Source organism: Psychrobacter sp. ENNN9_III (assembly GCF_001462175.1).
Taxonomy (GTDB): domain Bacteria; phylum Pseudomonadota; class Gammaproteobacteria; order Pseudomonadales; family Moraxellaceae; genus Psychrobacter.
Map to the genome: position 1 here is coordinate 1 of NZ_LNUO01000139.1, position 51,821 is coordinate 51,821.

The 51,821-nt window shown below is 45.2% G+C and carries 47 protein-coding genes and 1 pseudogene; 38 read left to right on the forward strand and 10 right to left on the reverse strand.

What is annotated here, in order from left to right; genetic code table 11:
- Nucleotides 1-58: 58 nt before the first annotated feature.
- Complete coding sequence (locus PENNN9_RS08430) at nt 59-337, reverse strand: CsbD family protein (RefSeq protein ID WP_413771742.1); 279 nt, start codon at nt 335-337, stop codon at nt 59-61.
- A gap of 400 nt (nt 338-737) precedes the next feature.
- On the opposite strand from PENNN9_RS08430, the gene PENNN9_RS08435 reads away from it, so the two are divergent.
- The 17 genes from PENNN9_RS08435 (at nt 738) to PENNN9_RS08515 (ending at nt 18,788) form a co-directional block, all read left to right on the forward strand.
- Nucleotides 738-1,172, forward strand: a complete 435-nt coding sequence (locus PENNN9_RS08435) for an MgtC/SapB family protein (RefSeq protein ID WP_058369256.1) — start codon at nt 738-740, stop codon at nt 1,170-1,172.
- A gap of 347 nt (nt 1,173-1,519) precedes the next feature.
- A complete protein-coding gene (locus tag PENNN9_RS08440) occupies nt 1,520-2,719 on the forward strand; it encodes a globin domain-containing protein (RefSeq protein WP_058369257.1) in 1,200 nt (399 codons plus the stop codon).
- A 343-nt stretch (nt 2,720-3,062) separates the two neighbouring features.
- Complete coding sequence (locus PENNN9_RS08445) at nt 3,063-3,407, forward strand: DMT family transporter (RefSeq protein ID WP_058369258.1); 345 nt, start codon at nt 3,063-3,065, stop codon at nt 3,405-3,407.
- Between the two features lie 31 nt (nt 3,408-3,438).
- Nucleotides 3,439-4,020 (forward strand): TetR/AcrR family transcriptional regulator, encoded by a 582-nt coding sequence (locus PENNN9_RS08450; RefSeq protein ID WP_058369259.1) that lies wholly within the window; start codon nt 3,439-3,441, stop codon nt 4,018-4,020.
- 135 nt (nt 4,021-4,155) lie between these two features.
- Nucleotides 4,156-5,670, forward strand: coding sequence for a betaine-aldehyde dehydrogenase (betB, locus tag PENNN9_RS08455; protein WP_058369260.1), 1,515 nt, complete (start codon nt 4,156-4,158; stop codon nt 5,668-5,670).
- 117 nt (nt 5,671-5,787) lie between these two features.
- Nucleotides 5,788-7,488, forward strand: a complete 1,701-nt coding sequence (betA, locus tag PENNN9_RS08460; protein WP_058369298.1) for a choline dehydrogenase — start codon at nt 5,788-5,790, stop codon at nt 7,486-7,488.
- Nucleotides 7,489-7,855: 367 nt separating this feature from the next.
- Nucleotides 7,856-9,901, forward strand: coding sequence for a choline BCCT transporter BetT (betT, locus tag PENNN9_RS08465; RefSeq protein WP_058369261.1), 2,046 nt, complete (start codon nt 7,856-7,858; stop codon nt 9,899-9,901).
- 342 nt (nt 9,902-10,243) lie between these two features.
- Nucleotides 10,244-10,732, forward strand: a complete 489-nt coding sequence (locus PENNN9_RS08470; protein WP_058369262.1) for a M48 family metallopeptidase — start codon at nt 10,244-10,246, stop codon at nt 10,730-10,732.
- A gap of 418 nt (nt 10,733-11,150) precedes the next feature.
- Nucleotides 11,151-12,059, forward strand: coding sequence for an urease accessory protein UreD (locus tag PENNN9_RS08475; protein WP_227511771.1), 909 nt, complete (start codon nt 11,151-11,153; stop codon nt 12,057-12,059).
- Between the two features lie 142 nt (nt 12,060-12,201).
- Nucleotides 12,202-12,504: an urease subunit gamma gene (gene ureA, locus PENNN9_RS08480; protein WP_058369263.1), complete on the forward strand. Its 303-nt coding sequence runs from the start codon at nt 12,202-12,204 to the stop codon at nt 12,502-12,504.
- 11 nt (nt 12,505-12,515) lie between these two features.
- Entirely contained in the window at nt 12,516-12,869 is a 354-nt protein-coding gene (locus tag PENNN9_RS08485; RefSeq protein WP_058369264.1) for an urease subunit beta, read from the forward strand.
- On the forward strand, nt 12,866-14,569 hold the full coding sequence (gene ureC / locus PENNN9_RS08490; protein WP_058369265.1) for an urease subunit alpha: 1,704 nt from the start codon (nt 12,866-12,868) through the stop codon (nt 14,567-14,569). Before PENNN9_RS08485 ends, ureC begins: the two co-directional genes overlap by 4 nt.
- 21 nt (nt 14,570-14,590) lie before the next feature.
- The gene (locus PENNN9_RS08495) at nt 14,591-15,169 is read left to right on the forward strand and encodes an urease accessory protein UreE (protein ID WP_058369266.1); all 579 of its coding nucleotides are present in this window, start codon (nt 14,591-14,593) and stop codon (nt 15,167-15,169) included.
- Entirely contained in the window at nt 15,144-15,866 is a 723-nt protein-coding gene (locus PENNN9_RS08500) for an urease accessory protein UreF (RefSeq protein WP_256713812.1), read from the forward strand. The genes PENNN9_RS08495 and PENNN9_RS08500 overlap by 26 nt, the downstream gene beginning before the upstream one ends.
- A 104-nt stretch (nt 15,867-15,970) precedes the next feature.
- Nucleotides 15,971-16,609 carry an urease accessory protein UreG gene (ureG, locus tag PENNN9_RS08505; RefSeq protein WP_058369267.1) on the forward strand — a complete coding sequence of 213 codons (639 nt, stop codon included), beginning with the start codon at nt 15,971-15,973 and terminating at the stop codon, nt 16,607-16,609.
- A gap of 95 nt (nt 16,610-16,704) precedes the next feature.
- Nucleotides 16,705-17,304 carry a HupE/UreJ family protein gene (locus PENNN9_RS08510; protein ID WP_058369268.1) on the forward strand — a complete coding sequence of 200 codons (600 nt, stop codon included), beginning with the start codon at nt 16,705-16,707 and terminating at the stop codon, nt 17,302-17,304.
- Nucleotides 17,305-17,510: 206 nt separating this feature from the next.
- Nucleotides 17,511-18,788 carry a RidA family protein gene (locus tag PENNN9_RS08515; RefSeq protein WP_058369269.1) on the forward strand — a complete coding sequence of 426 codons (1,278 nt, stop codon included), beginning with the start codon at nt 17,511-17,513 and terminating at the stop codon, nt 18,786-18,788.
- Nucleotides 18,789-18,980: 192 nt separating this feature from the next.
- Here the strand turns inward: PENNN9_RS08515 and PENNN9_RS08520 are convergent, their stop codons facing one another.
- The 6 genes and pseudogenes from PENNN9_RS08520 to pstS all read right to left on the reverse strand — a co-directional run bounded on the left by PENNN9_RS08520 (nt 18,981) and on the right by pstS (nt 24,773).
- On the reverse strand, nt 18,981-19,358 hold the full coding sequence (locus PENNN9_RS08520; protein ID WP_058369270.1) for an MliC family protein: 378 nt from the start codon (nt 19,356-19,358) through the stop codon (nt 18,981-18,983).
- 77 nt (nt 19,359-19,435) lie between these two features.
- A complete protein-coding gene (gene phoU / locus PENNN9_RS08525) occupies nt 19,436-20,218 on the reverse strand; it encodes a phosphate signaling complex protein PhoU (RefSeq protein ID WP_058369271.1) in 783 nt (260 codons plus the stop codon).
- A gap of 98 nt (nt 20,219-20,316) precedes the next feature.
- Nucleotides 20,317-21,076: pseudogene (gene pstB / locus PENNN9_RS13650) on the reverse strand (phosphate ABC transporter ATP-binding protein PstB).
- Between the two features lie 250 nt (nt 21,077-21,326).
- Nucleotides 21,327-22,112, reverse strand: a complete 786-nt coding sequence (gene pstA / locus PENNN9_RS08535; RefSeq protein WP_413771743.1) for a phosphate ABC transporter permease PstA — start codon at nt 22,110-22,112, stop codon at nt 21,327-21,329.
- A gap of 187 nt (nt 22,113-22,299) precedes the next feature.
- Nucleotides 22,300-23,253 (reverse strand): phosphate ABC transporter permease subunit PstC, encoded by a 954-nt coding sequence (pstC, locus tag PENNN9_RS08540; protein ID WP_058369301.1) that lies wholly within the window; start codon nt 23,251-23,253, stop codon nt 22,300-22,302.
- A gap of 353 nt (nt 23,254-23,606) precedes the next feature.
- Nucleotides 23,607-24,773 (reverse strand): phosphate ABC transporter substrate-binding protein PstS, encoded by a 1,167-nt coding sequence (gene pstS / locus PENNN9_RS08545; protein WP_058369273.1) that lies wholly within the window; start codon nt 24,771-24,773, stop codon nt 23,607-23,609.
- A gap of 442 nt (nt 24,774-25,215) precedes the next feature.
- On the opposite strand from pstS, the gene PENNN9_RS08550 reads away from it, so the two are divergent.
- From PENNN9_RS08550 to PENNN9_RS08610, 13 genes are all read left to right on the forward strand, one after another.
- On the forward strand, nt 25,216-25,887 hold the full coding sequence (locus tag PENNN9_RS08550; RefSeq protein ID WP_058369274.1) for a 2Fe-2S iron-sulfur cluster-binding protein: 672 nt from the start codon (nt 25,216-25,218) through the stop codon (nt 25,885-25,887).
- Nucleotides 25,884-26,876, forward strand: a complete 993-nt coding sequence (locus tag PENNN9_RS08555; RefSeq protein ID WP_058369275.1) for an FAD binding domain-containing protein — start codon at nt 25,884-25,886, stop codon at nt 26,874-26,876. The genes PENNN9_RS08550 and PENNN9_RS08555 overlap by 4 nt, the downstream gene beginning before the upstream one ends.
- 2 nt (nt 26,877-26,878) lie before the next feature.
- Nucleotides 26,879-29,374, forward strand: coding sequence for a xanthine dehydrogenase family protein molybdopterin-binding subunit (locus PENNN9_RS08560; protein ID WP_058369276.1), 2,496 nt, complete (start codon nt 26,879-26,881; stop codon nt 29,372-29,374).
- A 127-nt stretch (nt 29,375-29,501) separates the two neighbouring features.
- Entirely contained in the window at nt 29,502-30,830 is a 1,329-nt protein-coding gene (locus tag PENNN9_RS08565) for an XdhC family protein (RefSeq protein ID WP_058369277.1), read from the forward strand.
- Nucleotides 30,827-31,525: a nucleotidyltransferase family protein gene (locus PENNN9_RS08570; RefSeq protein ID WP_058369278.1), complete on the forward strand. Its 699-nt coding sequence runs from the start codon at nt 30,827-30,829 to the stop codon at nt 31,523-31,525. The genes PENNN9_RS08565 and PENNN9_RS08570 overlap by 4 nt, the downstream gene beginning before the upstream one ends.
- 66 nt (nt 31,526-31,591) lie before the next feature.
- Nucleotides 31,592-32,887, forward strand: coding sequence for a gephyrin-like molybdotransferase Glp (gene glp, locus PENNN9_RS08575; protein WP_058369279.1), 1,296 nt, complete (start codon nt 31,592-31,594; stop codon nt 32,885-32,887).
- A 123-nt stretch (nt 32,888-33,010) separates the two neighbouring features.
- A complete protein-coding gene (gene moaA, locus PENNN9_RS08580) occupies nt 33,011-34,126 on the forward strand; it encodes a GTP 3',8-cyclase MoaA (protein WP_058369280.1) in 1,116 nt (371 codons plus the stop codon).
- A gap of 64 nt (nt 34,127-34,190) precedes the next feature.
- Nucleotides 34,191-34,721, forward strand: coding sequence for a molybdenum cofactor biosynthesis protein B (gene moaB / locus PENNN9_RS08585; RefSeq protein WP_058369281.1), 531 nt, complete (start codon nt 34,191-34,193; stop codon nt 34,719-34,721).
- A gap of 24 nt (nt 34,722-34,745) precedes the next feature.
- Nucleotides 34,746-35,576, forward strand: coding sequence for a molybdenum cofactor guanylyltransferase (locus PENNN9_RS08590; RefSeq protein ID WP_058369282.1), 831 nt, complete (start codon nt 34,746-34,748; stop codon nt 35,574-35,576).
- A gap of 21 nt (nt 35,577-35,597) precedes the next feature.
- Nucleotides 35,598-36,119, forward strand: a complete 522-nt coding sequence (gene moaC, locus PENNN9_RS08595) for a cyclic pyranopterin monophosphate synthase MoaC (RefSeq protein ID WP_058369283.1) — start codon at nt 35,598-35,600, stop codon at nt 36,117-36,119.
- 88 nt (nt 36,120-36,207) lie between these two features.
- A complete protein-coding gene (locus PENNN9_RS08600; protein WP_058369284.1) occupies nt 36,208-36,516 on the forward strand; it encodes a MoaD/ThiS family protein in 309 nt (102 codons plus the stop codon).
- 178 nt (nt 36,517-36,694) lie between these two features.
- Nucleotides 36,695-37,786, forward strand: a complete 1,092-nt coding sequence (locus PENNN9_RS08605) for an iron chelate uptake ABC transporter family permease subunit (protein WP_058369285.1) — start codon at nt 36,695-36,697, stop codon at nt 37,784-37,786.
- Nucleotides 37,787-37,866: 80 nt separating this feature from the next.
- A complete protein-coding gene (locus PENNN9_RS08610) occupies nt 37,867-38,628 on the forward strand; it encodes an ABC transporter ATP-binding protein (RefSeq protein WP_058369286.1) in 762 nt (253 codons plus the stop codon).
- 32 nt (nt 38,629-38,660) lie between these two features.
- Here PENNN9_RS08610 and PENNN9_RS08615 read toward each other — a convergent pair whose 3' ends face one another.
- Nucleotides 38,661-39,416 (reverse strand): siderophore-interacting protein, encoded by a 756-nt coding sequence (locus tag PENNN9_RS08615; RefSeq protein WP_058369287.1) that lies wholly within the window; start codon nt 39,414-39,416, stop codon nt 38,661-38,663.
- Nucleotides 39,417-39,673: 257 nt separating this feature from the next.
- Nucleotides 39,674-41,743 carry a TonB-dependent receptor domain-containing protein gene (locus tag PENNN9_RS08620; protein WP_058369288.1) on the reverse strand — a complete coding sequence of 690 codons (2,070 nt, stop codon included), beginning with the start codon at nt 41,741-41,743 and terminating at the stop codon, nt 39,674-39,676.
- A gap of 710 nt (nt 41,744-42,453) precedes the next feature.
- Between PENNN9_RS08620 and PENNN9_RS08625 the strand changes: the two genes are divergently transcribed.
- Nucleotides 42,454-43,893, forward strand: a complete 1,440-nt coding sequence (locus PENNN9_RS08625) for a uracil-xanthine permease family protein (protein WP_058369289.1) — start codon at nt 42,454-42,456, stop codon at nt 43,891-43,893.
- A gap of 147 nt (nt 43,894-44,040) precedes the next feature.
- Here the strand turns inward: PENNN9_RS08625 and PENNN9_RS08630 are convergent, their stop codons facing one another.
- Entirely contained in the window at nt 44,041-44,703 is a 663-nt protein-coding gene (locus tag PENNN9_RS08630; RefSeq protein ID WP_058369302.1) for a TetR/AcrR family transcriptional regulator, read from the reverse strand.
- 314 nt (nt 44,704-45,017) lie between these two features.
- Here PENNN9_RS08630 and uraD point away from each other — a divergent pair, with 314 nt between their 5' ends.
- The 7 genes from uraD (at nt 45,018) to PENNN9_RS08665 (ending at nt 51,711) form a co-directional block, all read left to right on the forward strand.
- Nucleotides 45,018-45,539 carry a 2-oxo-4-hydroxy-4-carboxy-5-ureidoimidazoline decarboxylase gene (gene uraD / locus PENNN9_RS08635; RefSeq protein WP_058369290.1) on the forward strand — a complete coding sequence of 174 codons (522 nt, stop codon included), beginning with the start codon at nt 45,018-45,020 and terminating at the stop codon, nt 45,537-45,539.
- Nucleotides 45,540-45,582: 43 nt separating this feature from the next.
- The gene (gene uraH / locus PENNN9_RS08640) at nt 45,583-45,951 is read left to right on the forward strand and encodes a hydroxyisourate hydrolase (RefSeq protein WP_058369291.1); all 369 of its coding nucleotides are present in this window, start codon (nt 45,583-45,585) and stop codon (nt 45,949-45,951) included.
- Between the two features lie 66 nt (nt 45,952-46,017).
- A complete protein-coding gene (locus PENNN9_RS08645; RefSeq protein WP_058369292.1) occupies nt 46,018-47,394 on the forward strand; it encodes a urate hydroxylase PuuD in 1,377 nt (458 codons plus the stop codon).
- A 165-nt stretch (nt 47,395-47,559) separates the two neighbouring features.
- Nucleotides 47,560-49,071, forward strand: coding sequence for an NCS1 family nucleobase:cation symporter-1 (locus PENNN9_RS08650; RefSeq protein WP_058369293.1), 1,512 nt, complete (start codon nt 47,560-47,562; stop codon nt 49,069-49,071).
- A 134-nt stretch (nt 49,072-49,205) separates the two neighbouring features.
- Nucleotides 49,206-50,198, forward strand: a complete 993-nt coding sequence (gene puuE, locus PENNN9_RS08655) for an allantoinase PuuE (protein ID WP_058369294.1) — start codon at nt 49,206-49,208, stop codon at nt 50,196-50,198.
- Between the two features lie 55 nt (nt 50,199-50,253).
- Nucleotides 50,254-51,087 (forward strand): bifunctional allantoicase/(S)-ureidoglycine aminohydrolase, encoded by an 834-nt coding sequence (locus PENNN9_RS08660; protein WP_058369295.1) that lies wholly within the window; start codon nt 50,254-50,256, stop codon nt 51,085-51,087.
- Between the two features lie 69 nt (nt 51,088-51,156).
- A complete protein-coding gene (locus PENNN9_RS08665; RefSeq protein ID WP_058369296.1) occupies nt 51,157-51,711 on the forward strand; it encodes an ureidoglycolate lyase in 555 nt (184 codons plus the stop codon).
- The last annotated feature ends 110 nt before the right edge of the window (nt 51,712-51,821 follow it).

Consider the following 51,821-nt stretch of genomic DNA (forward strand, 5'->3'; position numbering starts at 1 on the left):
TTTTTTACTTTAACGATAGACGATAATACAGAGTTATACGCCTACCGAAAAGTTGTTTTTAGTATTGATTTTCACGGCGCCATTCATCTACGTCACGTTCAGCATCCGCTCGTGAATGACCATAACGCTCTTGGACACGACCAACTAATCTATCACGGTCACCTTCGATATGGGTGAGATCATCATCTGTTAAGTCTGCCCATTTTTGTTTTACTGAATTTTTGAGTTGGTTCCATTCGCCTTTTAGGGTTCGATTATCCATATTGTGCTCATCCATTTTTTGCTGATTCTTGTATTGATTATCCATACTTTGTTCATGGGTGGTTTGATTGTCCATTGTCGTATTCCTTTCTTGTTTATTATCATGTAATTTTCATACATCAGTCTTTGTGTTAATTTTGACTGATATAAATAATATAGAATATTCAATATTATGCCGTCTGTACAAAGTATGTTTATACTTATATCAAGTTATTAATTACATTACTCTAATATTTCAATCATTTAAACATGGTGTTAGACTCTCAGTATTATATATATAACAAGAACTTGCGTAATATAGTAGGGAGTTTCTAATAATCAAAAGCTTGATACAGGCTATGATTTCAGCTTGATACAGGCTATGATTTCAGCTTAGACTAATTAATAGCTAAAAATTTATGGTTAGCTTGTAGGGTGAAATATTTACTGCCATGCTCAATGTCAATTAATTCTAAAACAGCTTTTAAGTCACATCTATGTTTGAATTCGATATTAGTTTGAGAATCTTAACGTATCATGCCTTCCAATTAGGCATCGCTTTTATACTGTCGCTCCCAATCGCACTGAATCGTGAGCTTGAAGACAATGGTGCTGGGCTAAGAACTTTTCCTTTGGTGACCATTGCATCATGTGCTTTTATGCTAGTGGGCATGGATATCTATCAAGGATCTGATGCGGAAGCTAGAATCATGTATGGCATTATTACTGGAATGGGCTTTATTGGTGGTGGGGCTATCTTCAAAAATGAAGATGGTGCAAAAGGCACGGCAACCGCTGCTGGACTATGGAATACGGCAGCTATCGGCATCTCTGTTGCCTATGGCCGTTATGAGATTGCCATTATACTGTCCGTAGTCGGATTTTTGATCCTACAATTCTCAAAACCCTTTAAACCAAAACATGAGCGATAAAACTGTCAATGACAAAGAGACTTGTTAAATAAAAAGATTCCCAGTTTAGTTTCAATGACAAAGAGACTTGTTAAATAAAAAGATTCCCAGTTTAGTTTAACGACTGGGAATTTTTTTGCCTATAAACATGAGCTGTAGCAAAAGTAAAAGCAATCATAACAGCGATACAGATTGATATTGTCATAAAAATACTATAAGATTCATTTAAAATGAACTTTTAAGAAGTGGACTAACGTTACTTTGAGTATTTGTTCTAACAAGGCTCAATTAAGCGTCAAAAGTTTAGCCACTGTTGTCAATGTCAGTACCTCAACTTATCAATGTAATGAAACACTAAGGAAAATATCATGGCGTCACCAAAAACGATAGAGATTGTAAAAGCAACCGTGCCTGTGCTTGAAGAGCATGGCACTGCGATTACCACCGTGTTTTATCGAAACATGTTTAAGGAGCACCCAGAGCTCTTAGACATCTTTAACGAGACCAATCAAAAGCTAGGTCGCCAGCAGACTGCCCTTGCGACCACGGTTTTGGCCGCTGCCAAACACCTTGAAAATTTGGCTGTTTTGTTGCCACAAGTAACCCAAATCAGTCACAAGCACCGCGCCTTACAGATCTTGCCAGAGCACTATCCTATCGTGGGTAAGCATCTACTTGGCGCGATAAAAGAAGTGCTAGGAGAGGCGGCTAATGACGACATCATCGACGCTTGGACTGAAGCTTATGATGAGATTGCTGGCGTCTTTATTCAACTAGAAGAAGATATGTATGAGCAAGAAATGTGGGAAGGTTTTGCGCCCTTTAAGGTCGTTGAAAAGGTGGCAGCAGCCACCGATATCGCCGCCTTTACTGTCATTCCAGTCAATAATAATTCAGAAAACAGCCAAAATATTGACCTAAGTAAGCTCAACCTGACTGCCGGTCAATATATTACGGTAAAAACGGATCCAAAAGACAGTGATCATATCGCCCTGCGTCATTATTCTTTGTATTCTGCTAATACTGATAAAGGTATCCAGTTTGCGGTAAGACGTGATAATCGCAATGAGCATTATGGTTTGGTTTCCAACCATTTACATGATGAAGTAGAGGTTGGCGATACTATTTTATTATCTGCCCCAGCTGGCGACTTTGCGCTCAACCAAGATCTGGTGCAGCAAAACGATATCCCATTAGTTTTGATGAGTGCTGGCGTTGGTGTCACGCCGATCTTATCGATGTTAGAGGCGCAAGTAACAGCGAACTCAGACAGACCTATCATTTGGGTATATGCGTGCCAAAATGAAGAGCATCATGCCTTTGATACTGAGATTAATAAGCTTTTAGAGTCAGCAGCAAACGTTGAAAAAAATATTTTCTACTTTGACGCTGGTCAAATACTCGATGAACGTTATCTTGCGACGCTGCCAGAGCCTGCTGATATTTATGTATGCGGGTCAATGCCGTTTATGGAAAGTATGATTGATGGACTGATGAAGCTTAATCATGGGGTAGATAATGTCCATTATGAGCCATTCGGTCCTAAGATGAGCTTAGAGCTGTCTTAGTTTAATAATTAAAACATATTTAAGTCCTTACTAAATAAAAATAATAGAGCGACATTTAAACGTTTTATTGGGTGGCATTAAGGCCATTCACGTTTAAGTGTCGCTCTGTTTTTTGTATTTAACTTTAACAAAAATAAAGTAGCGTACTTCTCCTTAGTAGTTTTGCACTCATGTAGTTACCTCGTAAACAAATAATAAAAACAGAAACTTACCCTTCACATTACTAGAGTATTTGTATAAAATACCGTCTGTATGGTTTCTTTGGTAAATTTACATAATTGATTGTTGGCCCTTTTACGCTCAATCGAGAGAGTATGCTTGATTTAAAATAGGTAATTTAATTATGAGTCCTACCACTATTGCTTACGGTTATCTCGCGATTGCTATCATTTGTGAAGTGGTTGGCACGACGTTTTTGGTCAAGTCAGAGCAGTTTACGCGTTTGGTGCCGACCTTAATTATGGGCGTGCTTTATGCCATCTCGTTTTATTTATTGACCCAGACTATCAAGACCATACCACTTGGCATCGCTTATGCGCTGTGGGGCGGTCTGGGTATCGTACTGACCTCGCTGGTCGGGGTTTTCTTTTTTAAGCAAAGTCTCGATGCAGCTGCCGTGGTCGGTATCGCGATGATCGTCGGCGGCGTGATGGTGATGAACTTACTGTCTAATTCTGTGGTGCACTGACAGGTAGGTGAAAATGAACATGGACATAAAAATGGAAACACAAAACGCCCATAAACGTAAAAAACAGCCAGAGCTGGTACGGCGAGCACTGCTCGATCAAGCAGCGCGTATCACGCTAGAGCAGGGCTTGTCTAAAGTGACCTTTCAAGCAGTGGCAGATGCCGTCGGCGTGACCAAAGGCGGGGTGATGCATCATTTTGCTACCAAGGACGCGCTTATCTTAGAGGTGTTTTATGACGCGATGGCCAAGTTTGAGGCGGAAGTCAATGCCGCCATGGCAAAGGATCCGGTCAGCTACGGCTCGTTTACCCGCGCTTATATCGATGCCACCATCAGTTTGGGCGAAAAAGGACAGGCCGAGTTTAATAGCCAAGCGACCTTGTATGTGTTGATGCTGGGGGATCGGATGCTACGCGAACGCTGGGCTGAGTGGTCAAATGAGCAGCTAAAAAAACACGCGGATACTGACAACACCGAAACGCTATGTATGGTGCGTCTGGTTGCCGATGGTATTTGGCTCTCGGACTTTTCGGGTATCGACATCTCGGACAAAGCCTCAATACGTGAGCGCTTGTTAAATATGACGCAGCAAGACTTTGATAAACAGCCTTGATAACTGATTTTGACAAATAACTTTGATAAACAGCTTTGATCCATAACACGCACGCAGAAAATTTAACCTTTAACCCATGACGGCATGATTGACTGAACGCTTTTTATAAAGCTTTAGTCGCCTTAAGGAAAACTTATGACAACTACTCAGACAAACGTAAATAATTTACAAGACATTATTGATTTCACACAAACGCAGACCGCTTATATTAACGGTCGCTATCTGGCGGTCGATGATTCTTTAACGACTTTTGACGATATCAATCCAGCGACGGGTGAGGTTCTGGCGACCATTCAGCAAACGACCGCTGAGCAAATCGATGAAGCGGTAAAAGCGGCGCAACAAGGGCAAAAAGTATGGGCGGCAATGACCGCAGTTGAGCGTGGCCGTATTTTGTCAAAGGCAGTTGCGATATTGCGCGAGCGTAATGATGTATTGGCATTGCTTGAAACCAAAGACACCGGCAAAGCTTACTCTGAGACCAAGTATGTCGATATCGTAACCGGTGCTGATGTCGTTGAGTATTATGCAGGGCTTGCACCAATGATTGAGGGTCGTCAGATTCCACTACGTGATAGTAGCTTTGTTTATACGCGCCGTGAGCCGCTTGGCGTCGTCGCCGGAATTGGCGCGTGGAATTATCCGATTCAAATCGCCATGTGGAAAGCTGCACCAGCATTGGCTGCGGGTAACGCGATGATTTTTAAACCATCAGAAGTCACGCCGTTAACCGCCTTAAAATTAGCAGAAATATTTACTGAGGCTGGCATGCCAGATGGCGTGTTTAACGTCGTACAGGGCGATTATCAAGTAGGTGAAGCACTGACCCAGCATCCTGACATCGCCAAAGTATCGTTTACTGGCGGGGTGCCGACTGGTAAAAAAGTCATGGCAAGCGCGGCATCATCGTCGCTAAAAGACGTGACCTTAGAGCTGGGCGGTAAGTCGCCATTGATTATCTTTGAGGATGCCGATATCGATATGGCAGCGGATATCGCCATGATGGCGAACTTCTATAGCACCGGTCAGGTCTGTACCAATGGCACGCGTGTATTTATCCCAAAAGCGCTACAAGCCAAGTTTGAAGAAGCGATTTTGACGCGGGTCAAACGTATCAAACTCGGCGATCCGATGGACGAAGATATTAATATGGGGCCGCTAGTGAGCTTCCCGCATATGGAGCGGGTGCTGGGCTATATCGAGCAAGGCAAAGCGGGCGGCGCGCGTTTATTGGCAGGCGGTGAGCGAGTGACGACAGACGAGCTGGCCGATGGTGCGTATGTCGCGCCAACGGTGTTTACCGATTGCAGCGATGATATGACCATCGTACGTGAGGAAATCTTTGGCCCAGTAATGTCGATATTGACTTATGAGAGCGAAGAAGAAGTCATTCGCCGTGCCAATGATACCGAGTATGGCTTGGCGGCAGGGGTGGTAACCAAAGATCTAACCCGCGCGCACCGCGTCATCGGTCAGATAGAGGCGGGTATCTGCTGGTTAAATACCTGGGGTGAGTCGCCTGCGCAAATGCCAGTTGGCGGTTATAAGCACTCAGGTATCGGCCGCGAAAACGGCGTCGAAGCCCTTGAGCACTATACGCAGACCAAATCTATCCAAGTAGAGCTGGGTAAGTTTGAGTCGGTATTTTAATAATTTGTATTGAGAAGATTCTTAATCAGTAAGATTGATTCATTTGGGATAATTTGGCCTTTTGATTCAATCTTACTGATATGAAATGATGGATTTTTTAATATTATGGAGCGTTTTATGACATCAACCACACCTGAGTATGACTACATCATCGTCGGTGCCGGTTCAGCAGGAAACGTGCTGGCCACGCGCTTGACCGAAGATGCCAACATTAAGGTGTTGCTGTTAGAAGCTGGTCGACCTGATCATCGCCTAGATTTTCGCACCCAGATGCCAGCGGCGCTAGCGATGCCGTTACAAGGCACCACTTATAACTGGGGATACAAAACCGATCCCGAGCCGAATATGAATAATCGCGTGATGGACTGCGGTCGCGGTAAAGGGCTGGGCGGCTCATCACTCATCAATGGCATGTGCTATATCCGTGGTAATGCGCTCGATTTTGATGACTGGGCAAAGATTAAAGGCTTAGAGGACTGGACGTATCTGGACTGCTTGCCGTACTTTAAAAAGTCAGAAAACTGCGATGCAGGCGAAAATGACTATCATGGCGTCGGTGGTCCGGTTGAAATGACTACCTCAAAACCTGGCGTCAATCCGCTGTTTGAAGCGATGATTGAAGCGGGCGTGCAAGCTGGCTATCCGAGCACGGATGACCTAAATGGTTATCAGCAAGAAGGTTTTGGGCCAATGGATCGCTTTGTAACCCCTAATGGTCGCCGTGCTTCCACCGCGCGTGGTTATCTTGACCGTGCCAAACCGCGCAGTAACATCACTATTTTAACTGGTGCATTGACCGATGTGATTTTGTTCGATGGTAAGCGTGCGATCGGTGTCAAAGTCGCGCACCAAGGTCAAACCGAAAAATTCTACGCCGCTCGCGAAGTGATTGTCTCATCGGGTGCGATTGCCTCGCCGCAATTATTGCAACGCTCAGGCATTGGTCCTGGTCAATGGCTTAAAGATGTGGGCGTGACTGAAATTCTAGATTTACCGGGCGTCGGTAATAACCTACAAGACCATTTAGAGCTGTATATGCAGTATGAATGTAAGCTACCGGTCTCGATTGCGCCCGCCAATAAATGGTGGAATAAGCCGGCGATTGGTGCGGAATGGTTGTTTAATGGCACCGGACTTGGGGCGTCAAATCAGTTTGAAGGTGGCGGTTTTATCCGTACTGATGAGAAGTTTACCCATCCTAATATTCAGTATCATTTCCTGCCGTTAGCGGTACGTTACGATGGTCGCAGCGCGGTGAAATCGCATAGCTTCCAAGCACACGTCGGCTCATTGCGCTCGCCAAGTCGTGGTCGCGTTAAGCTGACCTCAAAAGACCCAAGCGCGCATCCAAGTATCTTATTTAACTATATGTCGCACGAGCAAGACTGGCAAGAGTTCCGCGCGGCGATGCGTATCACTCGTGAGATTATGCATCAGCCAGCGCTCGACCCTTATCGTGGACGTGCTATTGCGCCGACCGATGACCTGGTGACCGATGCGCAGTTGGATGAATATGTACGTAACCACAGTGAGACGGCTTATCACCCATCGTGTACTTGTCCAATGGGCGAAGGTAATGATTCGGTGGTCAATGGAGAAGGGCTAGTGCACGGTATCGATGGTCTACGCGTGGTCGATGCGTCAATTATGCCAAATATCATCAGTGGCAACCTAAACGCCACCACCATTATGCTGGCCGAAAAAATCGTCGATAAGATGCGCGGTAAGCAATTACCACGCTCGACAGCGGATTACTATGTCGCCAATGGTGCACCGCTCAGAGCTGAGCCGATGCGTGCTTATCATACGACTGTATAAATAAACGTGCCGGCCAGTAGGCACGATATAAGGATAATATAACGTCAATTTCAAATAAAAGGCCTTTCAAAGTAAAGGTCTTTTTTATCAGCATCAATCCGTTTGTGCTGGCAATAAACGAGAAAAACTTGTTCTAACCTAACTATAGGTTCTCAATTTTTATTTGACTATAGCGTAATCGTTATTCTTGTTTATATTGCTGGTTTTTGAGGTTTTGCTAAGGAGTCTGCGAATTGCTTAGCAAGTTTTATTGATTGGTACTGCTTTGTGCATCCTGCGCTTATATAGATAACGTGGTAATTCTGCACTATGTTATGACGGACAAAGCACTATCAGATCCTGTTTCATTTACCTATTGAGGTCTTTTATGTACAGTTCGCCATCAGAAGATGCGACGAAACCCTTGAGTCTAAATAAGACGGTTTTTTTAGGCTCAGCGATTATTTCTATTTTATTGATTATCTGGACGATTGCCTTGCCAGATTATAGTGAGGCATTATTAAGCGCGAGCATGGCGTGGGTATCAGAGAGTTTTGGCTGGTATTACATGCTGGTGGTTGCCGCTTATAGTATATTTGCCTTATTTGTAGGATTTTCAAAATACGGTGATATCAAGCTTGGGCAAGACCACGAAAAAGCCCAGTTTCCCTTTTTAGCATGGGCGGCAATGCTGTTTTCTGCTGGTATCGGCATCGATTTATTGTTTTTTGGTGCCTCTGAGCCGTTGATGCATTATCTCACTCCGCATACGGGGCTTGAGCCTGGTAGTGAGGCGGCCATGCGTGAAGCACTGTCGCAGACCTTTTTACATTGGGGTCTACATGGTTGGGGGATTTACGCCCTCATCGGTATGGCCTTGGCTTATTTTGCCTATCGTAAAAACATGCCACTCGCGCTACGTTCACCGCTGACACCGATATTTGGTGAGCGCTTAATCAGAGGCTGGCTCGGTGATGGTATCGATACCTTTGGTGTCGTCTGTACGCTGATGGGGATTGCGACCAGCTTAGGTATCGGCGTGTTACAGGCCAATGCGGGTTTGACGCATGTCTTCGGTATCGAATCTAGCAAAATGGTGCAGAGCCTGATTATCTTGGGCGTGGTCGCTGCGGCGGCTATCTCTGCGATGACGGGCGTAGAAAGAGGGGTACGCCGTCTATCTGAATTTAATATGCTGTCTTCAATATTGCTATTGATCGCGATACTCGTGATGGGTAATACCGTGTACTTGCTCAATACCTTTACCCAAAGTATCGGTCAATATTTCCAAACTATCGTTTTCAAAACATTCGATGTCTATGCTTATGACGGCAGCGCTGGTGCCGACTGGAAATCAGGCTGGACGATATTTTTCTGGGCATGGTGGGTCGCTTGGGCACCCTTTGTCGGCTTGTTTATCGCGCGTATTAGCCGCGGTCGCACTTTGCGTGAGTTTGTCTTTGGCGTGATGTTTATACCGCTGGGCTTTATCTTTGCTTGGTTCTCGATCTTTGGTAACTCAGCGATAGACTTAGTGGCTAATGGCGCCACCGAGCTTGGTGAAATTGCTGTTAATGATGCAGCGATGGGTATGTTTGCTTTGTTTGAGTACTTTCCTTACAGTGATATTTTATCATTCGCAGGCGTAGTTATTGGCTTAGTGTTCTTTGTAACCTCAGCGGACTCAGGCGCTCTAGTACTCGCAAATTTAAGCTCAAGAGGCATGACCAATGATACTGATGCGCCAGTTTGGCTGCGTTTGTTTTGGGCGTCAGCAACGGGTTTGATTACTTTGGGCCTATTGTTTGCAGGCGGGTTTGCCTCATTGCAGTCTGTGTCTGTGATCGCAGGTTTACCATTCTCGCTTATCTTGGTGCTCTACATGATGTCAATGTGGAAATCGCTAAAAGAAGAGGGCAATAAGCGCAAAGCCAGTACGGTTGGCACTGCAAACGTGCTCGATAGCGGTAAGAGCTGGAAAGCGCGTCTGCAACGTATCGTTAGCTTCCCTGGGCACGCACAAGTGGAAAGGTTTTTGCAGAATACTGTCATGCCAGCGATGAGCGAGGTTGAAAAAGAGCTGAAAGCGGGCGGTCTTAACACTTCTCTAGATATCCGTAATCTTGATAATATCAGTGAAAGTATAGATGCTGGTAAGGGTCAAGATGATGGTCAGATAGATGGTATCAAGCTGCGCGTCGGTCATGGTGATGAAGATGACTTTGTGTATGAAGTCAATCTCATCAAAGCTGAGCGTCCGAACTTTACGCTGAATACCTCAACCAAGCATGCTGAGTTTTATTACCGTGCTGAAGTATTCTTAAGTGATGGCTCGCAGGAGTACGACTTGGTTGGCTATACCAAAGAGCAAGTACTGGTCGATATTCTGCATCAGTACGAGTGCCATCTGCAGTATTTACACTTAGAGCGTTAATTATCTAGATGTTGAATAACCAGATGTTAACTGGCTAGATGCCGTGACAAGATTGTCTTTTATATGACCCCATAAGTTACAGTTAGCTTATGGGGTTTATTTATGAGCTGACGATAGGTCAATAGGTGGTATAAGGTAAAATATCTAGAGACAAGTTTTAAAGTATAGTCAGTGAAAAGTGATATCTATACATCATATACTGCTGGTATAATTTTTTTTCGCTTGCTGTGCCTACGCAGACAGAGGCTACAAAAAAATTATACCAGCAGTACCGTAGCGTTTTTAAGGTATTTTCAAGGTGTTTTAACTAGGACATACCCTATATCAGCAAAGGATAAATTTGTGACCACACTCAAATACATCGCTCATTATTCTGAGCACATCCAAAGCCAAGCGGCTCGGCTCATCAGTGAGGGCAGGCTGGGCGATTATCTAGAAAGCAAATATCCCAATCGCCACCAAGTGCAAAGCGACAAGGCGCTGTATCAATACATAAACGACATAAAAAACCAGTCTATGCGCAAGATTGGACCGCTATCGAATGTCAGTTATAGCAGCAAATTAAAAGTCCTCAAGCAGGCGCTGGGGGTTCATACCACGCAGTCTCGCGTCCAAGGTAGTAAGCTAAAATCCCATAACAGCATTACGGTAGCGAGCTTATTTAAAGAAGCACCGCCTGAGTTTTTGCGCATGATCGTCGTGCATGAATTGGCGCATTTTAAGGAGCATGAGCACAACAAAGCATTTTATCAATTATGCTGTCACATGGAGCCAGATTATCGTCAGTTGGAGTTGGACACACGCTTGTGGTTGCACTGGCGTGAGTTGTGATTTGATTAATTGTACGGATTTAACTTATTGATATGACTTAGATTCAACCATAGTTTACCCTTCGCTATATTCCCAGTATTATCTTGACAAGCCTATACGAATGGCCTATAAAAATTATAGAGTATAGGCTATTTCATAAGCGTTTTTTACGCATAGAATAATCAACGCCAAAACATACTAAAGGATATATCTAATATTTTGATGTTTGATCTGACGATTATTACTTTACAGTTTTGAGGCAATCAATGCCTATACTTTGACATTCATTAATGGCTGTTAAGCCAGTGTTGTCAACCTTACCTGCGCACGTGAACGATTTTGATCATTTTGCTTAAGTTCATTACCTGCCTATCAGGACGATTAGGTGACGATTCAGCGATATATGTCGCGCTGGGTTTATAAAAAGGGAATTGATGGAATGATGACATTATCCGATAGTTCTACCATACAACAGATTGCCAAAAACTCCGGACACCACTTCGATGCCAACCGTCATTGGGCAGCATTTTTGACGTTGGGGTTTGGGGCTCATGCTGATGGTGATACCCATATCACTCGTATGAATATAGCGCGCCATTATGGTCCCTTACGTGTCCAAAGACCATTCTACCCTGAGGGTCGCGATGGTTGCTGTCATGTCTATCTGCTACATCCGCCTGGTGGTATCGCTAGCGGTGATACGCTCAACATCGATGTCACTGTAGCGTCAAACGCGCATACTTTGCTAACGACAACTGCTGCCAATAAGCTTTATAAAGCTGATAGCAATGGCGTTGCTTGGAATCAGCATACCTATCTAAAAATTGCTAATGACGCCACTTTAGAATGGCTACCACAAGAAACGCTCGCTTTTAATGGCTCTCGCGGCGAGCAGACCATCATTATTGATTTAGAAGACAACGCTAAATGCTTGGGATGGGAGATTCTTGGTCTTGGTCGCCCTGCCAGCAAGCTGCCTTTCGTCAGTGGTCGCCTCGAACAGCGTTTTCAACTTACTCGTAATGGTCGTCCATTATGGATAGAGCGCCAATGCATAGATCCAGATCATCCCAGATTCGCTGGCATGTGGGGGCAGGGCGGCGCCACCGTGCATGCGACATTATGGGCGGTTGGAATGGACGATCCGCTAGAGGCCATCACTGCACTACGTGAGCATATACCCGCTGCCGATCATTGGGCAGTTACCTATCGTCGCGGCGTATTGCTGCTACGCTATTTAGGCGTAGAGCGTAACGAAGCGTGGGAGTTATTCCAGCAAGCGCGAGAAGTGCTACGTCCGCGACTGACCGGAAACAAAGCCATCACACCACGAATTTGGTTGACTTAACGATTGGTGCCCAAGCATTTGCTTGGGGGCTGCCAAACGCTTTTATCTGTCTATTTATTAATAATTAATAACATAAGCCTTCTAATGACATAGGCTTTTAATAAAACAATAACGATAACCATAATATAAGAAGGAGTCAGCGATGGAATTAACGCCAAGAGACAAAGATAAATTGCTATTGTTTACTGCAGGGCTACTTGCTGAGCGCCGCAAAGCTAAAGGCCTCAAATTGAATTATCCTGAAGCAATAGCGCTGATCAGTTGCGCCATTATGGAAGGTGCGCGTGAAGGCCGTACTGTGGCAGAAATGATGAGTGCCGGGCGCGAAATCCTTACTCGAGATGACGTTATGGATGGCATCGCTGAGATGATCGAAAGCCTGCAAGTTGAGGCAACCTTTCCCGACGGCACAAAGCTTGTGACCGTTCATAACCCTATTGTCTGAGGAGACTTGCTATGATTCCTGGTGAATATCAGCTAAAGAGCGATGACATTGAGCTATGTGCCGATCGTGAACCTATCACTATCAACGTCGCAAACACGGGTGACCGTCCTATCCAAGTCGGCTCTCACTATCACTTTGCCGAGACCAACGCAGCTTTAGATTTCGACCGTAAAAAAGCGTATGGACACCGCTTAGCGATTGCGGCAGGTATGGCGATACGTTTTGAGCCGGGTCAACACCGTGATGTACCCCTTATTCCTTTCTCAGGCTTACGCCATATTTATGGTTTCCGCGGTGAAGTAATGGGTCCCTTAGATCATGATCAGGGTCAGAACCAAAACTCAGACTCAGGAGCGAACTCATGAAAATTACTCGCCAAGCTTATGCAGATATGTATGGTCCAACGACCGGCGATAGAATTCGTTTAGGCGATACTGAGCTGTGGATCGAGATAGAAAAAGACTACACGCATTATGGCGAAGAAGTCATGTTCGGTGGTGGCAAGGTGATTCGTGATGGTATGGGTCAAAGTCAGCGCTGCGACGATGCTGTGATGGATACTGTCATTACCAATGCTATCATTATCGACTGGTGGGGTATCGTGAAAGCCGATGTGGGTCTAAAAAATGGCCGCATCGCTGCTATCGGAAAAGCCGGTAACCCTGATACCCAGCCTGATGTCGATATCGTCATTGGTCCTGGTACCGAAATCATCGCTGGTGAAGGTCAAATTTTGACAGCAGGTGCGGTCGATACTCATGTGCATTATATTTGTCCGCAGCAGGTGGACGAAGCATTAATGAGTGGCTTGACGACTATGATTGGCGGCGGTACGGGACCAGCGACGGGCTCAATCGCGACCACTCATACTCCAGGTCCTTGGCATTTGGGCAAAATGATGCAGGCCGTGGATGACTTGCCCATTAATATTGGTTTTCTTGGTAAAGGTAGTGCTAGCACGCCAGAAGCGCTGGTGCAACAAGTAGAAGCGGGCGCAATGAGTCTAAAAATCCATGAAGATTGGGGCGCGACTCCAGCCTCTATTAGCAATGCCCTAGATGTGGCCGATCGCTACGATATACAGATTGCTATTCATGCCGATAGCTTAAATGAGTCAGGCTTTGTAGAAGATACGGTAGCGGCATTTAAAGATCGCTGTATTCATACCTACCATTCTGAAGGCGCTGGTGGTGGTCATGCGCCCGATATTATCGTCGCTTGTAGCCTGCCCAACGTCTTACCATCATCTACCAATCCGACACGCCCTTATACGATTAATACCGTTGATGAGCATCTCGATATGTTGATGGAGTGCCATAATCTAGACCCAAGTATCCCAGAAGACGTTGCCTTTGCCGATTCGCGTATCCGCCGCGAGACTATTGCTGCCGAAGACATTCTCCATGATATGGGTGTGATTTCGATGATTTCATCTGACTCACAAGCGATGGGCCGTATTGGTGAAGTGGTGTGCCGTACTTGGCAAACTGCGCACAAAATGCGTCTACAACGTGGTCTGTTACCAGAAGATGAAGAACGCGGGACGGATAACTTCCGTGTGAAGCGCTACATTGCCAAATACACTATTAATCCAGCAATCACTCACGGCGTTGGTCATGAAGTTGGTTCTATCGAAGTGGATAAGCTGGCGGATTTGGTATTGTGGAAGCCGGGCTTTTTTGGGGTTAAGCCATCAATTATCCTCAAAGGTGGCATGATAGCAGGTGCTGCGATGGGTGATCCTAATGCGGCTATTTCTACGCCGCAACCTGTGCATTATCGCCGTATGTTTGGTGCGCTTGGTCGTGCCGCTGCTGCAACTCGAATTACTTTTGTCAGTCAAGCGGCTATGAATACGGGACTAGAAGAAAAGCTTGGTCTAAAGAGTAGACTGGTTGCGTGTAAAAATGTCCGCCAAATGCGTAAGAGCGATATGAAGCTTAATGACGCTTGTCCAGAGTTGACAGTGGATCCACAAACCTATGAAGTTCGTGCAGATGGTGAGTTACTGACTTGTGAGCCATTGTCTGAATTACCATTAGCCCAACGTTATCATTTGTTTTAGAGCGCTTGTAAGGATATTAATATGCTTGAATTAATAAAAAGAATCGACGGCAGCACTCAGGCCGATGTACACGACACCCTGACGCTACCTTATGAGCTACGCATACGTGGCCGGTTAAAGGCGGTGACTGATAGCGGCCTTGATGTTGGTTTGTTCCTTGATCGTGGTCCGGTACTGCGTCATGGTGATTTACTACAAGCGAGTAGCGGCGAGATTATCCAAGTATGCGCCGCTGATGAGCCAGTCACTACCGCTTATGTTGAGGGCGGCTTAGCGCTGGGACGGCTAAGTTATCATTTGGGTAATCGTCATGTATCGCTCGCCCTTGGTAGCGACGAAGATGGGCGTCATTGGGTGCGGTTCCCGCCAGATCACGTGCTAGAAGAATTGGCAGTTCTGCTAGGAGCAACCTTGAGCCATCATCAAGCGCCATTTGATCCAGAGTCTGGGGCTTATGCGCAAGCTGGCCGTGAACACTCTCATTCCCATGAACATGCACACGCTCATTCTCATGCCCACGAACACGCGCATGACCACTCTCACGAACACAATCATGCCCATGGACATTCCCATCATGACGACCATAACCATGCACACTGACGTACAGCCAAACGCAACCAGCGATTTGGCGCTGCTGGGACTGATGCAACTGATTAGCCCTGCATTGCCAATCGGTGCATTCGCTTGGTCGCAAGGCCTAGAGAGTGCATTTGAGCTTGGCTGGGTGTGTAATGAGACTGAGCTTGGCGAGTGGTTAGAGGGCGTACTTGACGATGGCTTGTCTCGCTGCGAATTGCCAGTGCTGGCACGCTTGCAAACCTGCTGGGAGAATGGGGATAGTGAAGGTCTTACCTTTTGGAATGATTGGATACATGCCAACCGTGAGACTGCTGAGCTGAGCGACGAAGACATACGTTTGGGACAAGCACTGATGCGCTTGCTCAACAGTTTAGAGTTGCAGCCGCAGACAGCCTTAGGTCATGCCAAGCTACCAGAAGAGCCCGGTTATGTGACGGTTTTTGCTTGGACGGCCCATCAACGCCACGTGCCGATACGCCAAAGTCTACTCGGCTTTGCTTGGGGCTGGCTGGAAAACCAACTAGCAGTCGCCTGTAAAGCGATGCCCCTTGGTCATACTGCCGCGCAGCGTTTAAACGAGCAACTACGCCCGCAACTGGTCGCTGCTGTCGATACTGCGCTGGCTTTAACCGATGAGCAGTTGGGTCCGATTTTACCGGGCTTAGCACTCGGTAGTGCCCAACATGAAACCCAATATTCTAGATTATTCAGAAGCTAATTGTTTTTATTTTGCAACCATTTCTATTTTACGATCGCTTTAATTTTATAACAACTTCGTTTTTTATGATCGCTTTGACTAACAATATATAAGGAAAGATAGCCATGAAACATTGTTTACGAGTAGGGGTCGGTGGGCCAGTTGGTTCTGGCAAAACGGCCTTATTACGCCAGTTATGTAGTGCTTTAAAAGATCACTATGACATCGCTGTGGTCACCAACGACATCTACACCCGTGAAGATGCTGATTTTTTACTTAAGCACGACGCCTTGCCGGCTGACCGTATTCTCGGCGTAGAAACAGGCGGCTGTCCGCACACGGCTATCCGCGAAGATGCTTCTATGAATCTTGCTGCGATTGATGATTTGCAAACGCGTCATCCTAATCTAGAGCTGGTGTTGGTAGAGTCTGGTGGCGATAATTTAGCCGCGACCTTTAGCCCAGAGCTGTCTGATTTAACTTTATACGTCATCGATGTCGCTGCTGGTGACAAAATCCCTCGTAAAGGTGGCCCAGGGATTACCAAATCAGATTTATTGATTATCAATAAAATTGACATCGCTGAATATGTACATGCCTCCCTAGATGTGATGGAACGTGACTCGAAAAAGATGCGCGGCGAGCGTCCTTTTATATTTACTAACTTATACGACGGTGTGGGCGTAGAAGAAATCATTAGCTTTATTTTAAAGCAGGGCATGTTACCTGAGCGTCGTCCTGGAAAGCTAAGCGCTGATGCTTAACTATCAGTGCTTAAACGCTTTTATAGTACAAGTAAGATATAAAAAACAGTTGTATACCAGTTAACAATAAACAAAAAGAACAGAGGGAGAACACCATGAATAAAATGACCAAGTTGCCAGCGGTGAAACTATTAATGACCATTGGGCTGATGCTGACGGCCACTTTAGCCGTTGCCCACCCTGGCCATGGTGAACATGTGAGCAGCGGCTTTCTTAGCGGTTTATTACATCCATTGATGGGTCTGGACCACTTATTAGCCATGGGTGCGATTGGTTTTTGGAGTATCCGTCAAAATACCACGATGAAACGTGGCACGCCTTTGTTTGTGGTTGGTGGCATGATAGCGGGCGCAGGCCTTGCTTGGGCTGGTGTCAGTCTGGCTGGGATAGAGACAGGCATCGCCATGTCAGTATTGCTAGTCGGTGTACTAATTGCGACGCTCGCAAAACTGCCGACGGCTGTTGGCGGCACTTTGGTTGCGTTGTTTATGGTCGCCCACGGTTATGCTCACGGCACTGAGATGACCCAAGGCTCAAGCTTGCTGCTTTATATGGCCGGCTTCGTAGTCGCAACTTTAGCCATTACCTTTGTTGGTCGCGGTTTAGGCACCATGATGCTCAAAGCCGATAACCGTATTACTCGTGCATTAGGCGGCGTGGTTGCTATCATTGGTGGGGTATTGGCTGCTGGCTAATCGCTACTAGCTGATCTTCACTAGCTAGTCTCTACTAGTGCTGCAACCCAGTTATCATGATAAATCTAAAAAGCCGCACAGATTTCTTGCGGCTTTTTGAGTTTAAGTATCTGATTTTACGCCGACACTAGCTTTTAGTGGCATACGATACTGCTTTTTTAAACTGAGATTCATATAAAAACACATATCAAATAGGGAATACCGATATGAACGACACTACTAATGACACTATCATAAAAGTATCAAGAAACACGGACATTGCCCCGCAAAACTCACTTTCTACCCAAACTGTCGCGTTTTCGCATTATAACTATATCTCAGCACAACTGCCTGTGAATATTACTACTGGCGCTTTGGTCGCGAACGATATAAAAGTGCAGGCCGCACAATGCCTAAAAAACATCAAAACTATTGTAGAAAGCATCGATCATGATATGAATGATGTAATCAAAATTAATATATTTTTAAAAAATATCGCTGACATTAAAGACATAGATACGATTTATCCAGCATTTTTCCAAGGTTATCTGCCGACACGGACAGTCATAGCAGTTGCAGAATTGCCAATAGATAATGCCTTAGTACAAATGGATGCTGTCATATCAAATGGAGAAGGCACGTATCCGCAAGCGCCAGTTGAGCTGGTAAAGGTACCAAGAAACAATGAAAATGTTCCAAAGGATTCAGTATCTCCGCATACCATTGCTTTTTCACATTACAATAATATCTCAGCGCAATTACCTGTCGATATTGAAACTGGTGAGCTGGTCGCTGGTGGTGTCAAAGAGCAGACACAGCAATGTCTACAAAATATTGAAGCGATTTTAGATAGTATTGATGTTCCTCTTCAAGAAATTGTCAAAGTAAATATCTTTTTAAAAGACGTGGCCGATGTAGACGCAGTAAATGATGTTTATAAAACATTTTTTCCAGAGACAACCAGTACTGGTGATCCTGCCTACTTACCTGCCTTGACGATAGTTATAGCGTCAGATTTGCAGCTAGATGCCTTGGTGCAGGTTGATGCAATCGTGTCTCATGGAGACGGCACACCGCCCCAAGCCACGGAAGATAAACATGGTATCACTATTAAAGCGAATAACACTGATAAAGCACCAAAGAGCCCGCTATCAACGCAAACGGTGGCATTCTCTCATTACAACCATCTCTCAGGTCAATTACCTATCAATCCTGAAACCGGCAAACTAATTGACGGTGACATAAAGGCGCAGACCAAGCAATGTTTAGAAAATATCAAAGCCATTGTAGAAAGTACCGCTCATGTGATGGATGATGTGGTAAAAATGACCATTCAACTTAACAATATCAAGGATATCGATACGGTTAATGAGGTATACAAAACCTTTTTTGACAACGACTTGCCAGCTAGGACGGTGATTGGCGTCGCCGCTATTCCGATGGACGCATTGATACAGATTGATACTGTTGTATCAAACGCTGAAGGTACGCCACCAGCGTCATAATGGTAGCGAGTATTACCACTATTATTTAGTAAACGTTAGATTTCTTAATAAAAAAGTCCCAGTCATTTCAACAACTGGCACTTTTTTTAGATCTTCCTAGTAATAGGAAGAGGGTTTATTTAGAAAAAAATGTTAATTAAAAGAGGGTGCTATTTAAAGAAGGAACTGTCTAAAAAAGAGACAGTGCGGCTTTTATAGTTGGCAAGTAATGCTGTATCTACGATCATTTACTGAGCGGATACTTAAAACGCCGCGATTGGCTTTGGTATGCCACTCATAGCTGGCTTTAGAGCTTGATTCTTTAATGTAGCGCGCACCAGAGCCCGATACTGCTCGTTTAAGACTTACCCTTTGATTCTTTGTACCAAGCTTGGGCAGCGTTAAGCTTAAATTAGCCACTTTACCATTCGCTGAATAAATAGCAGTCACTTTACTATTATCTTCACAGCTAAAGGCGTAAGATTTTTGTATTTGAGGTTTATGTCCCCTATGACCGTTATTTATTGGTGCATTAGTCGCACATGCTGCTAATAATAAAATCGTAGGGGTTACAACCAGTAATTTTTTCATGATATTCCTCGTTAGTGCTAGTAGCCGATAAGGGTAGCAACGCGAGGCGTATCTTACAATATGCTGCGGCTATTTTGTCAGCCACGATTATTATTTAGTGCATCAATATTTGTCGCTGCCACGTTATCAGTTTGGCGCGCGGCCATCCGATCATTGGCTTCTTGCACCGCTTTTTCGACCAGTGCATAGTCAGAGTGGCGTACATCTTGGCCACTAATATAGTTGATGACCAGCTCAGCGATGTTTTGTGAATGATCGCCAATCCGCTCAAGCGCACGCAACACCCACACGATATTGATGACCTTGGAGACGTGACGCGCGTCCTCCATGATATAAGTCATCAAGGCACGAATCGCTGACTGATACTCCTCATTGACCACATCATCATTGCGCATCACCTCAAACGCCTGCTCAGCATTGGACTGACTAAAAGCCTCTAGCGCATTGTGCAGCATCAGACGCACTTGATTGCTCAGGTGCTGCACTTCGGCATAGCCATACGCTGATTTACCTTGGGCGGCGAGCTTATTGGCCATTTTAGCGATTTTGACCGCTTCATCACCGATGCGCTCCAAATCCACCACGCCTTTACTAATGGACATCACCAAACGCAAGTCACTGGCCGCAGGCTGGCGCTTGGCGACCAATAACAAGATATGCTCATCGAGCTCGACTTCCTGCCGATTGATTTCAAAGTCCATCTCGATGACTTCTTGCGCCAGTGTGTTATCCTTGTCGATAAGTGCGTGAATGGCTTTGGCAACTTGGCTGGCTGCATGGTCGCCCATCACTAAAAACAGACGGATGGCTTCATCCAAATCTTGATCAAAACTTTTGGAGATATGCTTGTCACTTTGCATGAGAGGTATTCCCTAAATATCTGTATATTGATGGCGTGCTGCTGGCATAGCTGTATTTTTGTTATTGAAAATTGACGATAGTTTTAATCTGTACAGCATTAGCCATAACGACCCGTAATATAATCTTCCGTGGCTTTTTGCGCCGGCGTGGTAAAGACTTGATCGGTCTTACCCATCTCAACCATATCGCCCAGATACATATAGACCGTATAGTCTGACACTCGTGCCGCCTGCTGCATATTATGAGTGACGATGGCGATGGTGTAGTCTTTTTTTAGGTCTTCAATCAAATCCTCAATGGCGCCTGTCGAGAGTGGGTCAAGTGCCGAAGTTGGCTCATCGAGCAGTAGCACTTCAGGCTTGGTAGCGACACTACGAGCGATACACAGACGCTGCTGCTGCCCACCTGATAAGGACAAGCCTGAGGCTTTGAGCTTGTCTTTTACCTCCGGCCATAGTGCCGATTTTTTTTAGCGCCCATTCCACCCGATTGTCCAGCTCAGCTTTGCTTAGTCTTTCATAAAGACGCACACCAAAGGCGACATTGTCATAGATAGACATCGGAAACGGCGTCGGCTTCTGAAAGACCATACCGACTTGCGCGCGTAGCAAATTGACATCGATGTCTTTGCCCAAGATATTTTTGCCATCGAGGTTGATACTGCCTTCTGCACGCATGCCAGGATATAAATCATACATACGGTTAAAGGTACGGAGCAGGGTTGACTTGCCGCAGCCGGACGGGCCGATAAAGGCGGTGACTTTTTTATCAGGAATGTCGATATTGATGTTTTTTAGCGCCTGAAACTCCCCGTAATAAAAGCTTAAATCACGAATTTGCATCTTCGCTGCTGGCATGTCTTTGGGAATATCATGCAGTGTTTGCTTAGTTAAGTTTGCCGAATTTGGCTGCGACATTTGCGTGGGCTTCGCCATCGATCTATGTAGTAAGCTGGCTGTGGTCGTATCAAAGTTGCTGCTATCTGCTGTGCTACGCGTTTTGCTGATGACGTCATTCATAATGTTATCCAACCTAGCTTGATGAATATAAATTTAGGTAAATGGGTATATAAAGTGATTTGGTGGCAGGCCTTATTGACTCTGGCTGCTATTTGCTGGAGCTGCGTCCACCGATAAACCTTGCCAAAATATTGAGTACCAATACCGAAGCGGTAATCAGCAGTGCAGCGGCCCAAGCAAGAGCATGCCAATTGTCATAAGGGCTCATGGCAAACTGATAAATGGTGTTCGGCAAGTTAGCAATCGGCTGACTCATATCGGTACTAAAGTATTGATTGTTTAAGGCGGTAAATAGCAATGGCGCCGTCTCACCGGTGATTCTGGCAAAGGCCAACAGCACACCAGTGGTCAACCCCGCTCGAGCCGCTTTAATCGTCACTTGCGTGACCATCTTCCACTTCGGTGTACCCAGTGCATAGGCCGCTTCACGAATGCTATTGGGCACCAGATTGAGCATGTTTTCAGTTGTGCGCACCACCACTGGCACCACAATCAGTGCCAATGCCAAGGCACCCGCCCACCCAGAGAAGCTTTGACCTTTTACCATCAAGGCATAAATAAACAGACCAATGACAATCGAGGGGGCAGAGAGCAAAATATCGTTTAAAAAGCGCGTCACCTTGCCAAGTAGGCTGCCTTGCGCAAATTCAGACAAATAAATCCCTGTCATCAGACCAATAGGCGCACCGATAAACAACCCTGAAAACGCCAACATCACCGAGCCGACAATGGCGTTGCGTAGACCGCCTTCGCTCATCGGTGGCGGCGTGTCGGCGGTAAAGATAGGCATCTGTATCATGCCCTGAAAGCCTTCGACAAACAGCGTCACCAATATCCAAAACAGCCAAATCAAGCCAAATACCATCGCCGACATGGCAAAACCCAAGCCCAGCTTATTGGCCCAGCGTCTTTTGTTATAAAGACGCTTGTCGTAGCGGCTATCAAAGCCAGTCTGCGCAGGTAGCGCTGAGTGCATCGCATTAGTAGGCATAAAACTCATTTCCATTTTTCAAGATTTTTTATCAGCCTGTATATCACTATCGTCTGTGTGTCGTTATGTGTCAGCGATTGCCTGCTTTTTGATCCATGCGCATTAGCATGAGCTTAGCCAGTGACAGCACAATAAAGGTGATGATAAATAGTATGAGGCCAAGGTGCAGCAGCGAGGCCAGATGTAGCTCACTGGAGGCTTCGGCAAACTCATTGGCCAGCGCTGAGGTAATGGTGACGCCAGAGGTAAACAGACTTGGACTGATATTAAAGGCGTTACCAATAAGAAAGGTCACGGCCATGGTCTCGCCCAGCGCCCGACCCAGCCCCAAGATAACCCCACCGACCACACCTGCCTTGGTATAGGGCAAGATAATCTTAAACATCACTTCCCAAGTGGTCGCACCCATGCCATAAGCTGATTCTTTGAGCAGGTCTGGCACCACAGAGAAAACATCACGCATGGTGGCGGCGATAAAAGGAATAATCATAATGGCAAGTACCAAGGAGGCGGTAAACATACCCAATCCCATTGGCGCACCGGTAAACAGCTTACCAATGATAGGCAGTGGGCCGATATGCTCGATAAACCACGGCTGAATGTGATCGCCAAAGAAGGGCGCAAATACAAACAACCCCCACATACCGTAAATGATAGAGGGGATACCTGCCAGCAGCTCAATGGCGATGCCAAGGGGCTTTTTTAAAAAGTTTGGACACATCTCAGTCAAAAATATCGCAATGCCAAAGCTGACGGGTACAGCGATTAAAATGGCGATAAACGAAGTCACCAGCGTGCCATAAATAGGCGCCAGCGCACCATACTCATTGGCGACCGTATCCCAGTTATTACTGGTATAAAACCCCAGACCAAATGCTTGAATACTCGGCCAAGCGCCAATGATCAAAGAGAGCAAAATACCGCCCAATGATAGCAGCACGAGGATGGCAAACGCCTTGGTGGCATTGACAAATAGTGCATCGTAACGTTTTTGTTTTGCCAGTTGCGACCTTAAATCATTCATAAGTGTCTCAGCATTAAATAATGTTAAATCAAAATCTTTAAAAGACTCATCAGGTCTTATCACAGCAAACTAAATCTTAATAAAGGGTGCTATTAACGATGCAATTAAGTCAATATGAAAGAGATACCGCAAGACTGGAATAAATTTTTTGCAGCCTCTGTCTGCGCAGGCACAGCAAGCAAGAAAAATTGATACCAGTCTTGCACTATAAGGATAGATATCCACTTTATTTATTATTGACTATCGTTAACGGCTCTACTTTTAAATTTGTTGTGATAAAACCTTTGAGACAACCACCGGAGAATAGGTGTCTCAAAGGGGCTCACAAGTGCTGCTATACATATATAGACAAACTACTGAGCTGGGGTGTAGACAGGTTGACCATCATGGCCTTTGACTTCATTCCACTTGTCTTTAAACAGTGCCACTGCGGTATCAGAGAAAGGCACATAATCAAGCGCCATGGCACTATCATCACCTTGGGCATACGCCCAATCAAAGAAGTTCAACACGCCAGCCACTTGCTGCGGGTTTTCTGGCTGCTTGTGTACCAAGATAAAGGTAGCAGCAGCGATGGGCCACGCTTGCTCAGTCTCAGAGTTGGTGATGACTTTGTAAAAGCCTGCTTGCTGTGACCAATCGATGTCACCTGCCGCGGCAAAGGTCTCAGCGGATGGCTGCACGAAGTTACCCGCTGCGTTTTTTAGTGCGGCATGCGCCATGTTGTTTTGCTTGGCATAGGCATACTCGACGTAGCCGATAGCGTTTTTCATACGGTTGACGTAGCTTGATACGCCCTCGTTGCCTTTGCCGCCTGCCCCTGTGGCAGAGGTTGGCCATTTGACGGTTTTATCGACACCCACGCTGTCTTTCCAGTCAGTTGAAACCTTCGCCAGATAATCGGTGAAGTTAAAGGTCGTGCCTGAGCCATCTGAGCGAAACACGGTGGTAATGGCAGCATCTGGCAGGGTCAAATCTGGGTTCATGGCGGTGATAGCAGGGTCATTCCATTTGCTAATTTTGCCCAGATAGATATCGGCTAGGGTTGCGCCGTCCAGCTTTAGCTCACCTGGCCCCACGCCATCGATATTGACAATCGGTACCACGCCGCCGATGACGGTTGGAAACTGAATAAGACCTGCCGCGTCCAGCTCTTCAGGAGTCATGGGGGCATCGGACGCACCGAAGTCGACGGTTTTTGCTTGGATTTGTTTGATGCCACCTGAGGAGCCGATAGACTGATAGTTGACCTGACCGCCAGTCGCGGCATTGTAGTCATATGACCATTTGGCATAGATAGGCTGCGGGAACGACGCGCCAGCACCAGTGATGTTCATGGCGATGTTTTCAGCTGATTTAAAATCGCTTGCTGGAGAAGATGTCGCTGTGCTGGTGGTTTCGGCCACTGTCACCGCGCTGGTGTTACTCTGCGCTGCTGACTCTGCAGGGTCGGTGGATTTATTACAAGCGGTGAGTACTAAGGTGCAACTAACGGCGACTGCTAATAACGAATAACGCATGTAGGACTCCTAAAGTTTGACAACAACACAAATTTGAAAACAAAGCAAAAACGACTACCTGTGAGATGCGTGGTAGTTTGCCAATCTTTCATGACAGTTTGATGACAATAGGAAATTTATCTTGTTAGCAGTGATATTTTAATTTTGTAAGCACAGATGAAGGAGAGGAGTATTTGCTTTAGTGTTAACATTTTTTGCCTATCTACTACAAAAAAACAATATCGTAAGTTTTGCTGAGCATATTAATGTATAGATTGTTTTGATTGTATTTTTCTATATTAATGATGACATTAGCGCATATTAAAGGCATAAAACTAGTCTGTGGTAATGTCAAAGTTAAATGTTCAATACGTCTTAATATTAAATAATCAATACTAAATAACTAGATGGATGGATAAAAAATCATCCGCAAATTCTTATCATCTGCCAGCGAGAAGCCAGCATGTCTACTTTGACGTTAACGATAAATAAGCAGGATTATCAGCTTGATAATCTCGATCCGCGCACGACATTGCTCGATGTCTGTCGCCAACACTTGCAAATTACCGGACCCAAAAAAGGCTGTGACCACGGTCAGTGCGGTGCTTGTACGATGCTCATCAATGGTGAGCGCATCAATTCCTGTTTGACCTTAGCCGTCATGCACGATGGTGATGAGATTACCACTATCGAAGGCATCGGCATGCCTGAATCGTTATCAGCCTTGCAACAAGCCTTTAAAGATCATGATGCCTTTCAGTGTGGGTATTGCACGCCAGGGCAGATCTGTTCAGCGACTGCTTTAATAGAAGAGGTGAAACAAAACTGGCCAAGCTATGTGACGACAGATCTCAAAAACCCGAATGGGTTATTAGTCCAAGAGATCGCTGAGCGTATGAGCGGTAATATTTGTCGCTGTTCTGCTTACCCAAACATCGTGGATGCCATCTCACAAGTGCTTAAGAGTGAAGTGTCAGGTAAGCGTGCTTCTTCTAGTGAAGAGACGACTACAAGTTCGCTGCAAGACTCGGCAGTAACAGGTATTTGGTCACCGCCGCCCAGTCAGTCCCAACTTGGTAACCAATCAGTAAACCATAATAAAACTGCCAGTAGCACAGCAGGAGGCCGCTCATGAAACGCTTTGAATATATCCGTGCCCTCGAACCGCAGCAAGCGGTAATGTTTGCTACTCCTAAAGAGGCTTCATTTATCGCAGGCGGTACCAATTTACTCGATCTAATGAAGTTTGAGATTGAAACGCCAACCAAGCTGGTTGATGTGACACGCTTAGCGCTTGAACAGATTGAAGACACTGCTGATGGCGGCCTACGTATCGGAACCTTAGTGAGCAATAGCGATCTGGCCGCGCATCCTACCGTTATTGAAAACTACCCAGTATTGTCGCGGGCTATCTTAGCTGGAGCAACCGGACAGCTGCGTAACAAAGCGACGACTGGCGGTAACTTTTTACAGCGTACGCGCTGCTACTACTTTTATCATACCGATAGCCCTTGTAATAAGCGTGAACCCGGCACCGGCTGCCCTGCAATTAATGGTGAGAACCGCTCCCTTGCAATTTTAGGCACAAGTGACGCTTGTATTGCTCAGCACCCATCTGATATGGCAGTCGCTATGCGTCTGCTTGATGCAACGATTGAGACTGCCAAAACCGATGGCTCGACCCGGCAGATTCCAATAAAAGACTTTTATTGTCTGCCAAAGGACACCCCCCATATCGAAAACGTTTTAGAGTCGGGCGAGCTTATCACACATGTCGTGCTGCCAGCGCCTATTAAAGGTATGCACACTTATGACAAAGTGCGTGACCGCGCCTCTTACGCTTTTGCGCTGGTATCGTGTGCAGCTGTGATAGACGCTGATGATAATGGCAATTTGGCGACAGTACGCTTAGCATTTGGTGGTATTGGTACTCAGCCATGGCGCAATGAAGACGTGGAAGATTTACTGACGGATACGCAGGGTGACGATGACACTATCAAGCAGGCAGCAGATTTGTTGTTAAAAAATGCTAAAGGTAGTGGTCAAAACGATTTCAAAATACCACTAACACGCCGTTTGCTAAAACAAGTCATTAAGCGTGCACTAGCGGGCGAGGGAGCATAATCATGTCATTATTAGATTCAGTATTACCGTCAGAGCTTACCAATAAAGAAAAAATGAATGAGCCTGTTGAAACATTATTCGACAAAACAGCAAGTAATTTGGTGGGTAAACCCATTAACCGCGTCGAGGGCTCGTTAAAGGTTAGCGGTCAGGCCCATTATTCGGCAGAGATTCAATTAGACAATAAAGTGTATGGTGTCTTGGTTAGCTCGACCATCGCAAAAGGAAAAGTTGAAAAAATCGATAGCGACTCGATTGCAGATATTCCAGGTATTATTAAAGTCGTCACCGACCCTAAGCGCTTCTTACGTAACTCACAGCAAGGCGGTGAGACCGAAGCACCGACTCAGGGTGTGAGCGAGGTTTTTTATCATGGCGAGCCCATCGCAGTGGTTGTCGCTGAAACTTTTGAAGCAGCGACAGAAGGTGCCAAGGCGCTTAAAGTCACTTATAAAGATGAAACCGACCAAGCGGCTTTGGATTTTACTAAAGAGCTACCTAACGCCCACGAGGTAAATGAGAAAAAGGGTTCGGATAAGAATGCTAAGCACGGTGACCCAGAACAAGGCCTTGCTGATTCAGCTGTCACCCTTGATAGTGTGTACCATACTCCAAGTCAGAGCAATTCACCGATGGAACCGCACGTTACTTTGGCACATTGGGAAGATGATAGGCTGGTTTTGTACACTTCAAACCAGATGATCGCCTCTTGTAAGCAGCAAGTGATGGACGCATTAGATTTGAATAAAGATCAAGTCGAGCTGATCTCATATTATGTGGGCGGCGGTTTTGGTAGTAAGCTTGGTATTGCACCAGAATCTATTGCTGCCGCTATTGCTTCTAAAGAAGTCGGTCGTCCGGTGCTGATTACTATGACGCGTCCGCAAGTGATGGAGGCGACGATAAGACGCTCAAACACTCGTCAGCGTATTGCTATTGGTTGTAATGAAGACGGTATTATTAATACCTTTATTCACGATACCACGACCAGCAATTTGCCAGGCGAGGCGTTCTTTGAACCAACAGCATTATCCACTCACTTCTTGTATCGTGGAGAGAATCGCCGCGTCAGCTATCAGATGGTGGATATGAATCACGTATTATCAGGCTCTATGCGTGCTCCTGGTGAAGCGGTGGGTATGATTGCTGTTGAGTGTGCGATGGATGAGCTGGCGAACAAGCTTGAGATGGATCCTATTGAGCTGCGCCGCCGGAACGAACCTGAAGAAGACCCCAGCAAAGAGATTCCGTTCTCCACACGTCAGCTGGTCGCCTGTATGGAAAAAGGCGCTGAAGCATTTGGTTGGGATCAGCATAATCCCAAACCTGCCAGCCGACTAGAAGGCGACTGGTGGATAGGTACCGGTATGTCTGGCACCTCTCGTGGTAACACGTTACAACCCTCTGAAGCGCGGGCGATACTACAAGTAGATGGCTCAAAAGAGCTTGGCGTCAAAGCCATTATCGAAACTGATATGACAGATATTGGGACAGGTTCTTATACCGTCTTTACTCAGGTCGCAGCCGACTTACTGGGTCTGCCTATCGATCACATCGAGATGAAACTTGGCGACAGTGATTTGCCACCAGCATCAGGTTCTGGCGGTAGTTTTGGCGCGGCCAGTGCTGGTAGTGGGGTTTATTTGGCTTGTGAGCAGTTACGCGCCATATTAGCCAAAAAAGTAGGTCTACATACCGATACCATTCGTATAGATAACGGTCAAATTAAAAAATCAGGTGAGCATGAGTCTAGCAAGACAGAAGCGGCTATCGATGCGGGGAAAGAAAAAGTTACAGAGCTTGTTGATGAAAAATTGGCTAATAAAGTCTCAGGCTTGGTAGATAAAGCCGTAGATTTGGCAGAAAAAGCGTCAGAGAAAACGGGTATACCGCTGCCAGAATCGGCATCAAAGCTAAAAACAGCAACCGAGCAATATGACTTCAGTAGTGATCAGTCCTATGCACTAGCCGATATCATCGCTGAGTTTGACGAGCAAGAAATCAGCGCCAAAGGCCAAATCAAACCAGGAAAAAATGAAAAAAACCATCGCCAAGCCTCGTTTGGAGCCAACTTTGCTGAAGTTGCGGTACATAAAGTCACCGGTGAGATCCGCGTCAAACGTATGACTGGCGTGTATGCAGCAGGACGTATTCTCAACCATAAGTTGGCAACTTCACAGTGTTATGGCGGTATGATATTTGGAATTGGCTCTGCTTTGATGGAAGAGGTTATTCATGACAAGCATGATGGCCGCTTATGTAACCATGACCTTGCCGAGTACCATGTGCCCGTCAATGCTGACGTACCGCAGTTGGAGGTGATTTTGTTAGAAGAGGATGACCCCTATACCAACCCTATGCATATCAAAGGGATAGGAGAAACCTCCATTTCAGGTTCGGCGGCAGCCATTGCTAATGCCATCTATAATGCAGTCGGTGTGCGTGTTTATGATTTTCCGATTACGCTTGATAAGCTGCTTGCTGAGATGCCAGAGTAATCTTAAATACGAGTACCGTTTTTAATAGAAACTGCTTTATTAAAGAAACCCGCTTAAGTAGCGGGTTTTTACAACCTAACTGTTTGTAACACAAGCAAGTTATAACATAAGCAAAACAAGAGGCGTTATGAATCAAATCGCTGACATTCTTAAGCTGGCACGCGAGGCTCAGCAACAAAAAGTTGATGCTGTACTGGTAACGGTGGTTCGTACCGAAGGTTCAGCATATCGCCGGGCTGGAGCTATGATGCTCATTTTAGAGGATGGGCGTTCAGTGGGGATGATTAGTGGCGGCTGTCTTGAGCCACATATTATCAAACGCGCCTTTTGGCTGACTCGTAATGGCGCAAGCGTACAAGTCTACCAAACGGGTGATGATATTGCCTATACTGAGGATGGCAAGGCTAAACCTGATTCTGAGCTGACACAAAACGATGTGAGTGACGAGTCGCATGATGATTTATACTATGAAATGGATGAAATGAATTTTGGTCTAGGCTGTAATGGGCGTGTACATGTATTGTTTGAGCGTCTGACATCCGCCATGTCTTTATTAACTGCTGTTCAGCAAGTGCGTACAACTCAGCAGCCAAAAAAAATTGCAACCCTCATTCATTTTGCTAATCATCAAGATTCAAGCTCTAAACTTAAAATCGGTATGCGTATTGATCTGGATAATTATACTGAGTCAGGACAAATCACCACAATTGGCGCTGATAGCATCGGTATCAATAACGGGTCAAATCAAGCTGGAGCTAACACTTCAAGTGCGATCGTAGATACGGTTAAAAAGTTAGCACAACACGAGCTTATCGATAAAAATGCCGAGTACATCGTTGTAAAAGGTGATGACAATGATAACAATGGTGACAACGCTAACTTGGCAACAGGGTGGCTCGTACAAAGCATACAGCCACAGATACGTCTACTGATTTGCGGGGCAGGCAATGATGTCATGCCGCTGGTGACAATGGCAAAAATGCAAGATTGGCATGTCACAGTTATAGATAGTCGTCCAAGGTACGCGACTCGCTTACGTTTTTCTCAGACAGATATGGTGACGCAGTTGCCCCTTGATGCGACAGATGAGTTGCTGGCGCTAAGTGAAAATGCGGCAGTGGCGCTTATGTCACATAGTTTGACTCAAGACCGTACTCGCCTTGCAACCCTACTAGAGCATGCCAATCATTATAAGTACCTTGGACAATTAGGCCCGCGCTATCGTACCGAGCGTTTAATTAACGAGATTAGTGCGACCAAAGCTGACCCTAATGTTTTAAATGCAGGGATTAATAAACTGCATTATCCTATCGGCTATAAGTTAGGTGGTGATGGCCCTGAAGCCTTGGCACTTGGTATTATGGCAGAGATAAATGCGGTCATGCATAATCAAGTATCGCCAGCTAAATGTGTAGATTTAGACAATAGGGACGTAACTATGATGAGCCACGTATGATGACTCAAAATCATGCCGCTATTATTCTAGCGAGTGGATTAAGCCAGCGTTTGGGTGAAGCGAAACAACTCCTCCGCAAAGATGGTGAACCCTTAATCTGCTATATGACCAAGATTGCATTAGCGACTCAGCCGCAAGCTATTATCATAGTTATTCCTGAGGATAATTCATTAATAGCAGAGGCGGTGGCTAAGTTGGCAGCACAGCATGCTGTTATTCACACGGTTGTAAATCCAGCACCCAAAATCGGTATGGCGCACAGTTTATATTTAGGTATAGATGCGTTAAAAGAGTTAGAGAGTCGCGAGAGTTTGGCAGTGGACCGAGTATTAATCATAGGCGTTGATCAAGTGCTTCTTAATAAAGAGCATTTGCAAGTCTTGCTGGCAGGGTCGCAGAGGGTAGTTGCTAGCAGATATAGCAGTTCAAATAATTGGAGTGATGAGCAAAATTTGGTTGAAAGTATCGCTAATAGTCCCTCAAACAAAAATATTATTGGACTGCCTCTAGTCATTGATTACAAGCTACTAACGCAATGGCAAGTATCGCTAACAGGGGATAAAGGGTTACGTCACTTAATTAGAGGACTGGCGCCTCATCAAATGAGTACCGTAAAGAATCATCGACTCAGTTATGATATTGACACACCAAGTCAACTTGCTCATGCTAGAGCACAGAGATGGCTTGATAGTTGAGATTGAGTGATTTTTACGTCACGGTTTTTTGATCTTTAATATTATAAATAAGAAAGAGTAACCCTTATGATTACTATGGAAGAATTGCAATCAGCGATAAAGCTGCGCATAGACAATTACAACAATAACGACTTTCCTCTACAACAAAGAGTCATCAATAATTGTGAGCTATTGGATAGCCGCAATCAAATACTGGCGGAAGATATCAAATCAAATTTTGATATACCCAGACAAAACCTCTCTGCGATGGATGGCTATGCGATTGCTCAAGGCAGCGTGCTTGCCAAAGACGACACCATTGACATCATTGGGGAGTCGCAAGCGGGCAGTGCTTACACGGGTCAGCTTGTAGCGGGACAAGGCGTACGTATCTTTACAGGCGCAGTCGTGCCAAGTGACTGTGATACGGTTATCATGCAAGAGAACACCAGTTTTGCGGAGATAAAAGACACGGTTGATAAGTCGCAGACTTACGCGATAACGCTCACACAAGCGGCCAAAGTGAATAATAATATTCGCCGCCAAGGTGAAGAGATTAAGTCAGGTGAAGCGGTCTTAAAAGTAGGCAAACGTATTAACCCTGCTGACATTAGCCTACTTGCCAATTTAGGCATTAGCCAAGTAAAAGTATTTGAGCCACTTATCGTAGGACTACTTGCGACTGGCGATGAGCTTGTCGCTGTAGGTGATGAGCTCACAAGCCTTGCACAAATATATAATTCCAATACCCCAACTCTCAAGAGCCTGCTGGCAGATTTGCCCATTACCATTCGTGATTACGGCATTATTCCCGATGATTTGGATAAGACGACTGCGGCTGTCAGTGCAGCTATGCAAGACTGTGATGTGCTGATCTCGACCGCTGGCGTATCGGTGGGCGATTATGATTTTTTGACTACCGTCATCGAGCAGCTCGGGCAGATTAACCATTATAAAGTAGCGATGAAACCCGGCAAGCCCTTTGTGTTTGGTGAATTAAACAAAGAACTTGATAAACCAGTATTATACTTCGGCTTACCAGGCAATCCGTTATCCACGGTCGTCGGGGCGCTGCAGTTTGTGATACCAGCATTGTGGCAGATGTCAGGCGCTAGCTTATCAGAACAACCTATGCAATTAAACGTCAAAGCGACGCTGATAAATGACGTAAAAAAATCAGTCGGTCGCAAAGACTTTCAGCGCGGTATATTGTCGCAAAATGTAGCAGGAAGTTATCAAGTTGAGAGCTTCGCAAGTCAGCAATCACACAGAATCAAACAGCTAAGCCATGCCAATTGCTTTATTGTGTTAGATAAGGATAGCGGCGACGTGGCAGCGGACAGTACCGTGACCGTCCAGCCTTTTCCTTGGCTACATCATTGATTAAGCGCTTGCCAATTTACTATAAGATGACTACAAGAAAACCCGAAATAAACGTTACAATAGGTTGATAACTCCGAATAAAAAAGTAATGCTGATAACCAGCAATACTAATGGCAGTAAATTATGAATGATGACAATACTAAAATAAGTAATGCTCGGATAGGCAGTGCTCAGATATATTCGCCTACCTCTGTACATACTACGTTTGATAGTTATAGAGCGTCATCTATAACTGCACCTGCTGCTAGTACGATTGATGCCCATCAGCCTTTAATGGACGGTTTCTCTCGTCGCTTGACTTATCTGCGTCTGTCTATCACTGATTTTTGTAATTTTCGCTGTGAATATTGCCTACCAAATGGTTATCAAGGCAAGCGTCCTGATGATGAGCTTAGCGTTCCTGAGATTGCAACACTGATTCGTGGGTTTGCGCAAGTCGGCACCAAAAAGGTGAGAATCACGGGTGGTGAACCTTCTATTCGCCGTGATGTGGTTGAGATTATTCAAACCATCAAACAGACATCAGGTATCGAAACTGTCGCTATGACCAGTAACGGTTATAAACTCGGTAAACACCTAGCGAGTTGGCAAGCGGCTGGACTAAATCAGTTGAATATCAGCATGGACAGCTTTGATGCTGATACCTTTCATAAGATGACCGGCTTTAATACGTTACCGCAGCTGCTTACTGATATGGATATTTTATTAAATACCACGGATATCAAGCTAAAGATAAACAGTGTTTTGATGGCAGAGACCGCGTTTGAAAACTTGATGGACGCCATCGATTATGTCAAAGACAGACCCGTTACTTACCGATTTATTGAATTTATGCAAACCAGTGATAACAGTGATCTGTTTTTTGCTCAGCATGCACATTCCGATACCATCATCGATTATCTGACTGAGCACGGCTGGCAACCACACGTACGAGGTAGTAGTGATGGTCCAGCGGTAGAGTATAGTCATCCAGACTATGTTGGTCGCATCGGTATGATCGCCCCTTATGCCGCGCATTTTTGTGAGACCTGTAACCGTCTGCGGGTAAGCAGTCAAGGTAAGGTGCATCTGTGCTTATTTGACCAAGGTAACTATGATATTCGTCAGCATCTGCAAACAGGGGATGTGCAAGGTTTGGTGGAAACTTTGCACAATTTTATGCCGATTAAGCCTGAGCACCATCATTTGCATGAGTCTAATAGCGGCATTATGCATAACTTATCAATTATCGGTGGTTAGCATTACTGTACTCTAATCATGAAATCTATATTTGAATCATAAACTGTATCTTTGAGGAATCCCTATGAGCAAACCTGCTGCTAAGTTTACCCCACTTAATATTGCCGTATTGACCGTTTCTGATAGTCGCACTCTTGCAGAAGATACGTCAGGACAGTACCTAGCAGATAGCCTGACCGACGCAGGTCATCATCTGGCGGATCGCAAGCTGATTACCGATGATATCTATCAGATACGAGCGGTGATTAGTGGCTGGATTGCTGATCCAAACGTCCACGCGGTTATTACCACTGGCGGTACAGGGTTTTTTATCAGAGACAGTATGCCAGAGGCAGTAAAGGTATTGTTTGATAAATCTATCGACGGCTTTGGTGAGATGTTTCGTCTGATCTCAAAAGATGAGATTGGCATGTCAACGGTACAGTCGCGCGCGGTTGCAGGCATGGCAAACAGCACGGGTATCTTTTGTTTGCCAGGCTCATCGGGCGCGTGCCGTACGGGCTGGGAAAACATCCTCAAAGCGCAGTTCGATAGCCGTACGCGACCGTGCAATTTTGTACCCCATTTTATGGCACAAAACCCAAGCCACGACTGATGCGAGGATAAGTAAAGTGTGGCTATGATAAATACTATAAATGGTTCAAATGGTTTGAACTGCTTAGACAGTTTGGCTGGTATTGTTATTTTAGCAGGTGGCGCGTCTAGCCGTATGGGCACGCCCAAAGCGGAGCTTACTCTACCGACAGGCGAGCGCTTGCTAGACTATCATGTACGGCAGGCGCTGGATTTAGCTAAAGCTCATACTGGCAATAACAAAAACGTGCCTATTATGATTGCCGATAATGGGCGCGGCTTTTATATTGATTCCGATCTGATGGATAGCGACTCTCAAGCGCCTATTATGCATGTTACTGATTATGGCGCTGATACGATTAATGGCCAGAATGCTGAGAGACAAAATAGCGCTGGCCAAAATAGTAACGGTCGGATTAGTAACAGCCAAATTCACACGGGCGGGGCATTGGTCGCTATCGAGTCGGCCCTGCAAACCGTGATAAAGACTTATTCGTCAGATGCTATAACAGAAAACCAGTCATCTTGGTTAATGGTGATTAGCTGTGATAGTCTGATACCGGCTACAGAGTTATGGCAAAAATTGCAGCCTGTAACAATCCAAATAAAGGATAGTCAAACCCGCAAAAACCAAGCTTATCATAAGCAGATCATTTGCTTAACCGATGAGCGCCATTTGTATCCATTATTAGGGCTTTATCAGTTAAGCATTGAGCCTGATCTAAAAGCCTATATTGATAATGGCGGGCGGCGAGTGATGGCCTTTATTCAGCCTATGACGCAAGCGGTGCCTTTAGCAAGCAACTGGCAGCATTTGACCAATTTTAATATGCCAGCAGACTTTGCTCGTGCTTGTGCATCATTAAGTAATTTATAAGAAACGTAAGAGAATGGATAAATGAACAGTAATAGCCAAGCAAACAACCAAGCTACTGCGGCCCAATCCACTTTATCGCATTTGGACAACGATGGCGATATTACTATGGTCGATGTCAGTGGTAAAACTGCTACCACACGAGAAGCCAGTGCAGCAGGGCAAGTACGGTTTCCAAACGAGATTTATCAGCAGATTAAAGCCGCTGATGGCATGACTAAAAAAGGCAGCATCACGCAAACTGCCCATATAGCAGGTATTATGGCCGCCAAGCGCACCCACGATCTGATCCCGCTGTGTCATCCACTACCATTAGATAAGATTGGTTTAACCTTTGAATATGATGATGCGTGCAACAGCATAACCGTCAGTGCAACTGTCAAAGTCACGCATAAAACGGGTGTCGAGATGGAAGCCTTAACCGCTGTAAGCGTGGCGTGCCTAACCATCTATGACATGACTAAAGCCATATCGCATGATATTGTCATTGATAATGTACATTTGCTAAAAAAAACGGGCGGAAAATCAGATTATAGTCATGCTTAGGATTATAAGACTTCTTTTAAAACAGTTTTTTCAAGACAGTAAGGCATTGAACACAAAGCCAAGTAGCTTGTAAAGAATGGAGAGTGTGATGAGCGCTATTGAATCAAAAATCGTTGAGCCAGAAACTGAAACAGCAACCAGCGTTGATACCGCCATGGATATTAATGTTTTATACTTTGCTAGCCTCGCTGATGAAGCTGGCTGCCAGCAAGAAACCATTAGCGTGGCGCAATCGACCTCATTGAGCCAGCTATACGAACAGCTTCATCAAAAGCATGGCTTTAGTCGTCCGCAATCTGAGCTGCGGGTCGCTGTCAACGATTACTTCGTTAAGTGGACAGAACAAATCCATGACGGCGATAGTGTGGTGTTTATTACCCCTGTCGCTGGTGGTTAAGCAAGAACTTTATAGAATATAGCTGATACACTTTCAAAGAAATATAGCGCTACTGGTATAAATTTTTCTTGCGTGCTGTGCCTACGCCGACAGATGCTACGAAAAATAACTTTTCATCTCGCTGTATCGTTTTTATATGGGATTGACTATATTACAGGTAGCATAGTAGGATTTACGTATGTTTTCACCCTCTAAGCATGGCTCTATAACTGGCCGCTCTACAAAGACTGACTCAGAGAAACGTCGTTTAAAAAACAATAATTTAGATAACAAGAGCCACGCAACCCCCTCTAGCCAGAATCGCTTGGCTCAGCTTTGGGCATGGATCAGCAATCATCCAAAGGCGATTGCCACCGTTATTTTGCTGGTCTCGATGACGCTGTTTTTGACGCTCAATGTCAATGGTCATTGGGATTTTGCCTTGCCACTACGAGGTAAAAAACTGCTGGCACTCATGGTGGTCGGCTATGCGATTGGCGTATCGACTCTGCTCTTTCAAACCTTAACGCACAATCCTATTTTGACCCCTTCTCTACTGGGCTTTGACTCGCTGTATGTGCTGCTCCAAAGCTTATTGGTGTTCTTTTTGGGGGCAATGAGCTTTACCAGCATCAATCCTATTGCCAAATTCACCCTTGAGATTGTCCTGATGTTTGGCGCGTCGTTATTATTGTTTCGCCTGCTGTTCTCAAAAAGCAGTCAGGATTTGACGCGGCTGATACTGGTGGGCGTTATCTTTGGGGTGTTGTTTCGCAGCTTATCAGCATTGATTGCGCGCCTGATTAACCCCGATGATTTTGTCGTGGTGCAGTCGGCCAGTTACGCGCAGTTTAATACCGTCAACCCGCAGCTATTGGGGATTAGCTTCATTATTTGCACCATTAGCGCGCTGTGTATTTGGCGCTGGCGCTATCAATGCGATGTCTTGATGCTAGGTAAGGCGCAAGCGATTAATTTGGGCATTAATTATCAACGCCTCGCATTTGGGCTGTTGACGGTCATTGCGGTATTGGTCGCCACCGCCACGGCATTGGTCGGGCCGGTGACTTTTTTTGGCTTGCTGGTCTGCGCCTTGACCAATCGCATCGCACGGCATATGTATCATAGCGAGCGCCTGATATTGGTCAGTTTGGTGGCGATGATTTGTTTGGTACTCGGTCAGACGCTGTTTGAGCAAGTACTCGGCATGGCGGGAGTGTTATCCGTGGTGATTGAACTGGCGGGCGGCTTGGTGTTTTTGCTACTGATATTTATGACCCAGCGGCGTTGATGACATGTCATATTGACCTATATAAAAAATCATAAACTATTTAAAACTGATTAAAATTTATCTAAAAAATAAGAATTATTATGATTAAACTCGATAATATCTCCCACCATATCGGCAAGCAACAAATCCTGCATGACATCGACTTATCCTTACCAAGCGCCCAAGTGATTGCCCTAATCGGCCCCAATGGCGCGGGCAAATCTACCTTATTTTCGGTCATGGCAAGGCTACAACCGCTACAGTCTGGGAAGGTGATGTTTGGTGAGCATGATATTGTCAGCTGCCCTGCGCGCACTTTGGCTAAGACGGTGGCGATGCTCGGGCAAGACAACCAAGTGCAAGGTCGCCTGCGCGTGCATGAGCTGCTGATGTTTGGCCGCTATCCGTATCATCAAGGACAACCAAGCGCGGAGGATGAGCAAAAAGTGCAGGAAGTGATCGCGCGTTTTGAGCTTGAGCCATTAGCCGAGCGTTTTTTATCGACGCTCTCTGGTGGTCAGCGGCAACGCGTGCTGATTGCGATGATTGTCTGCCAAGACACGCCGTATCTGTTGCTCGATGAGCCGCTAAACAATCTGGATATGTACCATGCAGGGCGTCTGATGCGTGAGCTGCGCGAGCTTAGCTGCAGTCAGCAAAAAACCGTGGTCATCGTCCTACATGATATCAACCAAGCCGCGCAGTTTGCCGATACCGTGGTCATGATGAAAACTGGCCAAGTGATGGCGGTTGGGCAGCCTGTCGATGTCATCACTAAAGCTACCATGAAAGATTTATATAACGTCGATGTGACGGTACTCAATCATCAAGGTCGGCCAGTAATTGTCGATACATTGTTATAGTTATAGTTAAGCAGGACTGTGGCTACGTCACCTTATAACCCTAATGCAGCATCTTCGCGTTTGACGATTTTATGCTCATCTTCATTGCTATCAAGTTTCCAGTAGCTGGAGATATAAAGATGACTCTTAGCCACTTCTTTTTGTTTGAAGTACTGGCGCAGCGCTCGCATACTATTGAACTCGCACGCCGCCCACACTGCCACCTCACCAGCCGGCCAGCCTAGCGTCTTAATACGCTCAAGAATGGGGTAATGACTGCTGCTTGCTTCGGCATTGATTACCCACTCAAGCGTTATATTCTTCGGCTTTTGTAGCGGCTGGATATCGTCCTCACTCAGCACCTCGATGACGGCATAACCCTCGGCATCCTCGGGCAGCTGTGCTAAGTTTACCGTGATGGCGGGCAGCGCGGTCATGTCTCCTGCCAATAAAAACCAATCCGCCTCGTGATTGATAAGCTTTTTGGCGCCAGGCCCCCCGATCAAAATAGTATCACCGATTTGTGTGGTTTTGGCCCAATGTGAGGCAGGGCCTTCAGCGCCTTTGTGGTTGAGACCATGCAAGACAAAATCGACATCGATTTCATCGTCACGTTGCTGGATAATGGTATAAGTGCGCATGATGGGCTTTTTTCCTGCCTCCCCTGCAAACATCAGTTTGATATAGGCGCTTTCTTGCTCGATTGGGAAGTCTTGCATGCCCGCTCCGCCAAGCGTAATGCGGCGCATGTTCGGCGTGATATCGGCGATGCCTTTTACTTCTAATACTCTTGGATTAGGTTTGGTCATTTTTTATCCTTTTAGCTGTCTAGTTAACCCACTTTAAAAACGATACAGTGCTACTGGGATGAATTTTGTGCAGCCTCTGTGTAAGCAGCACGCAAAGAAAATTTATACCAGTAGCACAGTCATACAACCATCTTGGTGAGGTCTAAAATTACGATAAGAAAAGCCAGCTCTCCTCGTCAGACAGCTGGCTTTTTATTTTTCATCAGTCACACTACGATTATGCAGTCAGAGCTGATAGATTTTAGAGTTAACGACTTTTAGAATTGATAGGTCAAAGAGGTTTTGATATTACGACCCATCTCAAAATCTGTAGCCGTAGCATCAGCCGTATTTAAGCGCGATGCGTGACTGGCATAAGTCTCATCAAATAAGTTATAAACCCCAACGGTGGCTTTTAGACCATCAAACTGACGTGGTGAATAGTTCACATACACATCGTGCACATCATAGCTTGGCTTAGTCTCACCTTGATTATCAGTAATAGATGCCACATAAGTACTGCGCCAGCCTAAATCAACCATATCATTAGCTGCATAATCTAAGTTCACCATGTAGCGATCGCCCGAGTCAGCACCGCTGCCACTCACTGATGGGATACTATTGCCTGTCTTATCGCCTTCGCTACGAGCACGTGAGTAGCTCAGCCCCATGCCAAAGTCACGAGTAGTGTAGTTAGCAGCCAGCTCAACACCATCTATTTTATAGTCTTCATCACTGTTGAACATACCTTGACAGTCACCGCCTATCGCGCCGGTCTCACAGTCAATCCCAAATCTACCAGGGCGACCACCTGTACGCATAAACTGCTGATAGTTTTCGATATTGGATCTAAAATATTTAGCACTCAATTGTAGCGCATCATCAGCAATGGTTAAATCGCGTAGCGTGGTGGCCACACCTACCTCAGAGTTATAGCCTTCTTCTGGCTTAAGGTCATTATTGACATAAATACCCTCGCCATTGCTGTTAAAGACAGTTTGGCCTAAATCTGGGCCATTAAACAGCTCTGTGTAGCTGGCAAACACTTGCGTACGCGGCGCAATCTCGTAGCTGGCTGCTAGCGCGCCAACCACATTGTCATAAGTAGAACCGCCCGCCACAAATTCAGGAGACTCATAGCGGTCGTAGCGTACACCTGGTGTCAGCGTCAGTTTGCCCATTTGCCATTGGTCTTCTAGATAGACTGAGGTGTTATTGGCATCATCATTCGCAGTTGCAGAACCATCACGTGCCATCTCTGACTCTTTTTCGTAGTGCTCAGCGCCTACGATTAGCTTATGACGACCGCTATTTGTGTCAATAACACTGGTATTTTCAATCTTAACACCTGTGGTTTTTACTTTTGCATCAAAATCAAAGTTGCCTACGTCTTCAGAATCACGCAGAATCTGCGTTTCTGTTTGATAAACGGTGGTATCAACGTCAATGAGTGAGTTTGCTGGATTAAAGTTATGATCGAGCGTATAAGTATCGCGCTTTATTTCTTGTGGGATTACATCAAGACCACGACTGTTAGGAAGGCTTGGAAAATCTGGACGGAATGGGAAAACACCTTCTTTTTCGGTACGGCTAAAGCTTGCACCGACATGATGATCGTCACCAATATACGCGCCTGCTTTTAATAAGATGTTTTCGCTCTCACTGTCCTCATAAAGCTCACGGCCGTCGCCATCTTCACCAGAGTCGGTATCGCGCTTGCCATAATAAGCCAATAGGTCGATATTGTCTGTTGGCGCACCATACACAGTCGCTGACGTAAGTAGCTCATCATTATTACTGGCATAACCTGCGTGTAGTTTGGCACCGACCTTTTGACCCGGTTTGAGTAAATCTACTGCATCGACCGTTTCAAATGCTACTGCGCCGCCGATGGCATCGTTACCTAGCGTGACAGAGTTGTTACCCACTGCCACTTCTGCTTGTTTTAATAGGTCTGGATCGATGGTGATATCACCCATATGATAAAACATCGCGCCTTCTTGACGCGCGCCATCAACGGTGACTTTAAGATTGGTATCATCAAGACCACGCACACGCACGCGCTGATTGACCGATGAGGTGCCACCGACCTCAACCCCTGGTATGACATCCAAAAAATCACTTAAGTGGCTTGCCTGTGCAGCTGGTGTATAGTCTTCGACATACACGCCATCCTTTTGTACTTTATCTCGTACTGAGCTATTGGCCGTAACGGTAATGGTCTGTAGCGTAGTACTTGGCATGTCTTCTGCTGCCGCACTGGCTGCCTGCGTCCACAATATGGCTGCCACGCCCATAGATAACACGGTCAATTGATTGGACGAGATTGGTAACTTTACTTCACGCATAACACACTCACTTTAATGACGATCAAAATTAGATTTTTAGAATTGCTATTAAAAGCCGTTTATAAATGGTCCTTGCCTCGACTCACCTTTCAAATACTTACCTGGTCTTACAATGACTAGCTTTGCAATAATTGAATTTATTAATCATTGTTAGTTATATATAGAAAAAAATATTATAAATGTTAATGATAATGATTAGCATTTAATAGTGAGAGGCATAATAACGGAGTAATAACATTTTGGCAATAATTAATATGAGAAATTTACTTTAATCGTTGTATCAAAGCGTGTGTGTAAATAAAAACCTTCTCACTTGCTTACTCCCAGCATCCAATAGTGACGTCTAAAGTCAACAACTTGCACCACAACTAGCTAATCAACCATATCTAAAAATAAATAAACGCACCAATTTGAAAAAAAACATTGCAATGACTAACGCTTTCACTATACCCTAATATAGCTGACCAACTAGTCAGGTTTTAGGGTAAGATGATTAGTAGGTTTAATAAATAAACAGCTAACAGCAATCAATGATCGCTGCCAGTTTTATTTATTAGCACAAGGATCAGTGCGACTCTTTGTTAAACAGCTAATTAATACGAGTCGTTAATAGGACTCGGCCATATAAGGGTTCTAGCCTAGACATCCCTTGTATCGCTTAATGTTACCGACAAAGATTGGACTAAAAGTCACCTTAGGAGGAAGCCAAAATGAGTGAAAATACTCAAGGAAACCCTGATTTGTTATACGGATTGCATGACCGTCCTGCTCCTGCAAAAGCATTTTTGGGAGCGGTACAGCATGTGCTTGCCGCTTTCGTAGGCATTATTACCCCTTCATTAATTATTGGTGGTGTCTTGGGTTTGGGTGAGCACGTACCCTACCTTATTAGCATGGCTTTAATGGTATCTGGGGTTGCTACCTTTATTCAGACGCGCAAGGTTGGACCTGTAGGCTCTGGCCTTATGGCATTACAAGGCACCAGCTTTGGCTTCTTAGCTGCGGTATTGGCAGCAGGTTTTGTGGTAAAAAATCGAGGCGGTAGCCCGGAGGAGATACTCTCTGTCATCTTTGGTGTCTCGTTTCTTGGTGCTTTTGTCGAAATCTTTTTAAGCCAATTTATTACCAAGCTTAAGTCTTTGATGAGCCCTATCGTTACAGGCTGTGTGATTGTGACTATCGGTCTGTCATTGACCAAAGTGGGATTGACTGATCTGGCAGGCGGCGTTGGTGCAGAAGATTTTGGAAGTATGCAAAATCTGCTACTGGGCGGCGGGGTGTTGGTCAGTGTGGTACTTATTAGCATTATTAACAATAAAGTAATTCGCTCAAGTGCTATCTTTATTGGATTAATGCTCGGTCTATTTGTAGCAATGCTTATGGGACGTATTGACTTCTCTTTAGTCGCTCAAGCCCCCGTATTTACCCTACCCGTACCCTTTAAATTCGGTTTTGGTTTTGACTGGCAAGCTTTTATTCCTATCGCCTTTATGTATATTATTACTAGTATTGAGACCTCAGGTGACTTAACCGCCACCTCAATGATTTCAGGCGAACCAATCAAAGGCCCAGTATATGAAAAACGTATTAAGGGTGGTGTATTAGGTGATGGTGTCAACTCGCTGATTGCTGCTGTATTTAACACCTTCCCAGTGACGACTTTTAGTCAAAATAATGGCGTGATTCAGATGACGGGCATTGCCAGTCGTTACGTCGGTTTTTATGTTGGTGCTATCTTATTCATCATGGGTTTATTCCCTGTTTTGGGCGCCATCTTTACCCAGTTACCAAAACCTGTCGTAGGTGGGGTGACATTACTGATGTTTGCAACGGTAGCGACTGCAGGTATCCGCATCCTATCAACCGTGGACTTTACCCATCGTAATATCTTAATCATCGCAACTTCGTTAGGTCTCTCAATGGGTGTTGCTTTTGTCCCTGATGTATTTGCCCAAACGCCGCAGTTTTTCCGTAATATCTTTGGCTCAGCGGTGACCATGTCAGGTATCGTTGCTATCGTTCTTGATATGATTTTACCAAAAAGTTATGGTGTTGAGTTTGATGAGCCAGAGCAGCATGCTGATGATGAACTAAGGCCTGTTCGCGAAATGTCTCAGAGTGAGGTTGACGTAGAAGGTCAAACGTTATGATTTGCACATAACTTAATCGAACAAACAAAGAGAGTCAGACAAAAGCTTTCGTTGCACTTCAATCACCACTTTAGCGATAGAGCATTGACCAATGCGACTAGCGTTAAAGTGGTTTTGTCTTTATAAAACAAGAGTCTATACTTACTATTAAAGACCGCAGCCACGCAAAATAAACGGCACCAAAAACTCAGCTGCCCGCGCCTCATCTTGCTTATCATAAGCATTTTTTTCCATTAAACCGACGATTTCTGTCTCAAACTCAGCATACCTTTGGGTTGTCGCCCAAATCAAAATCAGCAATTGTAAGGGATCAGCAATACTTATTTTGCCTTGCTCGTGCCATATCTTCATTACCTGCGTTTTTTCAAGTGCCCACTCTTTCATCGTGGTCGACATAAAGTCGTGGAGATGCGGTGCACCGCCAATGACCTCAAGCGCAAATAGCTTATGCCGGTTCGGATTTGCAAACGCTTGATGCAACTTGGTACGTACAAACTTTTCGATGACGGTCTTTGGGTCACTATCAACCGTCATAGTAACTAGGCCTTCATTCCATTCTTGAATAATAGAATGTAGCACCGCCTTGTACAAATTCTTCTTATTTTTAAAATAATAATGAATATTGGCTTTTGGTAGCCCTGCTCGATCAGCGATACCTTGCATGGTGGCTCCGCGATAGCCTTGTAGGACGAACTCCTCTTCAGCCGCCGCTAAGATTAGTGCTTGATTCTGCGCGCGAATATCTTGTTGACTACGATGAGAAGATGCCTCTGAGGCAGATGACGTGTTCGCTTGGTTCTGATGAGCCATATTTTGTGCCATTAGGTATGATTGATAGGTAGCTATATCCTAATAAACTATTGAAATAAATCCTTAGTTTTTATGCAACATAGCAAGATAAATACAAGTATTTCTTATAAAGTAGTTGACCAAATGGTCAGGTTTAAGCAGAATAGATAATATTAAAGCAATAACTGTCCGAGTAATAGTACTTTTGTAATAGTACTTTTGCATGGGTTTTACGTAGTTTTTAATTGATAAAACTTATTATGACGATATAAGTCTACATAAACGCTAGGCAGTTATATTACTGAGTTTTTGTATAAAAATAAAAGGATGTCACCGTGAGTTTAACATTACCACAGTTTAACAATCTCTCGCAGGCAGAAGCGACTTCACGCCTACTGACCTGCTGTACGAGTACCAGCTGGGCGCATGAGATGGCAAATGCACGTCCTTTTGCAGACATGGACACCTTGCTGGCTCGTAGCGACAAAGCATGGCAACAGGCCCAAACAACTGAAGCGAATTTGCTTGAGGCGTTCGACGGTCATCCGCAAATCGGCAACGTCGACTCGCTAAAAGAAAAATACCGTAACACTCAAGATAGCGCCGCACATGAACAATCAGGCGCAAATGATGCTGAGGATGAAGTGATTGCAGCATTGGCTCAGGGCAATCAAGATTATCTCGATAAGTTCGGTTTTATCTTTATCGTATTTGCAACCGGCAAGAGTGCACAGCAAATGCTTGATTTATTGTTAGCGCGTTTACCAAACGATCGCGACACCGAGCTGGCCAATGCCGCTACTGAGCAAAATAAAATCACGCGTTTACGCCTACAAAAACTGCTAGACGCCACTTAACCTAAACTTTGCCTTACTGGTTCAATATATAAAAGGAATTATCATGTCAGGTACTCTCTCATCACATATTTTAGATACCCATCTTGGCAAACCTGCCGCTGATATCGCAGTGACGCTACATCGCGTAAGCGCAAGCGGTGAGGCGTCATTATTAGCCAATGGCGTCACCAACTCTGATGGACGCGTGACCCCAGATAGCTGGTCGTTTGACCCAACTATTGATATTGCCGAATATCACTTGGATGTTGGCCGTTATACTTTAACGTTTGATACTCAGGCTTATTTTGATGCCCAAAACCTAACGGCTTTTTATCCGCAGGTCGTCATCGATTTTATGATAAGTGACAACGGTCACTATCATGTACCGCTACTACTTAGCGCACATGGCTACAGCACGTATCGCGGTTCGTAAATTTAGTACGTCATAGTGTAAACATACACTGGATAAAAGAACATTAGACAAAAGGACACTTGCCACATGGGTGCATATCTTCTCGATTGGGTCGCTTTATTTTTTCGCTGGTTTCACGTTATCGCTGGGATTGCTTGGATTGGCGCGTCTTTTTATTTTGTTTGGTTAGATCTGAGCCTTCGTAAGCCGCCACAGTGGAAAGCCGATAAAGGTATCTCAGGCGACTTATGGGCGGTACATGGTGGCGGTTTTTATGAGATTGCTAAATACAAGCTTGAACCTGAAGAGATGCCAAAAACCCTGCACTGGTTTAAATGGGAGGCTTATACGACGTGGCTAACTGGTATGGCAATGCTTTCTATTGTCTATTATGCCAACGCCACAGCTTATCTGATTGACCCCAGCAAAGTCGCTTTTGGCAGTAGCGTCGGGGCCATATCGACAAGCTTACTGTTTTTATTTGGCAGCTATTTCATCTATGAAGTGATCGTTCGCAGTCACTTAGGCAAAAACGCCTTTGTCTTCAGCTCGCTTATTTTTATATTGTTGATCATCGCGACGTGGGGATCGTATCAGCTGTTCAGCGATCGCGCCTCCTTTATTCATATTGGGGCCATCTTAGGTACGGTCATGGCGGGCAACGTACTCTTTGGTATCATGCCAGCTCAGCGCGCGCTTGTAGATTGTGTGCGGCGCGGTGAAAAACCCGGTAAAGAAGTAGCAGACTTGGCGCTACAAGCAAAAAACCGCTCGCTAATGAACAACTATTTTACCTTACCGCTGATTTTTACCATGATTAGCAACCACTATCCGATGATGTACTCTCATGCGCACGGTTGGTTGATATTGGTATTTGTCGGTATCATCACCGCCCTTGTACGTCATTACTTTAACCAAAAACACCTAGGTAACACACAAACAAAATTCCTCTGGATCCCGGCATTACTAACAGTGCTATTAATTATTTGGATGCGCCCAGCGCCAATCGAACCATTACCTGCTACTAGTGCTCCAGTGGCTGCCGCGCCAGTAACCGACAGTACGCCCCCTGCTGCTAGTACAGAGAGTGAAGCAGACAATGCTACTGCTGCTAAGGCCACCTCCAATAATACTGCCAGTGCTGTTTCTAATGTCGATTCTAATGCCAATGCGAATGAAAGTGAAAGTTCTGCTGCCGAAACTGTGCCAGTTAACGCCTCGGCCGACGATGCTATTATGGCTGTCGTACATACGCGTTGTAGTACCTGTCATGCCGTGCAGCCAACTCAACAAGGCTTCGCTGCACCGCCAGCAGGTATTGTCCTTCAAACCCCTGAAGACATGAAAATTCACAAAGCCAAAATCATAACGGCGGTACAAACTGGCTATATGCCACTTGGCAATCTTACACAGTTGACGGATGAAGAGCGTCAGCAAATTATAGCGTATGCTTCTGGGTTATAAATAAGCTTTCTAATCCCTAAACAAACAATTATCTTGAGCTTTCTAATCCCTAAACAAACAATTATCTTGACCAATGACGTAGACATCCTTAAAGTGTTAACAATGGATACTATTAAGTGTTAACAATCTTTGTTTCGATTGACTCTAACCTAAAGGGAGAAAAGGATGTCTACTGCGAATGAGCAAGGAAGTCGACAAAGCAATCATAAAAACACTGCTCTTTATGACTGCAATAAGTTTAATCCAGAACGCAAAAACTCAAGGTTATATAACGACGATTTAGCACCTCTACAGCCGGCAGAGCGTAATTGGGGCTGGTTTGCCATATTTAACGTCTGGTCTAATGACATCCAAAGTCTATTCGGTTATACCCTTGCAGCCTCCTTGTTTTTGAGCTATGGCTTGAGTGGGTGGTGGGTAATGGCAGCCATTATCTGCTCAGGCTTCATTGTTATGTGGATGGTGAACCTAACTGGTAAACCTAGTGTCAAATATGGTATCCCTTTTCCTGTATTAGTACGTGCCAGCATGGGTATTAACGGTGCTAATTTACCTGCTATTCTACGCGCTATTATTGGTATTTTTTGGTACGGCGTGCAGACCTACTTTGCTTCAACCGCAGTCGCCATTTTACTGGCTATTTTTATAGGCAGTCCAGATACGACTTTCTTAGGTTTAAACAGTACGGCATGGATTGCTTTTGTTATTGTTTGGGTATTCCAAATCCTGCTATTTTGGGCGGGTATCGAACCGATCAAGCATTTTTTAAATTGGGCAGGTCCCCTAGTTTATGTTGTGATGGTCGTCCTTATGGCGGTTATTTGGTATCAGTCAGGTTCTGAGTTGCTACCAGCCATCAACTCTATTTTTGCAAGTGGCAGTGATTACAGTGGAAACTCCATCCAAGCCTTTACTGCTATCGTCGGTACCATGGTTGCTTACTTTGCGGCAGTCGTCATCAACTTCGGGGATTTCTCACGCTTTTTACGTAGTGAGCGTGATATGCGCTTGGGCAATTTAGTGGGTCTACCCATTAACATGGTGTTTTTCTCTTTCATTGCTTTGGTCATTACTGCTGGCACCTTAGTCATATTTGGTGAAGCGCTGACCAATCCATCGGACATCGTTGATCGCGTGGACGCTCTACCCTTGACTATCATTGCAGCAGTGACCTTTTTTGCCGCTACTGTCGGTATCAATATGGTCGCAAACTTTATTCCTCCAGCTTACGATTTGGCCAATTTGTTCCCTAAGCATATTAACTTTCGTAGGGGCGGCTTAATCACTGCTATTATCGCCTTCTTCGTTGGCGCACTGTGGTTATCATTTATCAGTAAGATCGGTATTGTTGGTTTTGTCAATGCTGTCGGTGCCATCATCGCTCCATTTTTTGGAATCTTGGTAATCGATTACTACCTGATCAAACGTCAACATATCGATATGAATGATTTGTTTTCTGATCAGCCAACAGGCGCTTATTACTACTACAAAGGCTGGAACATTCGTGCGCTTATCGCCTTTGCCATCGGTGCTTTGTTCTCTATTGCCACGGTGCTGATACCAGCGCTTACCAAGCTTGAAGGTTATGGTTTCTTGTTAGGCGCTGCATTGGGTGGTGTCGTATATTGGGTCTTGATGCGCCCTTATGCAGTAGACCCTGACACGATAGTAGAATGAGAAACACAGTATAAGAGTCAGTCTGTTTGATAAAAATCAGTACAAACGTTTCTGTCTTTGTACTGATCAATTATTTAATAAGTTTCGAGCAACTATATTGCTCTGTTTTTATAAAGGATAAAAGGATAAACAAAATGACAAAAAAGATTACCAGCGATTTTAATCACGAAGCCTATCCACGCGATCTAAAAGGCTATGGCGGCAACCCACCACAAGCAAACTGGCCAGGCGGTGCAAGAATAGCGGTACAGTTCGTACTAAATATCGAAGAGGGCGCAGAAAATAGCGTTATGCATGGTGATGGTCAGTCTGAGCGCTTTTTATCAGATGTCTTAGGTACACCAGAATTTAATAATCGTCACCAGTCTATCGAGTCTGCCTTTGAATACGGTAGCCGTGTGGGCGTTTGGCGAGTGTTAGATGTTTTTAAAGAATACGGTCTGCCAATTACCACTTTTACTTGTGCTTCTGCTGCTGAAAAGACACCGCATATTATCGAGCGTGTCCTAGAAGATGGGCATGAGGTGGCAAGCCACGGACTACGCTGGATCACTTATCAATATATGTATCGTGAGACAGAACGTGAGCACGTACGCCAAGCGACTGAAATCTTTAAACGCATGCTTGGTGGTCAGCCTCTAGGCTGGTACACTGGACGTGATAGCCCCAATACGCGTGAGTTGGTCGCTGAGCAAGGCGGCTATATCTACGACTCTGACTCCTACGCTGATGAACTGCCTTACTGGCTCAATGTTAAGGTAGAAGAAGGCAACCAGCTTACCCGTAAGCCGCATCTGGTTATCCCGTATACGCTTGAAACCAATGATATGCGCTTTGCGTCAAGCCCGGGCTTTACCAACGCTGAACCCTTTTATCAGTATTTAAAAGACAGTTTTGATACCCTTTATGAAGAAGGTGCCAAAGAAGGCAAAAACGCGCCAAAAATGCTAACCATCGGTTTGCACTGCCGCATTATTGGCCGTGCTGGCCGTATCACTGCACTCAAACAATTTTTGAAGTACATCACCAGCAAACCTGACGTTTGGGTATGTCGCCGCGATGAAATCGCTAAGCACTGGTATGAAAACCATCCAGCCACTAGCGACAATACAGCGAACTGGATGTAAACGCGCGCTCAAACATAAATCTATCGCGGTACATAAACATTAAGGATTATTAACCATGTCAACAAAGAGTACTTATTACGCACCAACTGGCGGATTGCCGCCGCAAACACAACTACTATCCGATCGCGCTATCTTCACCGAAGCTTATGCGATTATTCCCAAACGTGTCCTAACTGACATTGTGATTAGCTACCTGCCGTTTTGGGAAGGCATGCGCATGTGGGTGATTGCACGTCCGCTAAGCGGTTTTTCAGAAACCTTCTCACAATACATCGTTGAAGTCGCGCCCAATGGTGGCTCTGACAAGCCTGAGCTGGATGCCAAAGCAGAAGCCGTATTATTTGTCGTTGAAGGTGAAATGGACATTACTATCGAAGGCGAGGCGCATCATCTTGAAGCGGGTGGCTATGCTTTCTTACCACCAGCATGTAAATGGACGCTGAAAAACAATAGCGACAAGCACGTCAAATTTCATTGGATCCGCAAAGCTTATCAGTTCGTAGAGGGTATCGATGTGCCCGAAGCCTTTGTAACAAGTGATCATGAGGTCGAAGCTATTGAGATGCCAGATACAGATGGCGTTTGGAAAACCACCAGATTTACCGAGCAGTCGGATATGCGTCACGATATGCATGTAAATATTGTCACTTTCCAGCCAGGTGGCGTGATTCCATTCGATGAAACTCATGTGATGGAACATGGCTTGTATGTCCTAGAAGGTAAAGCTGTGTATCACTTAAACGCTGAATGGGTAGAGGTTGAGGCAGGTGACTTTATGTGGCTACGTGCATTTTGCCCACAATCTTGTTACGCCGGTGGCCCTGGTCCATTTAGATACTTACTATACAAAGACGTAAATAGACACATGCCGTTTATTCGTCCAGAATAATAAGTGATTCAGAATAGTAAATAACTCTACCAATTAACTGATATTGCTAATCTATAGTAAGGTAAATTCATGAGCACAACAATCGTAACCAAACCTTTGACTAAAGCTGATTTTGCGCCATATGGTAAGGTTATCGAACCTTATGATAAGGAAGAACAGACGTCTGATAATTGCTACCATATCAATAAAGGCTACGCATGTCGCCACCATGCCATTGCTGAAGCTTCATTAAATGGGGGCACTGTGGGCATGAGTATCTTTCGTGCCAAAAAACGTGAGCTTCCTATCGCTTTATCCGTAATGGAGTATCATCCGTTTGGCACGCAAGCATTCTTTTCGATGAACGGTCAAGATTATATTGTCGTCGTAGCACCTGCGGGTAAGCCACCTCAATCTGCTGATGATTTGAAAGTATTTTATGCCAAGTCTCATCAGGGCGTGCAATATGATGCCAATGTCTGGCATCATCCCCTATTAGCCCTTGGTTGTGACTCTGACTTTCTGGTTATTGACCGTATTAATGGTGAAGGTAATAACTGCTATGAGTTGGAAATAGACGATTGGCAAGTTCAGATTGAAATTGATCGTGAATCTGCCAGCGAAACTAAGAGCGAGCATAGTTAAGTCTACGCTTAGCTGCTTTGTATTGGCCTTTCTTTAGCAAAGTAACGACAAACAGTTTGTGTGTTAAATGAATGCTTGTATAAAAAAGACAGCCCTCAATCGGGTTGTCA

Excerpts from the sequence above, each read along its gene's own strand:
- PENNN9_RS08430 (WP_413771742.1), bottom strand. The coding sequence starts at position 337 with ATGGACAATCAAACCACCCATGAACAAAGTATGGATAATCAATACAAG.
- PENNN9_RS08435 (WP_058369256.1), top strand. The coding sequence starts at position 738 with ATGTTTGAATTCGATATTAGTTTGAGAATCTTAACGTATCATGCCTTC.
- PENNN9_RS08440 (WP_058369257.1), top strand. The coding sequence starts at position 1,520 with ATGGCGTCACCAAAAACGATAGAGATTGTAAAAGCAACCGTGCCTGTG.
- PENNN9_RS08445 (WP_058369258.1), top strand. The coding sequence starts at position 3,063 with ATGAGTCCTACCACTATTGCTTACGGTTATCTCGCGATTGCTATCATT.
- PENNN9_RS08450 (WP_058369259.1), top strand. The coding sequence starts at position 3,439 with ATGGAAACACAAAACGCCCATAAACGTAAAAAACAGCCAGAGCTGGTA.
- betB (WP_058369260.1), top strand. The coding sequence starts at position 4,156 with ATGACAACTACTCAGACAAACGTAAATAATTTACAAGACATTATTGAT.
- betA (WP_058369298.1), top strand. The coding sequence starts at position 5,788 with ATGACATCAACCACACCTGAGTATGACTACATCATCGTCGGTGCCGGT.
- betT (WP_058369261.1), top strand. The coding sequence starts at position 7,856 with ATGTACAGTTCGCCATCAGAAGATGCGACGAAACCCTTGAGTCTAAAT.
- PENNN9_RS08475 (WP_227511771.1), top strand. The coding sequence starts at position 11,151 with ATGATGACATTATCCGATAGTTCTACCATACAACAGATTGCCAAAAAC.
- ureA (WP_058369263.1), top strand. The coding sequence starts at position 12,202 with ATGGAATTAACGCCAAGAGACAAAGATAAATTGCTATTGTTTACTGCA.
- PENNN9_RS08485 (WP_058369264.1), top strand. The coding sequence starts at position 12,516 with ATGATTCCTGGTGAATATCAGCTAAAGAGCGATGACATTGAGCTATGT.
- ureC (WP_058369265.1), top strand. The coding sequence starts at position 12,866 with ATGAAAATTACTCGCCAAGCTTATGCAGATATGTATGGTCCAACGACC.
- PENNN9_RS08495 (WP_058369266.1), top strand. The coding sequence starts at position 14,591 with ATGCTTGAATTAATAAAAAGAATCGACGGCAGCACTCAGGCCGATGTA.
- PENNN9_RS08500 (WP_256713812.1), top strand. The coding sequence starts at position 15,144 with ATGACGACCATAACCATGCACACTGACGTACAGCCAAACGCAACCAGC.
- ureG (WP_058369267.1), top strand. The coding sequence starts at position 15,971 with ATGAAACATTGTTTACGAGTAGGGGTCGGTGGGCCAGTTGGTTCTGGC.
- PENNN9_RS08510 (WP_058369268.1), top strand. The coding sequence starts at position 16,705 with ATGAATAAAATGACCAAGTTGCCAGCGGTGAAACTATTAATGACCATT.
- PENNN9_RS08515 (WP_058369269.1), top strand. The coding sequence starts at position 17,511 with ATGAACGACACTACTAATGACACTATCATAAAAGTATCAAGAAACACG.
- PENNN9_RS08520 (WP_058369270.1), bottom strand. The coding sequence starts at position 19,358 with ATGAAAAAATTACTGGTTGTAACCCCTACGATTTTATTATTAGCAGCA.
- phoU (WP_058369271.1), bottom strand. The coding sequence starts at position 20,218 with ATGCAAAGTGACAAGCATATCTCCAAAAGTTTTGATCAAGATTTGGAT.
- pstA (WP_413771743.1), bottom strand. The coding sequence starts at position 22,112 with ATGTCGGCGATGGTATTTGGCTTGATTTGGCTGTTTTGGATATTGGTG.
- pstC (WP_058369301.1), bottom strand. The coding sequence starts at position 23,253 with ATGAATGATTTAAGGTCGCAACTGGCAAAACAAAAACGTTACGATGCA.
- pstS (WP_058369273.1), bottom strand. The coding sequence starts at position 24,773 with ATGCGTTATTCGTTATTAGCAGTCGCCGTTAGTTGCACCTTAGTACTC.
- PENNN9_RS08550 (WP_058369274.1), top strand. The coding sequence starts at position 25,216 with ATGTCTACTTTGACGTTAACGATAAATAAGCAGGATTATCAGCTTGAT.
- PENNN9_RS08555 (WP_058369275.1), top strand. The coding sequence starts at position 25,884 with ATGAAACGCTTTGAATATATCCGTGCCCTCGAACCGCAGCAAGCGGTA.
- PENNN9_RS08560 (WP_058369276.1), top strand. The coding sequence starts at position 26,879 with ATGTCATTATTAGATTCAGTATTACCGTCAGAGCTTACCAATAAAGAA.
- PENNN9_RS08565 (WP_058369277.1), top strand. The coding sequence starts at position 29,502 with ATGAATCAAATCGCTGACATTCTTAAGCTGGCACGCGAGGCTCAGCAA.
- PENNN9_RS08570 (WP_058369278.1), top strand. The coding sequence starts at position 30,827 with ATGATGACTCAAAATCATGCCGCTATTATTCTAGCGAGTGGATTAAGC.
- glp (WP_058369279.1), top strand. The coding sequence starts at position 31,592 with ATGATTACTATGGAAGAATTGCAATCAGCGATAAAGCTGCGCATAGAC.
- moaA (WP_058369280.1), top strand. The coding sequence starts at position 33,011 with ATGAATGATGACAATACTAAAATAAGTAATGCTCGGATAGGCAGTGCT.
- moaB (WP_058369281.1), top strand. The coding sequence starts at position 34,191 with ATGAGCAAACCTGCTGCTAAGTTTACCCCACTTAATATTGCCGTATTG.
- PENNN9_RS08590 (WP_058369282.1), top strand. The coding sequence starts at position 34,746 with ATGATAAATACTATAAATGGTTCAAATGGTTTGAACTGCTTAGACAGT.
- moaC (WP_058369283.1), top strand. The coding sequence starts at position 35,598 with ATGAACAGTAATAGCCAAGCAAACAACCAAGCTACTGCGGCCCAATCC.
- PENNN9_RS08600 (WP_058369284.1), top strand. The coding sequence starts at position 36,208 with ATGAGCGCTATTGAATCAAAAATCGTTGAGCCAGAAACTGAAACAGCA.
- PENNN9_RS08605 (WP_058369285.1), top strand. The coding sequence starts at position 36,695 with ATGTTTTCACCCTCTAAGCATGGCTCTATAACTGGCCGCTCTACAAAG.
- PENNN9_RS08610 (WP_058369286.1), top strand. The coding sequence starts at position 37,867 with ATGATTAAACTCGATAATATCTCCCACCATATCGGCAAGCAACAAATC.
- PENNN9_RS08615 (WP_058369287.1), bottom strand. The coding sequence starts at position 39,416 with ATGACCAAACCTAATCCAAGAGTATTAGAAGTAAAAGGCATCGCCGAT.
- PENNN9_RS08620 (WP_058369288.1), bottom strand. The coding sequence starts at position 41,743 with ATGCGTGAAGTAAAGTTACCAATCTCGTCCAATCAATTGACCGTGTTA.
- PENNN9_RS08625 (WP_058369289.1), top strand. The coding sequence starts at position 42,454 with ATGAGTGAAAATACTCAAGGAAACCCTGATTTGTTATACGGATTGCAT.
- PENNN9_RS08630 (WP_058369302.1), bottom strand. The coding sequence starts at position 44,703 with ATGGCTCATCAGAACCAAGCGAACACGTCATCTGCCTCAGAGGCATCT.
- uraH (WP_058369291.1), top strand. The coding sequence starts at position 45,583 with ATGTCAGGTACTCTCTCATCACATATTTTAGATACCCATCTTGGCAAA.
- PENNN9_RS08645 (WP_058369292.1), top strand. The coding sequence starts at position 46,018 with ATGGGTGCATATCTTCTCGATTGGGTCGCTTTATTTTTTCGCTGGTTT.
- PENNN9_RS08650 (WP_058369293.1), top strand. The coding sequence starts at position 47,560 with ATGTCTACTGCGAATGAGCAAGGAAGTCGACAAAGCAATCATAAAAAC.
- puuE (WP_058369294.1), top strand. The coding sequence starts at position 49,206 with ATGACAAAAAAGATTACCAGCGATTTTAATCACGAAGCCTATCCACGC.
- PENNN9_RS08660 (WP_058369295.1), top strand. The coding sequence starts at position 50,254 with ATGTCAACAAAGAGTACTTATTACGCACCAACTGGCGGATTGCCGCCG.
- PENNN9_RS08665 (WP_058369296.1), top strand. The coding sequence starts at position 51,157 with ATGAGCACAACAATCGTAACCAAACCTTTGACTAAAGCTGATTTTGCG.